The 56,084-nt window shown below is 62.8% G+C and carries 54 protein-coding genes, 1 tRNA gene, 1 other RNA gene and 1 riboswitch (2 of these 57 only partly in view); of the genes, 30 read left to right on the top strand and 26 right to left on the bottom strand.

From position 1 onward, the window contains the following. The 4 genes in view from tolA to ybgC are tightly spaced (at most 48 nt apart) and all read right to left on the bottom strand, a layout consistent with a single transcriptional unit that may run on beyond the window. On the bottom strand, positions 1-987 hold the 5' portion of the coding sequence (gene tolA / locus O3298_RS20030; protein WP_289899311.1) for a cell envelope integrity protein TolA. The gene continues 33 nt to the left of window position 1, outside the view; 987 of the gene's 1,020 nt are visible here — the first part of the coding sequence; the start codon lies at positions 985-987; the stop codon falls past the left edge of the window. A gap of 48 nt (positions 988-1,035) precedes the next feature. After that, entirely contained in the window at positions 1,036-1,476 is a 441-nt protein-coding gene (locus O3298_RS20025) for an ExbD/TolR family protein (RefSeq protein WP_223278896.1), read from the bottom strand. A 15-nt stretch (positions 1,477-1,491) separates the two neighbouring features. Beyond that, positions 1,492-2,181, bottom strand: coding sequence for a protein TolQ (gene tolQ, locus O3298_RS20020; protein ID WP_034759183.1), 690 nt, complete (start codon positions 2,179-2,181; stop codon positions 1,492-1,494). Between the two features lie 47 nt (positions 2,182-2,228). Next, complete coding sequence (ybgC, locus tag O3298_RS20015; RefSeq protein ID WP_099387060.1) at positions 2,229-2,630, bottom strand: tol-pal system-associated acyl-CoA thioesterase; 402 nt, start codon at positions 2,628-2,630, stop codon at positions 2,229-2,231. Positions 2,631-2,944: 314 nt separating this feature from the next. Beyond that, a riboswitch (ZMP/ZTP riboswitch) is annotated at positions 2,945-3,069 on the top strand. A gap of 111 nt (positions 3,070-3,180) precedes the next feature. Here ybgC and glyA point away from each other — a divergent pair. The 11 genes from glyA (at position 3,181) to O3298_RS19960 (ending at position 16,106) form a co-directional block, all read left to right on the top strand. Beyond that, on the top strand, positions 3,181-4,428 hold the full coding sequence (glyA, locus tag O3298_RS20010; RefSeq protein ID WP_034786580.1) for a serine hydroxymethyltransferase: 1,248 nt from the start codon (positions 3,181-3,183) through the stop codon (positions 4,426-4,428). Positions 4,429-4,734: 306 nt separating this feature from the next. Then, positions 4,735-5,196: a transcriptional regulator NrdR gene (nrdR, locus tag O3298_RS20005; protein ID WP_077401309.1), complete on the top strand. Its 462-nt coding sequence runs from the start codon at positions 4,735-4,737 to the stop codon at positions 5,194-5,196. A gap of 242 nt (positions 5,197-5,438) precedes the next feature. Next, entirely contained in the window at positions 5,439-6,008 is a 570-nt protein-coding gene (gene pilV / locus O3298_RS20000; RefSeq protein ID WP_305060344.1) for a type IV pilus modification protein PilV, read from the top strand. Further along, positions 6,005-6,964 (top strand): PilW family protein, encoded by a 960-nt coding sequence (locus O3298_RS19995; protein WP_305060343.1) that lies wholly within the window; start codon positions 6,005-6,007, stop codon positions 6,962-6,964. The genes pilV and O3298_RS19995 overlap by 4 nt, the downstream gene beginning before the upstream one ends. Positions 6,965-7,003: 39 nt before the next feature. Then, on the top strand, positions 7,004-7,633 hold the full coding sequence (locus tag O3298_RS19990; RefSeq protein ID WP_305060342.1) for a PilX N-terminal domain-containing pilus assembly protein: 630 nt from the start codon (positions 7,004-7,006) through the stop codon (positions 7,631-7,633). Between the two features lie 92 nt (positions 7,634-7,725). Next, a complete protein-coding gene (locus O3298_RS19985; RefSeq protein WP_305060341.1) occupies positions 7,726-11,580 on the top strand; it encodes a pilus assembly protein in 3,855 nt (1,284 codons plus the stop codon). A gap of 58 nt (positions 11,581-11,638) precedes the next feature. Beyond that, the gene (locus O3298_RS19980) at positions 11,639-12,142 is read left to right on the top strand and encodes a type IV pilin protein (RefSeq protein WP_305058092.1); all 504 of its coding nucleotides are present in this window, start codon (positions 11,639-11,641) and stop codon (positions 12,140-12,142) included. Between the two features lie 3 nt (positions 12,143-12,145). Further along, positions 12,146-12,796, top strand: coding sequence for a GspH/FimT family protein (locus O3298_RS19975; RefSeq protein ID WP_369811615.1), 651 nt, complete (start codon positions 12,146-12,148; stop codon positions 12,794-12,796). Between the two features lie 49 nt (positions 12,797-12,845). Beyond that, positions 12,846-13,946 (top strand): bifunctional diaminohydroxyphosphoribosylaminopyrimidine deaminase/5-amino-6-(5-phosphoribosylamino)uracil reductase RibD, encoded by a 1,101-nt coding sequence (gene ribD / locus O3298_RS19970; protein ID WP_305060339.1) that lies wholly within the window; start codon positions 12,846-12,848, stop codon positions 13,944-13,946. Positions 13,947-13,976: 30 nt separating this feature from the next. After that, positions 13,977-14,612: a riboflavin synthase gene (locus O3298_RS19965; RefSeq protein ID WP_305060338.1), complete on the top strand. Its 636-nt coding sequence runs from the start codon at positions 13,977-13,979 to the stop codon at positions 14,610-14,612. Positions 14,613-14,711: 99 nt separating this feature from the next. Next, positions 14,712-16,106 (top strand): hypothetical protein, encoded by a 1,395-nt coding sequence (locus O3298_RS19960; RefSeq protein ID WP_305060337.1) that lies wholly within the window; start codon positions 14,712-14,714, stop codon positions 16,104-16,106. Here the strand turns inward: O3298_RS19960 and O3298_RS19955 are convergent. Continuing rightward, complete coding sequence (locus O3298_RS19955; RefSeq protein WP_305060336.1) at positions 16,103-16,528, bottom strand: OsmC family protein; 426 nt, start codon at positions 16,526-16,528, stop codon at positions 16,103-16,105. The two genes, O3298_RS19960 and O3298_RS19955, sit on opposite strands and share 4 nt — an antisense overlap. 356 nt (positions 16,529-16,884) lie before the next feature. Between O3298_RS19955 and ribBA the strand changes: the two genes are divergently transcribed. From ribBA to nusB, 3 genes are all read left to right on the top strand, one after another. Next, positions 16,885-18,003, top strand: coding sequence for a bifunctional 3,4-dihydroxy-2-butanone-4-phosphate synthase/GTP cyclohydrolase II (gene ribBA / locus O3298_RS19950; RefSeq protein ID WP_289918956.1), 1,119 nt, complete (start codon positions 16,885-16,887; stop codon positions 18,001-18,003). A gap of 176 nt (positions 18,004-18,179) precedes the next feature. Further along, positions 18,180-18,662 (top strand): 6,7-dimethyl-8-ribityllumazine synthase, encoded by a 483-nt coding sequence (gene ribH, locus O3298_RS19945; protein ID WP_034759563.1) that lies wholly within the window; start codon positions 18,180-18,182, stop codon positions 18,660-18,662. Between the two features lie 188 nt (positions 18,663-18,850). Continuing rightward, positions 18,851-19,321 carry a transcription antitermination factor NusB gene (gene nusB / locus O3298_RS19940; protein ID WP_034759129.1) on the top strand — a complete coding sequence of 157 codons (471 nt, stop codon included), beginning with the start codon at positions 18,851-18,853 and terminating at the stop codon, positions 19,319-19,321. Between the two features lie 121 nt (positions 19,322-19,442). Here the strand turns inward: nusB and O3298_RS19935 are convergent, their stop codons facing one another. Continuing rightward, positions 19,443-20,360 (bottom strand): lytic transglycosylase domain-containing protein, encoded by a 918-nt coding sequence (locus O3298_RS19935; protein ID WP_180278601.1) that lies wholly within the window; start codon positions 20,358-20,360, stop codon positions 19,443-19,445. 479 nt (positions 20,361-20,839) lie between these two features. On the opposite strand from O3298_RS19935, the gene ubiD reads away from it, so the two are divergent. Together ubiD and ffs are read left to right on the top strand one after the other, a co-directional pair. Next, a complete protein-coding gene (gene ubiD / locus O3298_RS19930; protein ID WP_071650179.1) occupies positions 20,840-22,324 on the top strand; it encodes a 4-hydroxy-3-polyprenylbenzoate decarboxylase in 1,485 nt (494 codons plus the stop codon). A gap of 82 nt (positions 22,325-22,406) precedes the next feature. Beyond that, positions 22,407-22,505, top strand: an RNA gene (gene ffs, locus O3298_RS19925) — signal recognition particle sRNA small type. Positions 22,506-22,533: 28 nt separating this feature from the next. Here the strand turns inward: ffs and O3298_RS19920 are convergent. Then, positions 22,534-22,686 (bottom strand): hypothetical protein, encoded by a 153-nt coding sequence (locus O3298_RS19920; RefSeq protein WP_305060335.1) that lies wholly within the window; start codon positions 22,684-22,686, stop codon positions 22,534-22,536. 56 nt (positions 22,687-22,742) lie between these two features. Here O3298_RS19920 and dnaX point away from each other — a divergent pair, with 56 nt between their 5' ends. From dnaX to O3298_RS19895, 5 genes are read left to right on the top strand one after another with little or no spacing between them, the layout of a single operon-like run. After that, entirely contained in the window at positions 22,743-25,043 is a 2,301-nt protein-coding gene (gene dnaX / locus O3298_RS19915; protein WP_305060334.1) for a DNA polymerase III subunit gamma/tau, read from the top strand. 41 nt (positions 25,044-25,084) lie between these two features. Beyond that, positions 25,085-25,411: a YbaB/EbfC family nucleoid-associated protein gene (locus O3298_RS19910; protein WP_305060333.1), complete on the top strand. Its 327-nt coding sequence runs from the start codon at positions 25,085-25,087 to the stop codon at positions 25,409-25,411. Positions 25,412-25,458: 47 nt separating this feature from the next. Further along, complete coding sequence (gene recR / locus O3298_RS19905) at positions 25,459-26,049, top strand: recombination mediator RecR (protein WP_034786598.1); 591 nt, start codon at positions 25,459-25,461, stop codon at positions 26,047-26,049. A 7-nt stretch (positions 26,050-26,056) separates the two neighbouring features. Continuing rightward, entirely contained in the window at positions 26,057-27,277 is a 1,221-nt protein-coding gene (locus O3298_RS19900; RefSeq protein ID WP_305060332.1) for a CaiB/BaiF CoA-transferase family protein, read from the top strand. Positions 27,278-27,310: 33 nt separating this feature from the next. Next, positions 27,311-28,453, top strand: a complete 1,143-nt coding sequence (locus O3298_RS19895; protein WP_305060331.1) for an esterase-like activity of phytase family protein — start codon at positions 27,311-27,313, stop codon at positions 28,451-28,453. Here the strand turns inward: O3298_RS19895 and O3298_RS19890 are convergent. The 4 genes from O3298_RS19890 to O3298_RS19875 form a co-directional block, all read right to left on the bottom strand. Continuing rightward, entirely contained in the window at positions 28,422-30,581 is a 2,160-nt protein-coding gene (locus O3298_RS19890; protein WP_099664956.1) for a bifunctional diguanylate cyclase/phosphodiesterase, read from the bottom strand. The two genes, O3298_RS19895 and O3298_RS19890, sit on opposite strands and share 32 nt — an antisense overlap. A 1-nt stretch (position 30,582) precedes the next feature. Beyond that, a complete protein-coding gene (locus tag O3298_RS19885) occupies positions 30,583-33,441 on the bottom strand; it encodes a response regulator (RefSeq protein ID WP_305060330.1) in 2,859 nt (952 codons plus the stop codon). A gap of 315 nt (positions 33,442-33,756) precedes the next feature. Further along, complete coding sequence (locus tag O3298_RS19880; protein WP_010396213.1) at positions 33,757-33,957, bottom strand: YbdD/YjiX family protein; 201 nt, start codon at positions 33,955-33,957, stop codon at positions 33,757-33,759. After that, on the bottom strand, positions 33,957-36,017 hold the full coding sequence (locus O3298_RS19875) for a carbon starvation CstA family protein (RefSeq protein ID WP_077401358.1): 2,061 nt from the start codon (positions 36,015-36,017) through the stop codon (positions 33,957-33,959). Before O3298_RS19875 ends, O3298_RS19880 begins: the two co-directional genes overlap by 1 nt. A gap of 241 nt (positions 36,018-36,258) precedes the next feature. Here O3298_RS19875 and O3298_RS19870 point away from each other — a divergent pair, with 241 nt between their 5' ends. The 6 genes from O3298_RS19870 (at position 36,259) to O3298_RS19845 (ending at position 43,298) form a co-directional block, all read left to right on the top strand. Beyond that, positions 36,259-37,629: a cache domain-containing protein gene (locus O3298_RS19870; RefSeq protein ID WP_099664953.1), complete on the top strand. Its 1,371-nt coding sequence runs from the start codon at positions 36,259-36,261 to the stop codon at positions 37,627-37,629. Between the two features lie 14 nt (positions 37,630-37,643). Continuing rightward, a complete protein-coding gene (locus O3298_RS19865) occupies positions 37,644-38,273 on the top strand; it encodes a response regulator transcription factor (protein WP_099664952.1) in 630 nt (209 codons plus the stop codon). A 302-nt stretch (positions 38,274-38,575) separates the two neighbouring features. Beyond that, positions 38,576-39,664, top strand: coding sequence for an EAL and HDOD domain-containing protein (locus tag O3298_RS19860; protein WP_369811614.1), 1,089 nt, complete (start codon positions 38,576-38,578; stop codon positions 39,662-39,664). Between the two features lies 1 nt (position 39,665). Next, positions 39,666-41,711 carry a bifunctional diguanylate cyclase/phosphodiesterase gene (locus tag O3298_RS19855; protein ID WP_305058103.1) on the top strand — a complete coding sequence of 682 codons (2,046 nt, stop codon included), beginning with the start codon at positions 39,666-39,668 and terminating at the stop codon, positions 41,709-41,711. Positions 41,712-41,832: 121 nt separating this feature from the next. After that, positions 41,833-41,922, top strand: a tRNA-Ser gene (locus O3298_RS19850). A gap of 194 nt (positions 41,923-42,116) precedes the next feature. Continuing rightward, complete coding sequence (locus O3298_RS19845; RefSeq protein WP_305060329.1) at positions 42,117-43,298, top strand: integrase arm-type DNA-binding domain-containing protein; 1,182 nt, start codon at positions 42,117-42,119, stop codon at positions 43,296-43,298. Between the two features lie 143 nt (positions 43,299-43,441). On the opposite strand, the gene O3298_RS19840 is transcribed toward O3298_RS19845, so the two are convergent. The 11 genes from O3298_RS19840 to O3298_RS19790 all read right to left on the bottom strand — a co-directional run bounded on the left by O3298_RS19840 (position 43,442) and on the right by O3298_RS19790 (position 48,901). After that, positions 43,442-43,690, bottom strand: a complete 249-nt coding sequence (locus O3298_RS19840; RefSeq protein WP_305060328.1) for a hypothetical protein — start codon at positions 43,688-43,690, stop codon at positions 43,442-43,444. Next, on the bottom strand, positions 43,687-44,919 hold the full coding sequence (locus O3298_RS19835; protein ID WP_305060327.1) for a DNA cytosine methyltransferase: 1,233 nt from the start codon (positions 44,917-44,919) through the stop codon (positions 43,687-43,689). The genes O3298_RS19840 and O3298_RS19835 overlap by 4 nt, the downstream gene beginning before the upstream one ends. Then, positions 44,810-45,049 carry a hypothetical protein gene (locus O3298_RS19830; protein ID WP_305060326.1) on the bottom strand — a complete coding sequence of 80 codons (240 nt, stop codon included), beginning with the start codon at positions 45,047-45,049 and terminating at the stop codon, positions 44,810-44,812. The genes O3298_RS19835 and O3298_RS19830 overlap by 110 nt, the downstream gene beginning before the upstream one ends. Continuing rightward, positions 45,043-45,195: a hypothetical protein gene (locus O3298_RS19825; protein WP_305060325.1), complete on the bottom strand. Its 153-nt coding sequence runs from the start codon at positions 45,193-45,195 to the stop codon at positions 45,043-45,045. The genes O3298_RS19830 and O3298_RS19825 overlap by 7 nt, the downstream gene beginning before the upstream one ends. Then, entirely contained in the window at positions 45,192-47,030 is a 1,839-nt protein-coding gene (locus O3298_RS19820) for a replication endonuclease (protein WP_305060324.1), read from the bottom strand. The genes O3298_RS19825 and O3298_RS19820 overlap by 4 nt, the downstream gene beginning before the upstream one ends. Next, positions 47,020-47,373, bottom strand: a complete 354-nt coding sequence (locus O3298_RS19815) for a hypothetical protein (RefSeq protein WP_035820917.1) — start codon at positions 47,371-47,373, stop codon at positions 47,020-47,022. The genes O3298_RS19820 and O3298_RS19815 overlap by 11 nt, the downstream gene beginning before the upstream one ends. Positions 47,374-47,474: 101 nt before the next feature. Further along, on the bottom strand, positions 47,475-47,876 hold the full coding sequence (locus O3298_RS19810) for a hypothetical protein (protein WP_289918981.1): 402 nt from the start codon (positions 47,874-47,876) through the stop codon (positions 47,475-47,477). Positions 47,877-47,997: 121 nt separating this feature from the next. After that, positions 47,998-48,261, bottom strand: a complete 264-nt coding sequence (locus O3298_RS19805) for an ogr/Delta-like zinc finger family protein (protein ID WP_289918983.1) — start codon at positions 48,259-48,261, stop codon at positions 47,998-48,000. Then, positions 48,258-48,446, bottom strand: coding sequence for a hypothetical protein (locus O3298_RS19800; protein WP_046682347.1), 189 nt, complete (start codon positions 48,444-48,446; stop codon positions 48,258-48,260). The genes O3298_RS19805 and O3298_RS19800 overlap by 4 nt, the downstream gene beginning before the upstream one ends. Before the next feature lie 37 nt (positions 48,447-48,483). Beyond that, the gene (locus tag O3298_RS19795) at positions 48,484-48,687 is read right to left on the bottom strand and encodes a hypothetical protein (protein WP_035820909.1); all 204 of its coding nucleotides are present in this window, start codon (positions 48,685-48,687) and stop codon (positions 48,484-48,486) included. A gap of 10 nt (positions 48,688-48,697) precedes the next feature. Continuing rightward, positions 48,698-48,901, bottom strand: a complete 204-nt coding sequence (locus O3298_RS19790; protein ID WP_289918985.1) for a CopG family transcriptional regulator — start codon at positions 48,899-48,901, stop codon at positions 48,698-48,700. An 82-nt stretch (positions 48,902-48,983) separates the two neighbouring features. Between O3298_RS19790 and O3298_RS19785 the strand changes: the two genes are divergently transcribed. The 3 genes from O3298_RS19785 to O3298_RS19775 are packed head-to-tail and all read left to right on the top strand — an operon-like array spanning position 48,984 to position 50,985. After that, complete coding sequence (locus tag O3298_RS19785) at positions 48,984-49,445, top strand: helix-turn-helix domain-containing protein (RefSeq protein WP_289918987.1); 462 nt, start codon at positions 48,984-48,986, stop codon at positions 49,443-49,445. Positions 49,446-49,448: 3 nt separating this feature from the next. Next, positions 49,449-50,264 (top strand): hypothetical protein, encoded by an 816-nt coding sequence (locus O3298_RS19780; RefSeq protein WP_289918988.1) that lies wholly within the window; start codon positions 49,449-49,451, stop codon positions 50,262-50,264. A gap of 34 nt (positions 50,265-50,298) precedes the next feature. Beyond that, positions 50,299-50,985 carry a hypothetical protein gene (locus O3298_RS19775; RefSeq protein WP_289918990.1) on the top strand — a complete coding sequence of 229 codons (687 nt, stop codon included), beginning with the start codon at positions 50,299-50,301 and terminating at the stop codon, positions 50,983-50,985. Here O3298_RS19775 and O3298_RS19770 read toward each other — a convergent pair. From O3298_RS19770 to O3298_RS19755, 4 genes are all read right to left on the bottom strand, one after another. Further along, positions 50,982-51,230, bottom strand: a complete 249-nt coding sequence (locus O3298_RS19770; RefSeq protein WP_289918992.1) for a hypothetical protein — start codon at positions 51,228-51,230, stop codon at positions 50,982-50,984. The genes O3298_RS19775 and O3298_RS19770 overlap by 4 nt on opposite strands. 103 nt (positions 51,231-51,333) lie before the next feature. Continuing rightward, the gene (locus O3298_RS19765) at positions 51,334-52,611 is read right to left on the bottom strand and encodes a phage late control D family protein (protein WP_289918994.1); all 1,278 of its coding nucleotides are present in this window, start codon (positions 52,609-52,611) and stop codon (positions 51,334-51,336) included. Then, positions 52,608-53,216, bottom strand: a complete 609-nt coding sequence (locus O3298_RS19760; protein ID WP_046682352.1) for a phage tail protein — start codon at positions 53,214-53,216, stop codon at positions 52,608-52,610. The genes O3298_RS19765 and O3298_RS19760 overlap by 4 nt, the downstream gene beginning before the upstream one ends. 14 nt (positions 53,217-53,230) lie before the next feature. Further along, a protein-coding gene (locus O3298_RS19755) for a phage tail tape measure protein (protein WP_369811613.1) crosses the window boundary here: on the bottom strand, positions 53,231-56,084 show its 3' portion. It continues 17 nt past the right edge of the window; 2,854 of the gene's 2,871 nt are visible here — the last part of the coding sequence; the start codon falls outside the window, past its right edge; the stop codon is at positions 53,231-53,233.

Below are 56,084 nucleotides of genomic sequence, written 5' to 3'. Positions count from 1 at the left end.
TTCAATCTCGCGTTCCACGGTGCCGTCTTTTTTCTTCGGCAGTGGCGACGATTTATTAATGGCGTTTTCCACCGAGCTGTCATACGCCGGCAGGCCGCTACTTTTAATCTTTCGGACCGAAATAATTTCCCCAGTTGGCAGTTGCTCGATCTTGAACACGGCGCGCGGGTTGCCCGGCACGTCCGTGCTACCGCTGTACGCGATATTGCTCTTGATCTTGCTCGTCAGGGCAGCGACATAGCCGCTGTCCTTGCGTGGCGCGGTCGCTTTCGCGGCCGTACCTGTTGTGCCATTGCCTGCCTGCGCCATCATCCGCTTCATGTCATCGGCACGCAATTTGTCGGCTGCCGCTTTTTCAGCAGCCGCTTTTTTCGCCTTGGCCGCTTTTTCCGCTGCCGCTTTTTTATCGGACAGTTCTTTCTCGGCTTTTTCTTCCGCCGCTTTTTCTTTCTCTTTGGCTTGCTTGGCTTTCTCCAGCTTGTCGGCCTTTTCTTTTTCCAGCTTTTCAGCCTTGTCTTTTTCTTTTTGCTTCTGTTTTTCCAGTTCGCGCTTTTCTTCCTCGCGTTCCTTCAATTCCTGCTTGCGGCGTTCTTCCGCTGCCGCTTTCTCTTTTTCTTCTTTCAGCTTGGCCTTCTTGCGTTCGAGGGCGATCTCCGCCTCGCGCAGGTCGACCTTCGGCTCGGGCGCTGCCACGGGCGGCGGTGGCGGCGGGGCCGGCTGTTCCACTTGCGGTTCCGGCGGCGGCGCCGGTGTCGGCTCCGGTTCCGTCGCCACTTCGGGCGGCGGCGCGGCCGTCTGCACTTTCAGGTCCCACACTTCCGCTTCGACAGCGACAGGTTCCGTATTTTGCCAGTGTACGCCCACCCACAGGAAAAACAGCAGGCCAAGGTGCATCGCCAGCGCCAGGCCCAGCGAGGGCCAGCGGCTGCGTTCGCGCGGCACGCTGTAGGGCTTGCCGAGTACATGGTCGATTTGTTTGGTCTGCAAAGTCTAGTCTATCTAAAAACGGTCAAGTCTGGAAACAGGGTGCTGCGCTTACTTGGTGGCCAGGCCGACGCGGGTAATGCCCATTTTTTTTGCTTCCGAAATGAGCTGGATCACATCGTCGTACTTGCTTTCCTTGTCGCCCGCGATCATCACGGGATAGTCGGGATTGCTTTCGTGCAAACCGCGCAGCTTGCGCAGCAGGGCGTCGCGGTTCGGTTCCGTTTCCGGCGACAGCTGTTCCTTGCCGATGACGCCGATCGACAGCGAACCATTCGGCTTCAGCACGATCTGAATATAGTCATCGGGCGGTTTCGCCGACTTTTCCGCGTTGGGCAAGTTCACCACGCTGGGATTGTTCGACGACGGCATCACCATGAAAATGATCAGCAGCACCAGCATCACGTCGATATACGGCACGACGTTGATCTCGGACTTGAACTTGCGGCCACGACCACCGCGCATGCCGCCACTATTAAAGGAGGAACCCATGGACCTTGCTCCCTCTTAGCGCGACTGGCGCTGCAAGATGTTGGAGAATTCCTCGACGAAGCTCTCGAAGCGGATCGCCAGGCGGTCGATGTCATGCGAAAAACGGTTGTAGGCGACGACGGCGGGAATGGCCGCGAACAGGCCGATGGCGGTGGCGATCAGCGCTTCGGCAATGCCGGGCGCGACGGCGGCCAGGGTGGCTTGCTGCACGTTGGCCAGGCCGCGGAAGGCATTCATGATGCCCCAGACGGTACCGAGCAGGCCGATGTACGGCGAGACGGAGCCGACGGACGCGAGGAAGGCCAGGTGCGATTCGAGCACGTCCATTTCACGCTGGAAGGCGGCACGCATGGCGCGGCGTGCGCCGTCGAGCACGGCGCCGACGTCCAGCGCTTCGCGCGAGCCGTAGGAAGCCTTGCCCTTGATGAATTCGCCCATGCCGGCGTCGAAGATGCGGGCCAGCGCGCCGCTCTGGTCGCGGTTGCCGCTGGCGTTCTGGTGCAGCGCATGCAGGTTGCCGCCGGCCCAGAAGCTGCGTTCGAATTCGATGGTTTGCTTGCGCGCCTGGCGCACGGCAAACATCTTGCGGAAAATGTAGGTCCAGCTGGTCAGGGAAATCAGCAGCAGCAGGGCCATGATCAGTTGCACGATCAAATGGGCATTGGAGATGAGCGCGAGGAAAGAAAGATCTTGTGTAACGTTCATTGGCTGGCAGTCTGTTGGGTGAATTGTCCGGAGGTGGCGGGTAGGGCTCAGGCGGCGCGCATGCGGGCCGCGACTGCATCAGGCACGGCGCGCGGGCGCAGTGCCGAATCGACGCAGCCGATCTTGACGCGGGCCGTGTTGAGCAGGCGGTCGCCGCACCAGGCTTGTTGCAGGAAGACGATGGAGGCACGCCCCATTTTTTCTATGCTTAAGGTTAATCTTACCGTGTCATCGAGCCTGGCTGGCGCATGATAGTCGGCGTTGACGCTTTTGACAACGAACATCGCGTCATGCTGTTCCAGCAATGCCTGCTGGCCCACGTCGATGGCGCGCAGCCATTCGGTGCGCGCGCGCTCGAAGAATTTCAGGTAGTTAGCGTAATAGACGATGCCGCCGGCGTCGGTGTCTTCATAGTAGACACGTACGTTCCAGGTAAAGACTGAAGGCATGTTTATTGCGCCAGTAGTGAGATTGAGCAACATTTTACGCGATTTTTCTTCTTGTGACTGTGGGCGCTTGCTGGAAAGCCATGCAAAAGCTGCATATAAGTTGCACCGCAGCATTGTAAATCCGGCGTGTGCAATGGCAAGCTTCGTAACATACGCTTACATGCCATGGTCAGGTTTAAGCCCAGCTTAAAAGCGGCGGCCATCCCCGGGGCTGCCTGTGGCCGCGCCCGGGCTGCGATAGCGCGCGGCGATTATAGCCGCACGGTTGCATTCCTTGCTCAATTTGGGTACTTAACTTACAATTTGACTTCCATTACGTCTCACGTGACTGGCGAAAAGTCGGGCGATCTCCATGAATGGCGGTCGGCAAACCGGCGAAAGGTGGGCACCCACCGGGAAACGTGAGATTTTTCATCAGCCGTTCGCCTGGGTAGCCACTATGGAAAAGCACGAAGAGGCTGCCTGTCCAATGTTGTTATTCACTTAACGCCGGCTCCCCTCATTCGATCCAACCTGCCAGTACAAGCACCCTCATACTTGGAGTTTTTACATGTTTGCAAAAGATCACAACCTCGCCAACGTCGATCCTGAATTGTTCGCCGTCATTCAAAAAGAGAACACGCGCCAGCACGACCACATCGAACTGATCGCGTCGGAAAACTACACGTCGCCAGCCGTAATGGAAGCGCAAGGCTCGCAGCTGACGAACAAGTACGCCGAAGGCTATCCAGGCAAGCGCTACTACGGCGGCTGCGAATACGTCGACGTGGCCGAGCAACTGGCCATCGACCGCGTGAAACAGCTGTTTGGCGCCGAATGCGCAAACGTGCAGCCGAATTCCGGCTCGCAGGCGAACCAGGGCGTGTTCTTCGCCATGTTGAAACCAGGCGACCTGATCATGGGTATGTCGCTGGCCGAAGGCGGTCACCTGACCCACGGCATGCCGCTGAACATGTCCGGCAAATGGTTTGACGTCGTTTCCTACGGCTTGACGGCGGAAGAAGACATCGACTACGAGGCAATGGAACGCCTGGCCCGCGAACGCAAGCCCAAGCTGATCATCGCCGGCGCGTCGGCATTCTCGAAAAAGATCGACTTCGAACGCTTCAGCAAGATCGCCAAGGAAGTGGGCGCCTACTTCATGGTCGACATGGCCCACTACGCCGGCTTGATCGCCGCCGGCCTGTACCCGAACCCGGTGCCGTTCGCCGACTTCGTCACCTCGACCACGCACAAATCGTTGCGCGGCCCGCGCGGCGGCATCATCCTGATGAAGGCCGAACACGAAAAAGCCATCAACTCGGCCATCTTCCCTGGCATCCAGGGCGGCCCGCTGATGCACGTGATCGCCGGCAAGGCCGTCGCCTTCAAGGAAGCGCTGAGCCCTGAATTCGTCGAATACCAGAAGCAAGTGATCAAGAACGCCGACGTGCTGGCGAAAACCCTGATCAAGCGCGGCCTGCGCATCGTGTCCGGCGGCACCGAATCGCACGTCATGCTGGTCGACCTGCGCGCCAAGAACCTGACGGGCAAGGAAGCCGAAGCCATCCTCGGTTCCGCGCACATCACCTGCAACAAGAACGGCATCCCGAACGACCCGCAAAAACCGTTCGTCACCTCGGGCATCCGCCTGGGCAGCCCGGCGATGACGACGCGCGGTTTCAAGGAAGCGCAAGCGGAAGAAGTGGGCAACCTGATCGCCGACGTGCTGGACAATCCGCATGACGCCGCCACCATCGAGCGCGTGAAAGCGGCCGTGAAAGTACTGGCCGACGCGCACCCTGTGTACGCAGCTTAAGAGCCTGTTCCGGTGAAGGAATACATCTACAGCAGACAGCCCCTCGGAAGCGGGTACTGCGTTGCTCGTCGTAGCATGGCTAGCCATGCGTCCTCCTCGCGCCTTGTCCGCGCGACCGATGAGCAATCTGCTGCAGACGCTCCTTACCGGAATAGTCGCTAATTATTTGTCCAGAATGTGTCATACGGAGTAAGATTCTGTATGACACATTCCAGTCGTGCCCAAGGGCGCCCGGAGTGATTCGGGCGCCCTTTGTACAAGGGCGGCGATTTCCCGTAATTATTACTATAAAGTTGTAGCCAGCCCATGAAATGTCCATTTTGCCAGCACGGCGACACCCAGGTTCTCGATACGCGCGTATCGGAGGAAGGGGATGCCATTCGGCGCCGCCGCCGCTGCGGCAAATGCGACAAGCGTTTTACCACGTACGAACGCATTGAACTTATCATGCCGGCCGTCGTCAAAAAGAATGGCAGCCGGACGGAGTTCGCTGCGGATAAGTTGCGCGGCAGTTTGATGCTGGCCTTGCGTAAGCGTCCCGTCGCGGCCGCCTCTGTGGATACGGCCATCGCGTCCATCCAGGAAAAGCTGCTCACCAGCGGCTTGCGCGAAGTCGAATCCGGCTATATCGGCGAACTCGTCATGCAGGAACTCAAGCGCCTGGACAAGATCGCCTACATCCGCTTTGCCTCCGTCTACAAGAATTTCGAAGACCTGGCCGAGTTCCAGGACGCGATCGCCGAAGTGGGCCAGGCGCGCAAGCCCTGACGCTTACCCGGACATTCACTTTGCCGACAATGGGGCCGCTCCTGCGCCCCGTGTTCACCATGCCAGCGCTTGCCTGGCAAGCGGTCTGATCAATCCCACCGCCGTTCTTCTCGACTTATCATCGTCCTGTTTGCGCTAGCGCAGACGCGGGTTTTTGCGCGCGCCTATCTTGTAGCTGGGCCGCCTGTTCCTGCGGCTCTTTCTGCGGAAGGGAGTAGCGCATGCGCAAGGGCGGTCGCACTATGTTTTCTGCGGGTGGCAGCAGCCTCGTCGAAGTGCTGGTGTCGCTGCTGCTGTTGGCGCTGGGCCTGCTGGGCGCCAGCATCCTGCAATTGAACGCCCTGCGCGCGCGCCACGAGTCGGCGCTGCTGTCGGCGGGCGTGCAACTGGCCGCCGGCATGGCCGAGCGCATGCGCGCGAACAACGTGCTCATGAATGGCCCCGATGCGGGCAATCCCTACCTGAACGTGGCATATGCGGCGGCGGACGGCGCCGAAGCTGGCGGCGGCGCGCCGGACTGTCTTGGCGTTGCCGCCTGCAGCGCGGCCGAGCTGGCGCAATTCGACATCGCCGAATGGAAGCAGGGGCTGCATGCGGCCTTGCCCGGCGCGCGCCTGCGCATCTGCCGCGACCTTGCCGCGTGGGATGCCGCCGCCCAGGGCTTGCAGTGGGCGTGCAGCGGCGGCAAGGGGGCGCCCATCGTCATCAAGCTGGGCTGGCGCGGCCGCCTGCCCGATGGCTCGCCCGCCGTGAATGCGGCAGGCGAGTCGCTGCCCAGGCTGGCTTTCCAGCTGGGCGGGGGCGGCGCATGAACGGCGGGCATCGTGGCATGAGCCTGGTCGAATTGCTGGTGGCCCTGTCGCTCGGTGCGCTGTTGATGCTGGCCGCCAGTAGCGTGCTGCTGGCGGCCAGCGGCAGCTATGGCGACCAGTCCGCCAGCGCACGCCTGGATGACAACGCCCGCTATGCGCTCGATGCCATCGCCCGCGCCGTGCGCCAGACGGCGTATGTGAATTGGGACAGCGGCGCCGCGCCCGTTGCCCATGCGGATTACGACAGCGCGAATATCGCCGGGCTTGACGCGCGCAGCCTGGGCAAGAACAGCGACGGCATCAGCGGCGCGCTGCCCGGCGCCCTGCATGGCAGCGACGTGCTGGCCCTGCGCTATTACGGCGCCGGCAAGGAAGAGGGCGGCGACGGTTCCGTCCTCAATTGCGCCGGCTTTGGCGTGGGCGCCGCGCAAACGGAGGCGCAGCGGGGCTGGAGCATCTTCTACGTGGCGCAGGGCGCCGATGGCGAAGGCGAGCTGCGCTGCAAATACCGGGGTGCGAACGGCTGGGGCGCGGACGCCGTCATCCGTGGCGTCGATGCTTTCCAGGTGCTGTATGGCCTCGACACGGATACGCCGCCTGACGGCGTGGCGAACCGCTATGTCAACGCCAGCACGCTCGACGCCTACGATGCGGCGCTGCTGCTGGAGGGGGCGGACGCGGCTGCGCGCCAGCGCGATTTTCAACGGCGCACGCACTGGAAACGCGTGGCCAGCGTGCGCGTGGCGCTGTTGCTGCATGGCGAGGCGGGACAGGCCGACAAGATGGCGGAACTGGGGCCGGCGCAGTTCGACCTGTTCGGCAAGGCGTATGCCGAGGCGCATGGCGCCGGCGACACGGGCGTGCGCATCGCGCGCGCGTCCTTGCCTGCCGCGACGCGTTCGCGGCTGCGGCAACTGGTGCAGACGAGCATCATGCTGCGCAACGGGCCGGCCTAGGCGGGCGGCGCGATGGCTGGCGCGGGCGTCCGCTGTCGCGTGCCTTGGCGCCCACCTTGTGCGCGATGCGGCGGCGCCACCCTCGTGTATGTGCTGTGCCTGCTGGTGATCATCTTGTTGCTGGGCATATCGGCGGCGCAGATGGCCTTGCAGGGAGAAAAGGCGGCGCGCGGCGAGCGCGACCGGCAGATCGCGTTTCAGGCGGCGGAGGAGGCTCTGGTGGATGCGCAGAACGATATCGAAGGCTTTCCCGGCGCGCCGGGACGCAGCAGCCTATTCGCACCAGGCAGTGCGGCCGGGTTCGCGGACGGCTGCGGCGAGGGAGGCGCACTGGGTCTGTGCCTGCCCGCGGCCCCGGAGGCGCCGGCCCTCTGGTTGAGCATGGACCTCGATGGCGCCGAAGGAAGCAGCCGCGCCGTGCCGTATGGCCAGTTTACGGGCGCCGTCATGCAGACGGGGCAGGGTTTCCTGCCGTCGCGCCGGCCCCGCTACCTTATCGAATTGCTGCCGTTTCACCCGCCCGGCGCACAGGCCACGGCAGTAACTGGCGGCCTGGCCACGGAAAGCTATGTGTACCGCATCACGGCCATCGGTTTTGGCGCGCAGGAAAGCACGCAAGTCGTGTTGCAAACTTATTACCGCAAGCAGGCGGCTGGAGCGGGGCCATGAGGGCGTCGTGGTTCATCTTGCCGCCCACTTTGCCGTCCACTTTGTGGCTTGCTTTGCGGTTTGCCCGGCAGCATGCCGGCTGCGTCTGGCTGATGCTGTTGGCCTGTCTGGCCAGCCTCTGTTGCGGCGGCGCCCTTGCCGCCGCCGTCCCGCCGGTGACGCTGGCACGGGCCGACGCGGGCTTGCACGGCGCCAGGGTGCCGCCGAATCTGTTGCTCAACCTGTCCTTCACGCATGCGGCAGCCGCTGCCGCGTATGGCGGCGACTATGCGCCGCAGCGCGAGTACGCAGGGTACTTCCATACGCGCATGTGCTACAGCTATCCGTATCGCAGCAAGGATGGCCTCATGCTGCCGGACTTGCGCGTAGCGACCGCTTACTTCTCCGTGCTGAAACCGGCCGATGCGCTGCACGGTTGCGGCGGCGATAGTTTCAGCGGCAACTTTCTCAACTGGGCCAGCACCAGCATGCTCGACCTCGTCCGCTACGCCCTGACGGGCGGCGACCGCGTCATCGACGAAGTGCGCAAGACGGTGCTGCAGCGCGCCTACCTGCCTGACGCCGACAGCCCCATCGACTTTTTTGCCCACCCCGTCTTTTTCCCGCGCAAGGTCTTGCAGGCCGGCGTGGCGGCGGCGACGCCATTTGCGTTGGCGCAACTGGCCATCGTTTCCTGCCGCAACCGCCTGCTGTTCGGCGACGCCAGCCTTGGCCAGTCTGCGGGCGGCACTTGCGATGCGCCTGGCCTTGCTGCCACGCACGGGGTGTTCCTCGCGCGCGTGCGCGTGTGCGACGCTGACGAGGGGCCGCTGCGCGACGACTTGTGCCTGGCGTATGGCAAGAACTACAAGCCGGTGGGCGCCGTGCAGCGCCATGGCGGCAGGGTGCGCGTGGGCGTGTTTGGTCATTTGAACGGCATGCCCGCCAGCGCCGGCCCCGTGTATGGCGGTGTGCTGCGCGCGCCGCTGGCCCACGTGGGCAGGCAGCGCTGGACGGCGCCCGACTATTTGCCGCAAGACAATGCCGGCGCCGAGTGGAATCCCGCCACCGGCGTATATGTGGCCGAAGCTGCGGCCCAGGGCGCGGGCCTTGGCGGCGGGGTGACCGCTTACATCAATGGCCTGGGCCGCGGCAATGCGGGGCATCCTGGCGCGTACGCCAGGGCGGCGCCGCTGGCCGAATTGCTGTACGAATCGCTGCGCTACCTGCAGGGACGGCAAGCGAGCGCCCCGGTGCCGCCTGCCACGGCCCCGCCTGCCATCGACGACGGCTTGCTGGTCGTGACCCAATGGAGCGACCCGCAAACGGCCAGTTGCCAGCGGCATATCGTCGTCAGCCTCGGCGATGCGGGCATGGCGGGCGACCGTTACGTGCCCGGCAATGTCCCGGTCACTCCCGCCGCATCCGGCGACCGCGCCCGCGCGCCGGACGGTTTTGCGCCGCCGCCGTTCGATGCGATGGCCTGGACGCATGCGGTGGGCAGCCTGGAAAGCGGCGGCACGCCCGGCAATCCCGCACCACGGCCGGAGCTGGCGGCGCTGGAATTGCTGGCCGACGGGGCGGGCGGCGCCAGCTACCATGCGGCGGGCCTGGCCTACTGGTCGCACGTGCAGGCCCTGCGTCCCGGCGGCAAGAACGACGGCGGTGCAAAGGTCGAGCATTATGCGGGCGACTTGCGCCAGGGCGACCCGGCCGGCGAATCTGCCGCCACTCCTGCCTCTACCCCCTTGCTGCTGGCGTCCAAGTATGGCGGCTTTCTCGATGCGAATGGCGACGCCAACCCCTTCAAGAGCGCGACGGGCGGCGCGCTGGATGAATGGAGCCTCGATGGCCGCTGGCCCGGCCATTACTTGCCCGGCAGCGATCCTGCCGCCCTGATCGCGGGACTGCGCGCAGCCTTCGCGGCAGCCGATAAGGGCACCTTGCCGGCGGCGCTCGCAGGACCGGCCCTGATGGCGCTGGCCACCGGCACGGAAGAGGCATACTGGTTCCAGACGCAGCTGCGCCTGGCCGATGGCGGCATGACCTTGTCGCGCACCGCGTTTGCCGTGGGGGCCGATGGCGCATTGCTTCCCGGCAAGCCATGGTGGATTGCCGGTGGACAGGATAAGCCCGTGCCGGATGGCGCGCCTGCGTCCTTGCGTCCCGTCTACACGCTAGACGCCCAGGGCAGCCTGACGCCGCTGGCCTGGAACCGCCTTGATGCAGCGCAGCGCGGCGCATTCGACAGTGGCGATGGCCGGGGCGAGGCGCGCCTGGCGTACCTGTTGGGCCAGCGCACGCACGAGGTGGGCCAGCCAGGCGGCTTCCTGCGGCGCAGGCCAGGCAGCTTGGGCGCGGCGCCATACGGCAATCTGCTGTACGTGGGCGCGCCCGGGCTGGGCATGCCGGGCGCCGGCTATGGCTTGCACCGCCAGGCGCTGCTGCAGCGGCGCAAAATGCTGTACCTGGGCGCCAGCGATGGCTTGCTGCATGCCTTCGATGCGCGCACGGGCAGCGAATTGTTTGCCTATCTGCCGCAAGCGCTGCTGCACCTTGCGCCAGCCGCTGCGAGCACTCACTACAGCTCCGGTCCGCTGCTCGACGGCGCGGCGGCCACGGCGGAAGTGCTGGCGCTGGGACATTGGAAGACGGTGCTGGTGTCGGGCATGGGCGGCGGGGCGCAGGGCGTGTTTGCGCTCGATATCACCGACCCGGCCCGCTTCGCGCAAGACGGGGCGCTGTGGGAATTTACGGACCGCGACGACAGGCTGATGGGCAATGTGCGCGCGCCGCCCGCCTTCGCCCGCATCAATATGGGTGGCAAGGAGGGCGCGCCGGCCTACCGCGACTTTGCCATCGTCGCCAGCGGCTACAACAACCATGTGAACGATGGCAAGGACACGACGGCGCCCGCGTCGGCCGCCGCAATCTTCCTGCTGGCGCTGGACAAGGCCGCCGGCACGCCATGGGTGTTGGGAAGTAATTACTTCCGCCTCAAGGTGCCCGTGGCGAATGGCGGCGGCCACGACGCTGATGCGGGCGCGAACGCGGATGTGGACGCCATGCCCCAGGCGCTGGGTCCGCCCGCCGTGGTGCCGGGCAGCGACGGCGCGCTGGCGTATATGTATGCGGGTGATTTGCAGGGCAATATCTGGCGCCTCGACATGGCTGGCGGGCCGCCGTGGAAGGAGGGGCAGGGACGCAAGCTCGTCTTTGTCGCGCGCGATGCACAGGGCCGGCGCCAGCCCGTGACGCAGCAACTGAGCGTGGCTTACGCGCCCGGCGGCGGCTATGTGCTGCTGTTCGGCACGGGCAAGCTGGTCGAAGCGGCCGATACCTGGCCTTCCGCCTTCCTGTCGCAATCGTTTTATGCCGTGCACGACGATGTGCGCGAGTCATCTTCCACGCGCAGCCGGGCCGACCTGGAGCAGCGCAGCCTGGGCGAGGCGGCGGGCGGCGTGCGCGTCGACGGCGCCGAATTGCGCTACACGGGCAGTGACGCCATGCGCGGCTGGTACCTCGATTTCCTCAATACCGGGCAAACGGGCGAACGCAGCGTCAGCAGTCCCGTGCTGGCCGCCGGCAAGGTGCTGTTCAACACTGTCTTGCCGGGGCGCGATCCTTGCTCCAAGCCGGCCACGCGCCTGTACGTGCTCGATGTGCTGAGCGGTTTTGCCGCCGATGGCGCCGGTGTCGTGCAGGTGGGCGCGCAGACGGGGCGTTTGTTCGATGGCCTGGTGCGCGCGCCGCCGCTGGCGCTCGAACTGAACAGCACGGTGGGCGCCCCGACGGCGGCAGGGCGGGCCGAGGGGCGCAAGGAACTGGCCGTGCTGCAACCGGGCTTGCCCGGCGCGTCCAGCGGGGCGGCGCTCAAGGTCGTCAGCGCGCCGCTGCCGGCCCGGCGCCTCAGCTGGCGGGAAGTGGCGAACTGGCGCGAATTGCACGAGGCGGCCAAGAAAAAATAGCCATGGGCAAGGCCGGTGCAGCGTATCGGCTGGCGCTTTTTGGAAAGGGGGAAATCGCATGGGGACGTTGGCAAGGCGGAACTGGTGCACTGCAAACGGAGGCGCTCCTGCTGCCAACCCGCCGGGCTTCAGCCTGATCGAACTGCTGGCCGTGCTGGCGATCGTGAGCCTGCTGCTGGCGCTGGCCGCGCCCGCTTATCACGGCCATGTCGTGCGCGCCAAGCGGGTGCAGGGGCAGGCGGCCCTGCTGCGCCTGATGCAGCAACAGGAGCGCTATTATTCGCAAAACAATCACTATCTGGCCTTTTCCTCGGCGTCGCCCGCGCCGCAGGCGCAGCAGTTTCCCTGGTGGTCCGGCGAAGGACCGGCTGCCGGCAGCGCGTATGAAATCGAGGCGCTGGCCTGTCCCGGCGCGACTATCGGGCAATGCGTGCTGTTGCGGGCCATGCCGGGCACGGCCAAGGTCGATGCGCAATTCCAGGATACCGATTGCGGCATCCTGTCCCTGAACAGCACGGGCCAGCGCGGCAGCAGCGGCCCAGCCAGCCATTGCTGGCCCTAGGTCATGGTTGCGCTGGCGCGGGCACGAGGCAGCGGGGATTTTCTCTCATGCCGCCTTTCGCCTTCCTGCGGCCGGCCCTGGTTTGCCCGTTCGCGCAAGCAGCCACGCCGGGCGGGGCATACCTTGCTCGAATTGCTGGCGGTGCTGGCGATTGCCGCGCTGCTGGCGGCCGCCGCCATGCCCAGTCTGCAGCAGGTGCTGGCGCGCCAGCAGGTGCGGGCGGCGGCCATGGACTTGTTCTCGGCCATCGAATTGACGCGGGCGCAGGCGATGGCGCGGGGGCAGCGCGTGCTGCTGATGCCGGCCGGACCCGGTGGCATGGATTGGCGCATGGGCTGGCTGGCATTCATCGACCGCAATGCCAACCTGGCGTTCGATGGCGATGACGAATTGCTGTTCCGCCAGGGGCCGCTGCCGGAGGGCATCACGGCCCAGTTCGCGTTTTCGTCGGCCACGGCGCCGTTTTATATCGCCTACAATGGCGCAGGCCGCAGTTGCAGCGCGACCAATAGCCTGGCGGCGCGCTGGGGGACCTTGTCCCTGGCTTTGGGAAAGCAGCTGCGCCATATTAAAATCAATATGCTGGGCAGGGTGCGCGTGTGCGACCCGCAGCAGCAAGCGGCCAATTGCAGCGGCGTGGCCGACAGTTCGTAATCCGACTCATTTAATCCGACTCACCTATCACTCACTATCAAAGAAGCCCGTGGAAATACTCAACGATATCGATGGCATGCGCCTGGCGCTGGAATGGGCGGCGCGCGGTTTGTACACGACCTCGCCCAATCCCCGTATCGGCTGCGTGATCGTCAGGGATGGCCAGGTGATCGGTGCCGGCGTGACGCAGGCGGCCGGGCAGGATCATGCCGAGGTGCAAGCCTTGGCCAACGCGGCGGCGCGTGGCAACGACGTGCGCGGCGCCACGGCCTATGTCACCCTGGAACCGTGCAACCACCATGGCCGCACGCCGCCATGCTCCGATGCGCTCGTGCGCGCGGGGCTGGGCCGCGTCGTGGCCGCCATGACGGATCCGAATCCGCTGGTGGCGGGGCAGGGGCTGGCCAAGCTGGAAGCGGCCGGCATCGCCGTCACGACGGATGTGCTGGCCGACGAGGCGCATGAAATGAATATCGGTTTCTTTTCGCGCATGCAGCGCGGCAAGCCGTGGGTGCGCCTGAAAACGGCGGCCAGCCTGGACGGCATGACGGCCTTGCACAATGGGCAAAGCCAGTGGATCACGGGGCCGGCAGCGCGCGCCGACGGCCACGCCTGGCGCGCGCGCGCCTGCGCCATCCTGACGGGCATCGGCACGGTCAAGGCGGACGACCCGCAACTGAACGTGCGCGCCGTCGAGACGCCGCGCCAGCCGCGCCGCATCGTCGTCGACAGCCGGCTCGACATCAGCCTCGACGCGCGCATCCTGCAGGGCGGCGGCACGTGGATCGTGGCGGCCGTCGCCAATCCGGAGAAACAGGCGCAACTGCAGGCGCTGGGTGCTGAAGTCATCCTGTTGCCGAACGCGGCTGGCAAGGTCGACCTGGCCGCGCTGATGCTGGAACTGGGACGCCGGCAAATCAATGAAGTCCACGTCGAGGCAGGCGCCAAACTGAACGGTTCGCTGATCCGCGAAGGCTGCGTCGACGAGTTGCTGGTCTACCTGGCGCCCACCTTGCTGGGCGATGCGCAAGGCATGTTTGCCTTGCCCGCCTTGACGGATATCAAGCAGCAGCGCACTTTGCAATTTCACCAGGTTCAGCAAGTGGGCGAAGATGTGCGTATCCTTGCAAGATTCGCCCAGCGTACTTAATAGATTTACACTTTTTATAAGGTTAGCTCCATGTTTACAGGAATTGTTGCCGCCATCGGCAAGATTGAAACCGTGCAACCGCTCGACGGCGGCCTTGATGCAGGCGTGCGCCTGAATATCCATGCGGGCGGTTTGCCGCTGGCCGATGTGGCCCTGGGCGATTCGATCGCCATCAATGGCGCCTGCATGACGGTGGTGGAAAAGTCGGACACGGGTTTTGCCATCGATGTCTCGCGTGAAAGCCTCAATTGCACCGTGGGCCTCGATACCACCACGGAAGTGAACCTGGAAAAAGCCCTGACCCTGGCCGAGCGCCTGGGCGGCCACCTGGTGTCCGGCCACGTCGACGGCCTGGGCATCGTGCGCAAGTTCGAAGCCGTGGGCGAATCGTGGGAACTGGTGATCGAAGCGCCGCACGAACTGGCGAAGTACCTGGCCTTCAAGGGTTCCGTGGTCGTCAACGGCGTGTCGCTGACCGTCAACCGCGTGGAAGACCTGGGCGCGGGCGCCGTCAACGGCTGCCGCTTCTCGATCAACCTGATCCCGCACACGATCGCCATGACGACCTTGAAACATTTGACGGTCGATGGCAAGGTCAACCTGGAAATCGACCTGATCGCCCGCTATGTCGAGCGCATGCTGTCGCTGGACAAGGCCGCCGCCTGATATAAGAAATGAACAGGGCAACACAGCCGCCTTGCCAGGCGTGTGTTGCTTTTCTTGCAGACGCGCATACTATGAAGCTTTCCGCAGTGGAGGCTAGCCATGGACCCGATTTCGCGCGCAACCGTGCCCAACACCATCCCGGCCACGTCCCGCGTGGGCGCAACGGCAGCTCTGGCGCCGGCGCAGCTCGTGCCGGCATCTGGCGCGGCGGCTGCCCTTGCAATACTTTCCTCGACGCAGGTAGACATCTCCCCGCTGGGCCAGTTCCTGTCCGGCGTGGCCTTGTCGCGCCGGCAACTGCTGGCCTTGCAGGGCGCCACGGAAGAGGCCAGGGCGGCAAATACCCCCGTGAATGTCAATGACGACTTGCTGGCGCTGGCGCGGCAACTGACGGAATCGTTTGCCCAGCTGCAAACGAGCGGCATCGACGCCAGCCAGCTGGCGACGGCCGGCGACACGCCGGGCAGCCTGGCGCAGCGCTACGATTTATTGTCGGGCGACGGCACGACGGATGCGGCCACGGCGCTGGCGCAGGACGGCAGCTTGCTTACGCAAGCACAACTGGCCCGCATCGGCATCGACTTGCGCAATGAAGATGTCGATGCGGCAACGTTGCAAGCCGCGTATGCGGCCGACAGCAATGCCACCCTGGACGCCTTGCAACAGGGAACGGAGGTGCTGGCGCAAGTGGGCGCCGTGCTGGCCCGGCAGCAGGGCGCGCCGCTGGCGGCCGGTGTCGAAGCGGATTTGACGGGAGAAACACTGCCGTCCGGCGTCGTACAGGCGTGGCAGGCCGCGCTGCAGCCCATCGACGTGGCGCCGCCGCAGACGGCCGCCATTGTGCAGCGGCAACTGGAACTGCAGCAGCAACTGGAAGCGGAAGAACTGAACCTGGACTTGCAGGAACTGCGGCCCCAGCCGCCAGCGCAACAGGCCGACAATGCAGCGGACTTGCTGCAGACGCAGCGGGCCGATAGCCAGCGCGTCGATGCCCAGCGCCTGGATGCCGAACGCATGAATGCCGATCAACAGGCGCAGCAACAGGACGCTGCGCGCGTGGACGAGCTGCGCCAGGGGCAAGTACGGCAGCAGGGCTTGCAACAGCAGACGCAAGCGGCGGCGGACGATGCGGTACGGGCGCAGCTGGCTGCCAGCGACGCGCAGATGACGGCCCAGGCGGCATCCGACCGGGCGCAGTCGCTGGCGCGCGCAGCGCAGGGGCAAGCCGACGCGGGTCTGGCGACGGCGCAAGCCCAGCTGGCCCAGCAAAATGCGCAGGCGCAAGAGCTGGCCGCGCAAGCCGCGGGCATGGCCGTGCCGCCGCCGTCGTCGCAAGACCCGTCCGTGGCGGCGGCCATTGCCGCGTATAACCTGAACAATGCAGCCTTGAATCCCGGCTTGATGAACCGGCCATTGCCGGCCAGCGACTCGCGCCTGCCGCTGGTGGCGCCCGTCGCTGCCGTGGAGCCCGTCAAGCCCGTGACGAAAATCTAGGGCAGCAGGGTGGCGTCCAGCGTGATAGTGGCTTTGAGCAGCTTCGACACGGGGCAGCCGGCCTTTGCCTTGGCCGTCAATTCCTCGAATTGAGCCTGGCTGGCGCCGGGTATTTTCGCTTTCAGGATCAAATGGACGGCCGTGATGGCAAAGCCGTCGTCCACCTTGTCGAGGGTCACTTCGGCCGTCGTTTCCATCTTTTCCGCCGTCAGGCCCGCTTCGCCGAGGATCAGCGACAGGGCCATGGTGAAGCAACCCGCGTGGGCGGCGCCGATCAGTTCCTCGGGATTCGTGCCCGGCTTGCCTTCGAAGCGGCTGGCAAAGCCATAGGGGTATTCCTGCAAGGCGCCGCTGCGCGTGCTGATGGCGCCCTTGCCATCCTTGATGCCGCCTGACCAGATGGCCGATCCGTTGGTTTTCATAGTGCCGCTCCTGTGTGGGGTGTCGCTGCGAATGGGGTGTCAGCGCCGTGGCGGTGACGGGTTGATCTTATGCTCTTTGCAAGGCCGGCGGCGCGCGTCTTGCCGCCGCCGTGTGCGCTGGATCAGGGAATTGGCGCTTTGCGGGGCAGGCGGTGGCATCCGTGCCGCAAAGCTGTCTTATTTCAGGTCTGCAAGCGCTAAATCCTTTAAAATAGCAGGTTATAAGAAAATTCCCGGAAATTCGCGGAAGATTCGCACTCGATGTTTCAGTTCGGTTTCAGTTTTTAGTTTCACTAACAACGCCTGGCAAAATCGACGCGCAGCAGGTTTTGCCAGGCGTCATACGAGGATGAACAATGTCTATATCCAGCACCGAAGAGATCGTCGCTGAATTGCGCGCCGGCCGCATGGTGATACTGGTCGATGAAGAAGACCGGGAAAATGAAGGCGATCTGGTGCTTGCCGCCGATTTCGTGACGCCTGAAGCCATCAATTTCATGATCACGCATGCGCGTGGCCTGGTCTGCCTGACCCTGACGGAAGAGCGTTGCGACGAGCTGAACCTGTCGATGATGACATCGCGCAACGGCACCGCCTACGGCACCAATTTTACCGTGTCCATCGAAGCGGCCGAAGGCGTGACGACAGGCATTTCCGCCGCCGACCGCGCCAAGACCATCCAGGTCGCGGTTGCCAAGGGCACGCAGCCCAGCGATATCGTCCAGCCTGGCCATATCTTCCCGCTGAAAGCGCAAAAAGGCGGCGTGCTGATGCGCGCAGGCCATACGGAAGCCGGTTGCGACCTGACGGCCATGGCCGGCTTGACGCCAGCGTCCGTGATTTGCGAAATCATGAAGGACGACGGCACCATGGCGCGTTTGCCGGACTTGCTGTTGTTTGCCGAGCAACATGGCTTGAAAATCGGCACGATTGCCGACCTGATCCATTACCGCAGCCAGACGGAGTCCCTGGTCGAGCGCGTTGCCGAGCGCACCCTGCACACGGCGCACGGCGAATTCCGTTTGATCGCCTTCCGCGATAAACCGAGCGCGTCGGCCCATTTGGCCCTCGTGCATGGCGACCTGGCGCCCGGCCTGGAAGCGCTGGTGCGCGTGCACCAGCCCGTTTCCCTGTTGGACGTGCTGGAAAGCGAAGCGACTACCCACTCGTGGACGGTGGCCGCCTCGATGGCCGCCATCAAGCAGGCCGAGCGGGGCGTGATGGTCTTGCTGAATTGCGGCGAGACGTCGGGCGAGCTGTTTGCCCAGTTCGCCGCGCTCGATACGCCGCAAGCCAAGCCGAAAGGCCGCGCCGCCAGCATGGACTTGCGCAGCTATGGTATCGGCGCGCAAATCCTGCGCGACTTGGGCGTGAGCAAGATGCAATTGCTGGCCAGCCCCCGCAAGATGCCGTCGATGGTCGGTTTCGACCTGGAAGTAACAGGTTTTCAGTGCCACCCAGGCCAGGATGCCTGACTAAATCTACTGCGCGTCGCGATTTGCGGCCTGTGATGCTCACTGTACCTTCGTACAGTTGCGCTTCTCGACCACAACTCGCTGCCGCTCGCTACGATTTTGTCAGGCGTCGATGTAGAGTAAACGATGGCGACATGTGCATGTCGCCCTGAACCACCAGATTAAAGAGGCATATGATGACCGTAGGAGCATACGAAACTAATTTTGCCGGCGAAGGTTTGCGCGTCGGTATCGTCCAGGCACGATTCAATGAAATCGTCGGTGGTGGCTTGCTGTCGGCATGCCTGGAAGAGTTGAGCAAGCTGGGCGTGGCCGATGAAGATATCCTGCACGTGACCGTGCCGGGCGCCCTGGAAATCCCACTGATTCTGCAAAAAATGGCGGAAACCGAGCAATTCGACGCCCTGATCGCACTGGGCGCCGTGATTCGCGGTGAAACCTACCACTTCGAGCTGGTATCGAACGAATCGGGCGCGGGCATCACGCGCGTCGGTCTCGATTACGGCATCCCCATCGCCAACGCAGTGTTGACGACCGAAAACGACGAGCAAGCGGAAGTGCGCATGCTGGTCAAGGGAGCAGAAGCGGCACGCGTGGCAGTGGAAATGGCCAATCTGGCGCAAGCGCTGGAAGAGTTGCAGGACACCGACGAAGACTAAGCGCGTGTGACAAGAATGCCATGGCTGCGTTGCAAGGCCTCGCCGTACTTTCGTACTGTCTTCGGCCTCGCGCCTTGCCCTGACATCCTTCTCACGCACGCTTGAGCCGCGGCTGCGCTGCCTAAAAGCGCGCCGTAGTGTCTCGCCGGAATTTGTAGTGAACACGTACTTAAGAACAGGTAACAATCATGACTGAGAAAAATTTGCTCGCCAATCCCAGCAAAAACCGCACGCCGCGTCACCGCGCGCGCGAGTTTGCGCTGCAGGGCTTGTACCAGTGGCTGCTGAACAATGAAGACGCGACTACCGTCGTGAACAATATTCGCGCCGCGCATGGTTTCGACAAGGCCGATGGCGATCATTTCACGGTGTTGCTGTACGGCGCCATCAAGGATTCGCTGGCGCTGCGCGAAAGCATGGCACCCTTGATCGACCGCAATATCGCGGAACTGTCGCCCATCGAACACGGCATCCTGCTGATCGGCGCTTTCGAGCTGAAGAACAACATGGAAATCCCGTACCGCGTCGTCATCAACGAAGCGGTTGAGCTGGCCAAGTCGTTTGGCGGTATCGATGGCCACAAGTATGTGAACGGCGTGCTGGATAAATTGGCAGTGAAATTCCGCGAGGAAGAAGTCAACGCCAACAAGCGCAAGTAATATAGAGAGCAGTCCCTGCGGCCAGTGCCGCAGGGCAATAAAAAAGCCACCGGCACTTGCGTGCGGTGGCTTTTTTACTGGGTGCTGCTTTTTGGATGCCCCTGTGAGGGCTTTTAAAGGGTCACAGGCCGGCGATCTCGTTGTGGGGCAGTACTTTGATGGTGATGCCGCTTTCCGCTGCCGGCGCCTTGGCTGGCGCTGGCGTGTTCGATGCCATCACCGGCGTCGTCGTCGGCACGCGCTGGCCGGCCGACACTTGCTTCAGGCGGCGGTATTCGGCCAGCACGCGCGAGCCGTAGCCCGAGTCGGTGGCGAAGTTGGCGGCGCCCACGTAGGTTTTGAGGCCCGCTTCGACGGAACCGCCACGCGTGACGTAATCCTTCAGGATCAGCGAGCCGACGCGGATGTTGGCGACCGGGTTCAGCGCCGCTTGCACGCCGCCCATTTCCTGGAAGCGCTCGTGGTGCACTTTCGACATGACTTGCATCAAGCCTTGCGCGCCGACGGGGCTTTCCGCGAACGGGTTCAAGCCCGATTCGATGGCCATCACGGCCAGGATCAGCAGCGGGTCCAGCTTGATTTCACGGGCCGTCAGGTACGCCGTCGAGACGAGCATATTGGTCGCGTCGTTGGCCACGCGGTAGCGCTTGGAGAGCCAGTTGGTAACCCATTGCTGCTGCTTTTGCGTGCCCAGCAAGGCTTTTTCTTCCTTGGTCAGCGGGGTATCGCTGGCGGCGGCCGTCTGCACGGAAGCAGGTGCTTCCATCAGTGCGGACAGGGCCGGTGCTTCAACGGCTTGCGCCTCTGCCATCGGCAGCGGGAACAGGCTGTGCGTCAGTTGCTTGCCCAGGTCAGGGCGGAACATCAGCAGGGCGATCAGTGCCAGGGCGGAAATGCCGAAGACTGTCAGTGTGTGTTGTGCCGTGGTCAAAACGCCACGTGCCGAAATGGCCTGTGCGCGGGCGCGCAAACGCGCCAACGCTGGCTGGCCAGCCACGGTTGAAGCAGGCAATGCTGCTTCAGTGCTACGATGAGTCATAGAGTTCCCCGAAATGTCGCGTCAACAGGCAGTCCCTCCGCGGTCTCGCGGTGTTGTGGGTACTGCCAATGCCGTGCATCAGAAATATCATCGTTTCCGCCGCGTATGGATGCGTGCGAGAAACGCCGTCATTGCTTGCTTGAGCTGATCGGTCCCGTTTTTGGTATTGGATCAGTCGCAATACAACTTTTACCGGGGGTAAGGCAGACGCCTTTTGAAAACACTCCTTAAAATGTCATGTGGAGCCCCGACTCCGTGAATGAAAGAGAAACGCTAAAATCAAGCTCTGGGCCGGCGTGCTCTTTCAAGTTGGGCGAATTGTAGAAGCCGTTTTATATCAAGTCAATACTAACGAATCGTTTCTTTATTACTTTTATGTCTTACTTTTTGACTTGCATTGTGCCAAAAGCCAATAAAATCAATTACTTGGCATAGATCCTTCAGCAACGGCGTCCGACGTCAAAAAAAATTAAAAACACATGAAATATTCAGATTTGCGAGATTTTATTTCTCAACTGCAACAAATGGGTGAACTTAAGCCCATTTCGACCCCCATTTCACCGATTTTGGAGATGACGGAAGTTTGCGACCGCACCTTGCGCGCAGGCGGACCGGCCTTGCTGTTCAATAACCCGACGGGATACGACATGCCGGTGCTGGGCAATCTGTTCGGCACCACGCGCCGCGTGGCGCTGGGCATGGGCGCGGAAGACGTCAGCGAGTTGCGCAAGATCGGCCATGTGCTGGCGCGGCTGAAGGAGCCGGAACCGCCGAAGGATTTCAAGGACTTGCTGGGCCTCGGTTCCCTGGTGAAATCCGTGTGGGACATGTCGCCGAAGGAGTTGCGCGGCGCGAAGTGCCAGGAAATCGTCTGGGAAGGCAACGACGTCGACCTGGCGCGCCTGCCGATCCAGCATTGCTGGCCCGGCGACGTCGCTCCCCTGATCACGTGGGGCCTGGTGATCACCAAGGGCCCCAACAAGAAGCGGCAAAACCTGGGCATTTACCGCCAGCAAGTGCTGGGGCGTAATAAAGTCATCATGCGCTGGCTGGCGCACCGGGGCGGGGCGCTGGACTTCCGCGAGCACGCGATCCAGAGCAAGGGCAAGCCGTATCCGATCGCCGTCGCGCTGGGCGCCGATCCCGCTACTATATTAGGGGCCGTCACGCCGGTGCCGGACAGTCTGTCCGAATACCAGTTCGCCGGCTTGCTGCGCGGCAGCCGCACGGAACTCGTGAAAGCCATCGGCAGCGAGCTGCGCGTGCCAGCTTCCGCCGAAATCGTGCTCGAAGGCCATATCTACCCGGATGAAAACCATCCGAGCGGCTACGAGCACGCGCTTGAAGGGCCGTATGGCGACCACACGGGCTACTATAATGAGCAGGACAGTTTCCCCGTGTTTACCATCGACCGCATCACCATGCGCCGCGACCCGATCTACCACTCCACGTATACAGGCAAACCGCCGGACGAGCCGGCCGTGCTGGGTCTGGCCCTGAATGAAGTGTTCGTGCCCCTGCTGCAAAAGCAGTTCAGCGAAATCACCGACTTCTATCTGCCGCCCGAAGGCTGCAGCTACCGCATGGCCGTGGTGCAGATCAAGAAACAGTACGCGGGCCACGCCAAGCGCGTGATGTTCGGCGTGTGGAGCTTCCTGCGCCAGTTCATGTATACCAAGTTCATCGTCGTGGTCGATGAAGACGTGAATATCCGCGACTGGAAAGAGGTCATCTGGGCCATCACGACGCGGGTCGACCCCATCCGCGACACGACCCTGGTCGACAACACGCCCATCGATTACCTGGACTTCGCCTCGCCGGTCAGCGGCCTGGGCAGCAAGATGGGCATCGATGCGACGAATAAATGGCCGGGTGAAACGACGCGCGAGTGGGGCACGACGATCGCCATGACGCCGGAAGTGAAGGCGAAGGTGGATGGCATCTGGCAAGAGCTGGGCTTGTAATACGCTTAGCCGCTTGCTTGCGGGGAAGGGCGGTTTGTGCCTCAACTTCCCCATTCCCCGCAGACCGGTTATAATTGTCCCCGGCGGGCCCCTGCGCATCGTGGCATGGCTAACCTGGTCAGGTCGGGAACGAAGCAGCCACGGCTATTAACCATGAGTGCCGCAGATCAGGCTCGCCTCCTTCGGGAATGTTTTATCAGGATCGACAATCAAGCTGCCATGGGCAGCTTTTTTGCTTTTACGGCGCCATTTTCTTGCCGATCCGCAGCATTGCCGGGCTTGCCGTGTTTTCCATATTTCCAGCTGGCCATGTTATACAATTGCTGCTTTGCCGCGTTTGCCATTTTGAATGGCCCGGCCATGAGGCTTGCGCCCGCCGCGCAGGATCACCCGCAAAATCGCATGGTAAAATCTCAGCATGTCCTATCAAGTCCTCGCCCGTAAATACCGCCCCAAGAATTTCGAGACGCTCGTCGGCCAGGAGCACGTCGTGCGCGCGCTCACGCATGCCTTGCACAGCGGCCGATTGCATCACGCCTACCTGTTCACGGGCACGCGCGGCGTCGGCAAGACGACCCTGTCGCGCATCCTGGCCAAGTCGCTCAATTGCATCGGCCCCGATGGCACGGGCGGCATCACGGCCCAGCCGTGCGGCGTGTGCGAAGCGTGCACGGCGATCGACGCGGGACGCTTTGTCGACTATATAGAGATGGATGCGGCGTCGAACCGCGGCGTCGATGAAATGGCGCAGCTGCTCGAGCAAGCCGTGTATGCGCCAAGCAATGCCCGCTTCAAGGTCTATATGATCGATGAGGTGCACATGCTGACGAACCACGCGTTCAATTCCATGCTGAAGACGCTGGAAGAGCCGCCCGAGCACGTCAAGTTCATCCTGGCCACGACGGACCCGCAAAAGATACCCGTGACCGTGCTGTCGCGCTGCCTGCAGTTCAATCTCAAGCAGATGCCGCCCGGCCACATCATCAGCCACCTGGACAATATCCTGGGACAGGAAGGCATCGCCTTCGAACAGCCGGCCTTGCGCCTGCTGGCCCAGGGCGCCCACGGTTCCATGCGCGACGCGCTGTCGCTGACGGACCAGGCCATCGCCTATGCGGCCGGCGAAGTCACGTTAGATGCCGTGCAAGGCATGCTGGGCGCGCTCGACCAGTCGTACCTGGTGCGCCTGCTCGACGCGCTGGCGCAGCAGGATGGTGCCGATTTGCTGGCCGTGGCCGACGAAATGGCGTCGCGCAGCCTGTCGTATAACGGCGCCCTGCAAGATTTGGGCACTTTATTGCACCGCATTGCGCTGGCGCAAACCGTGCCCGCCGCCTTGCCGCAGGATTTGCCAGAATACGCGGATATCGTGCGTCTGGCTGGCGCATTTGACGCGGAAGAAGTGCAGCTGTTTTACCAGATCGCCGTGCATGGCCGCAATGAACTGGGCCTGGCGCCCGATGAATACGCGGGCTTTACCATGACCTTGCTGCGCATGCTGGCCTTTCGGCCCGGCATAGGCGGCGCCGATGGCGTGCCAGCCGCCGCACCAGCGGCCGCTCCGGGCAACCGTCCCGCCGCCGTGGCCGCCGCGCGCGCCGCCGCTGGCGCATCCGCCCCGGCAGCCCGCGCCGCCACGAACAGCGTGGCCAGCCATGCCGCCGTGACCCCGCCCGCCGTCGTGGCCGCCGCTGCCGCCAGCATGGCGCGCAGCGAAGCGCCGCCGCCGCGCGCGGCTGCTCCGGCACCGGCGCCTGTCGCCGCCCCGGCGCCGCCACCAGCGGCTGCTCCTGCCGCAGCCGCCCCGGCAGCATCGGGCGCCCCGATCAGTTCCGCCCGCGCCGCCATCAATGCGGCGCTGGAAGCGGCCCGCGCCGCCTCGAAAGGCCGTCCCGGCAGCGCGCCGTCGGCGCCATCGTCGGCGCCCAAGCCGGCTGCACCCGCGCCGGAGCCGGTCGCCGCGGCGCCAGCCCCGGCCGCACCCGTCCAGGCCGCGCCATCGCCACCGCCCGCCGTCGCGAAAGCGCCTGCGCCGTGGGACGATGCGCCGCCAGTTGCCGTGATGGAAGCACCGGCGGCCGCTGCGGCGCCCGTGCAGCAGGCGCGTCCTGCCGCGCCGCCGCCGGCGCAGCCGGATGACGACTTGCCGCCGTGGGTCACCGAATTTTCCGACGACAGCGCGTCCGCCGCCGTGTCGGCGCCCGCCGCGCCGAGCAGCGAGCAGCCGGCCGTCGTCATGCCGCAGCGTGCCGCCAAGCAAGCCGCGCCCAGCGGGCCGTATGTGATCACGCCCGTGCCGGGCCTGGACTGGGACGGCAACTGGCCGGCCGTCGCCGCCGTGCTGCCCTTGCGCGGCGTGGCCCAGCAGCTGGCCGTGCAGGCCGAGCTGATCGAATGCCTGCACGATGGCCACAGCACCACGTTCCGCCTGCGCGTGCCCATCGACACGTGGCGCAGTCCTGCCAACGTGGAAAAACTGGCGGCCGCGCTCACCGAACGCTTCGGCCGCAAGGTCGCGGTCGACACGGAACTGGGCGCCGTCTGGTACACGGCCAGCGCGGAAGCGCAGGCCCATCGCGAGGCGTGCCAGCTGCAAGCGGAAGCGACCATCGCCAGCGATCCCTTCGTGCTCGACATGAAGCGTGTATTCGACGCTTTTGTTGTGCCGGGAACGATTACCCCTGCACCGGCCGGCTCCGCCGCGCCGACCCTGCATTGATGATTAACACACTCACAAACTGAATTGAACGGAGCATTCTCATGATGAAAAATCAACTGGCTGGCCTGATGAAGCAGGCGCAAGCAATGCAAGACAACATGAAAAAGGCCCAGGAACAACTGGCGCTGGTGGAAGTGGAAGGCCTGTCCGGCGCCGGCCTCGTGAAAATCGTCATGACGTGCAAGAACGACGTCAAGCGCGTGTCCATCGACCCGTCGCTGCTGGCCGACGACAAGGACATGCTGGAAGACCTGGTGGCCGCCGCCTTCAACGACGCCGTGCGCAAGGCGGAAGCGACGTCTGCGGAAAAAATGGCAGGCTTGACTGGCGGCATGAACTTGCCAGCCGGCTTCAAAATGCCATTCTGATGCACTGCCGCATGCGCTCGATCCATGGCGCGGGGCAAGGTTGATCCATGTCCAAGTCGCTTGAATTCCTGACCGAGGCGCTGCGGCGCCTGCCCGGCGTCGGCCCCAAGTCGGCGCAGCGGATGGCATTTCATTTGTTGCAGCACGATAGGGAAGGCGCGGCCATGCTGTCGCGCGCCCTGTTCCAGGCCGTCGATGCCGTGCATCACTGCGGCCTGTGCAACACCTTTACCGAACACGAAGTGTGCGAGACCTGTCTCGACGAAGAGCGCGACAAGCGCTTGCTGTGCGTGGTGGAAACGCCCGCCGACCAGCTGATGATCGAGCAAACGCTCACCTACAAGGGCCTGTATTTCGTCCTCATGGGGAGATTGTCTCCGCTGGACGGCATCGGCCCGAAAGACATCCACCTGGAAAAATTGCTGAACCGCGCCAACGATGGCGTGGTCGGCGAAGTGGTGCTGGCCACCAATTTCACGAATGAAGGCGAAGCGACGGCCCACTACATCAGCGAAATGCTGAAGGCGCGGGGCTTGCGCGTGAGCCGTCTGGCCCGCGGCGTGCCCGTGGGCGGCGAACTGGAATACGTCGACGCGGGCACGATTGCCCGCGCGATGCTCGACCGCAGGGCAACCTGACTACAACATGACAGACGCTTCCGCATCTTCCGGCCCCCTCCAGGGCATCAAAGTCCTGGAACTGGGCACCCTGATCGCGGGGCCGTTCTGCGCCCGCATGCTGGCCGAATTCGGCGCCGACGTGATCAAGATCGAGTCCCCCGATGGCGGCGACCCCATCCGTACCTGGAGAGTGCTGAAAGACGGCACCTCGCTGTGGTGGTCGGTGCAGGCGCGCAACAAGAAAAGTTTAACGCTGAACCTGAAAACGCCCGAGGGCCGCGCCATCGCGCGCCAGCTGGCCCTGGAAGCGGACATCATCATCGAGAATTACCGCCCCGGCGTGCTGGAAAAGTGGGATCTCGGCTACGAGCAGCTCAAGAAAGAGAAACCGTCCCTCATCATGGTGCGCCTGTCCGGCTTTGGCCAGACGGGGCCGATGAAGGACTTGCCCGGTTTCGGCGCCATCGGCGAATCCATGGGCGGCTTGCGCTATGTATCCGGCTTTGCCGACCGTCCGCCCGTGCGCGTGGGCGTGTCCATCGGCGACTCCGTGGCGGCCCTGCACGGCGTGATCGGCGCCATGATGGCTTTGCGCCACCGCGACGTGACGGGTGGCCGGGATGGCGGCGAAGGGCAGATGGTCGACGTGGCCCTGTACGAATCCGTGTTCAACCTGATGGAGTCGCTGGTGCCCGAATACGACCAGGCGGGCGTGGTGCGCGAGCGCACGGGCGGTTCCTTGCCCGGCATCGTGCCCTCGAATACCTACACGACGGGCGACGGCGAAAACATCGTCATCGCAGGCAATGGCGACGCCATCTTCAAGCGTCTGATGCTGGCCATGGGCCGCATCGACATGGCGGGCGACCCGCAACTGGCGCGCAACGACGGCAGGGTGGCGCGCACGCAGGAAATCGACGACGCCATCGGCGCCTGGTGCGCCACGCACACGATAGACAGCGCGCTGGCCGTGTTGAAGGCGGCCGACGTGCCCGCCGGGAAGATTTACTCCGTGCGCGACATGCTGAGCGACCCGCAATTCCTCGCCCGCGACATGTTCGAACAACACCATTTCGCCGACGGCACGCCCGTCAAATTGCCCGCCATCAGCCCGAAACTGTCCGCCACGCCGGGCAAGACGCAGTGGCTGGGGCCCACCCTGGGCCAGCACAACGACGAGGTGCTGGCGTCGCTCGGCTATGATGCGGCCGCCATCGCGCGGCTCAAGACCGATGGCGTGGTGTAAGCCACGCTCCCGCTGACTCCTTTGATACCGATCATGCCTCAATTGTTCCGCAGCGCGCGCACCGCGCTTGCCCTGGCGTCCGCCGCCGTTCTTCTCTCCGCTTGCGCCAGCTTCTCCCACGACGCACCGATCGCGGGCTTGCGCCTGATTGGCGAACAGCGCATCGCCTTGAAATACCCGTTCGAGGGCACGACGGTGGGCGGCCTGTCCGGCATCGATTACGATGCGGCCAATAACAGCTGGGTGATGGAAAGCGATGACCGCTCGGAAATCAATCCGGCCCGCTTCTACCGCGCCGCGCTCGACTACGACAGCCGCGCATTTGCCGGCGTGACCTTCAACAGCGTGCATTTCTTCACGCAGCCCGACGGCAGCCGCTATCCTAACCTGGCCCATGCAAGGCTGGAGCAGGGCGACCAGGTGCCCGACATCGAAACCATCCGCGTCGACCCCCAGGACGGCAGCCTGTGGTACGGCAGCGAAGGCAACCGCAAGGTGGGTTTGCACCCGTTCGTGCGCCACGCCGATAGCGGCGGCCACTACCTGGCCACCTTGCCCACGCCCGCCATGTTCAAGGTGGCGAAGGATGAAACGGGATCGCGCAACAACATGAGCTTTGAAGCGCTGTCGTTTGCCAGCGATGGCAAGAGCCTGTGGCTGGGCATGGAAGCGGCGCTGTACCAGGATGGCCCGCTGGCCACGCCCGATAACGGCTCCGTGGTGCGCATCACGCGCCTGGACCGCGCGGGCACCGTGCTGGGCCAGTACGCGTATCCGATCGAGCCGGTGGCATCGCGGCCTGCGCCAGGGAAGGAAGCGGACAATGGCGTGTCGGAAATCCTCGCCGTCAACGATCACCAGGTGCTGGTGGTGGAGCGGGCCGGCGTGGAACACGCTGACGGCATCTACACGAATCACGTGCGCATCTACGAAATGGATACGCAGGGCGCCACCGATATCCAGGCCATCCCGGCGCTGGCCGGCGCAAGCTACGTGCCGGCGCGCAAACGCCTGCTGCTGGACCTGGAAAAGATCGGTTTGCCGCGGGTCGACAATATCGAAGGCATCAGCTGGGGTCCGCGCCTGGAAAACGGCCGCCGCAGCCTGGTGATGATTTCCGACGATAATTTCAACGCCCAGCAAGTCACGCAAATCCTTGCCTTCGAAGTGCTCTAGTTTCCACGCTGGCCAACTGGCCCCTCTGCCTGGCCAGCATGGCCGTGATCGTGTCGTGCGGCGACGGGTGGCCTAAAAAATATCCCTGCGCCATGTCGCAGCCGTATTCTTCCAGCATCAGCAGCTGCTCGTCCGTTTCCACGCCCTCGGCCACCACCACCATTTTCAAGCCATGCGCCATGGCGATGATGGCGCGTGTGATGGCCGCGTTTTCCGTATCCTGCGGCAAGCCGGCGATAAAACTCTTGTCGATTTTCAAGGCCCGCACGTCGAAGCGTTTCAGGTAATTCATGGACGAATAGCCCGTGCCGAAGTCGTCGATGGACAGGTACACGCCGATGCCGCGCAATTGCTCCAGTGTCACCATGGTGGCGCGCGCATCGTCCATCAACGTTCCCTCCGTCAATTCCAGCTCCAGCAGGCGCGCATCGAGGCCCGTGTCGGCCAGGACCGACAGCACGATCTGCATCAGGTTTTCATCCTTGAATTGCTTGGCCGACAGGTTGACGGCCATGCGGATGGCGCGCCCGCCGTCGCTTTGCCACGCCTTGGCCTGGTTGCACGCCGTGCGCAGTACCCATTCGCCGATGGGCACGATCAACCCCGTCTCTTCGGCCAGCGGGATGAATTCCGTGGGCGAGATGATGCCCCGTTCGGGATGGCGCCAGCGCACCAGCGCTTCCACGCCGACGATCTGCGTGCTGGGCACGTCGATCTGCGGCTGGTACAGCAGGTACAGCTCGTTGTTTTGCAAGGCTTTCCTCAAGCCTACTTCCATCTTGACGTGGCTCATGATTTCCATCGTCAGCGAAGAGCTGTACAGCTTGGCGTTGTTCTTGCCGCAGTTCTTCGCGTGGTACATGGCCGTGTCCGCATATTTGAGCAGCGAATTGCAATCCTCGCCATCTTCCGGATACAGCGAAATGCCGATGCTGGCCGTGACAAAAATCTCGTGTCCTTCGATCATGAAGGGCCGGCGCATGGCTTCCTTGACGCGATGCGCCACGTTGAGCGCGTCTTCTACCCGTTCCAGGTCGGGAATCAGGATCGTGAATTCATCGCCGCCCAGGCGCGCCAGGTTGCTGCCGCCGAAGGTGGTTTCAAACTCGTGTTCGGCGCGCAGCACCAGGTCGCTGGGGCGGATGGTTTCGCGCAGGCGCTCGGACACCACCTTGAGCAAATGGTCGCCCACGTCGTGGCCCAGGGTGTCGTTGATGCGCTTGAACGCGTCTAGGTCCATGAACAGCACGGCGAATTTCTTGTCGTGCTCTTTCGAGCGCAGCAGTTCGCGCTCCAGGGTTTCCAGGAACGCTTGCCGGTTGGGGATGCCCGTCAGGCTGTCGCAATACGCGAGGCGGCGGATCTGTTCTTCCGTGCGCTTGCGTTCGCTGATGTCGCGCACCAGGCCCAGCACCTCGTCGGCCCCCGTCGCCACCAGGCGCGCCTCGAAATGGCGCGTGCTGTCTTCGTGCGTGAGCGTGTAGTCGACCGAGCCGATATGCTGCGTGGCCAGCACGGCGTGCGCCTTGTCGAGCAGGCGCGCGGCGATCTCGGGCGGCAGCACGTCGCGGATATGGCTGCCCACGCAGTCGCTGAGGGAAAATCCCGCGCTGGCGTCGTGGCCCTGTTCGTAGTCGAGATAAAAGCCTTCGCGGTTCAGGCGAAAGAAGGTGTCGGGGATGGCGGCCAGCACGGCGCGGTTGTGCGCGTCGGCGATGCGCAGGCGGGCGATGGCGTCGCTGGCGCGCAGCACGTACAGCACGCGGTGGCCGAGGATGGGCCAGTTGATGGGCTTGGAAATGAAGTCGGTGGCGCCCACCTCGTACGCGCGCGTGACGGCTTCCAGCTCGTCGCCGCCCGTGACCATGATGATGGGCACCGTGCCGCCCACTTCCTGGTGGCGGATTTCGCGGCACACGGCAAAGCCGTCCATGGCCGGCATGTCGACGTCGAGCATGACCAGGTCCGGCCCGCTGTGCTTGTAGCTGGCCAGCGCCTGCACGCCGTCCTCGGCCTCGATCACGTCCAGGCCCACCTGCGTGAGCATTTGCCGCATCAGCAAGCGCATCACGGGATCGTCGTCGGCCACCAGCACCAGGCCGCGGGGAGGGGAGAGGGGCGCTGTCATGTCAGTGTTCCTTCACGAGGATGGCGTTCAGCGATTCGCGTACGGCCAGGAAGGCTTGCTGCATCTGCTGCAGAAGGGGAGCCGCGCCCTCGGTGCTGCCGGCGCGGCCCAGTTTTTCCATTTCCTTGCACAGCTGCGCCAGGCCGTCGGCGCCCACGTTGGCGCTGCCCGACTTGAGGCTGTGCGCCACCTTGCGCAACGCTTCCGCATCCGCTTTCGCGATGGCTTCGCGTATGGCGCCCAGCTGGTGCGGCGTCTCGCCGGTAAACGCGAGGATGACGCGTTCGAGCAGCGCATCGCCATCCGTGCCGGACAGCGCGCGGATGTTTTCCAGCGCCTGCCGGTTCAGCGGCGGGGCCGATGCCGGGGATGCAGGCGCCGGCGGCGTTGCCACGGGCGGCGGCTCGGCAGGCGCCTCCTGCGGCGCTTCGCTGTGGTGCACGGTGGCCGCGCGCGGCAGGGTGATCCAACGGGCGATCGTGTGGCCGAGGTCTTGCTGCGTAAAAGGTTTACTCAGGTAATCGTCCATGCCGGCCGCCAGGCACGCTTCGCGGTCGCCCTGCAGCGCATTGGCCGTGATGGCGACGATGGGCAGCACGCGCGCGTGGCCGCAGTGCTGTTCATGGCGGCGTATTTCCGCCGTGGCGGCAAAGCCATCCATCACGGGCATCTGGCAATCCATCAGGATCAGATCGAAATCCTCGGCTTGCGCCGCCTGCAAGGCTTCTTCGCCGTTGCGCGCGCAGACGACATCGAGGCCCAGGCTGTCGAGCATGGCCAGCGCCACTTCCACGTTGACGGGATTGTCCTCGGCCAGCAGCACGCGGCGGCGCTGGCGCCGGCCCACCTGGCGCGCCGTGTGCGGCGGATGGATGCGCAGGCTGTCGCTGGCGCGCGGCGGCGTGACGATGCAGTCGAACAGGTCGCATTCGCGGGCCGGCTTGATCAGCTGGTAGGCCACGCCCGCCTCGCGCCGCTGCACGGGGTCGGCCGCCGCCTGTTCCGTGCTCAGCAGCAAAAGCTTGAGGTCGGCCAGCAGCGGGTCGCTCTTGATGTTGGCGGCCAGGGCCAGGCCGCTGGTGCGCGGCAATTCCATGTCGAGCAGGGCCACGGCATACGGCGTGCCCGCCTGGGCGGCCGCGCGCAGCTTGCCCAGGCAGTCGCTGGCCGTGCCGGCGCTGTCGCTGACGATGTGCCAGCTGGCCAGTTGCCGCTCCAGCACGGCGCGCGTGGCGGATGTGTGGTCGACGATCAAGGCGCGTAACCCTCGCGTGGTTTTCAGGTTGAAGGACGGGTCGTCGCTGTCGACCCGCCGCTTATCGAAATTTACTTCGAACCAGAAGATCGAGCCTTGCGTTAAAGCATTATCAACGCCGATAGTGCCGCCCATCAGCTCCACCAGCTGTTTCGAGATCGTCAGGCCCAGGCCCGTGCCGCCGTGCTTGCGCGTGGTCGAGCCGTCCGCCTGCGAAAACGATTCGAAGATGCGCGTCTGCGCCTCGTTCGAGACGCCGATGCCCGTGTCGTGCACCTCGAAGCGCAAGCCCACGCTGGGCGCGTCTTCGCTGCACACGGTCACTTTCACCGTGACCTTGCCCGTTTCCGTGAACTTGATGGCGTTGCCCAGCAGGTTGACGATGATCTGGCGCAAACGGTTCGGGTCGCCGCAGATGGCGATCGGGATGTCGTAGGCGATGTCGAATTCCAGGCTGATGTTTTTCGCTTCCGCCTGCGGCGCGAACACGTGTTCTATATCGTCGAGCAATTCGCGGAAATTGAAGCGGATGTATTCGACGCTCAGCTTGCCCGCCTCGATCTTGGAAAAGTCGAGGATGTCGTTGATGATCACCAGCAAATTCTGTCCCGAGCGCTGCACCATGCTCGTGTAGTGGCGCTGTTGCGGACTCAAAGGGCTGGCCAGCAGCAGTTCCGTCATGCCCAGCACGCCATTCATCGGCGTGCGGATTTCATGGCTCATGGTGGCGAGGAAGGCGCTCTTCGCCTGGCTGGCCGCCTCGGCCGCATCCTTGGCCTTTTCCAGCTGCGCCGTGCGCACGCCCACCTGGCGTTCCAGCTGGTCGCGGTAATTGGCCAGGGTGCTGTCGCGGCTGTCGATCTGCGCCAGCATGTCGTTGAAACTGTCGATCAGCACGCCCAGCTCGTCGCTGCGCTGGTGCGCGATGCGGTGGCTGTAGGTCTGGCTGCTCGACACTTTCTGCGCCGTATCGATCAGCTTGGTGATCGGTTCGGCGATCACGCTCTTGAAGCGCCGCGCGAGGAATACGGCGACCAGGAAGGACAGCACGGTGGCGCCGCCGATGGCGCTCACGTGGCGGCCGATGTCGCGCCACATGTGGTTCAGGTCCGCCTCGATCAGCACGGCGCCGATGATCTGTTGCGGCTCGCCGGGCCGGTAGACGGGGCGGTACAGGCGCATGGCGGGCGCCAGGGTCGTGCCCGAGCCTTGCGTGACGGGCTGCACGGCCATGTCGGCCAGCAAGGCCGGGTCCATGTCTTCCGGCGCCGGCAGGCCGTCCGCATGCTGCGGCGCGCGGTACAGGGCGAACAGGCGCCCGCCCTTGTCGAACAGGGCCGCCTGGGCCACCTCGTTGCGCGCGGACAAGGCCGCCAGCACCTGTTCCGCCTGCCCCTGCGCCGATTTTCCCGCCAGCAAAGGCACGGCGCCGGCCGCGCCGATCACGCCCGCCAGCGACAGCAGTTGCTTGCCTTCATCATTTTTGTGGCTGAGCACGGACGTCAGCGCAAACGCCACGAACACCAGCAGCAGCGCGCAGCCCGACGACAGTACCGAGATCATGGTCAGCTTCTGGCTGATGCTGGAGCGTTGGAAATTGAACATGCGTCGCTGCTTCCCCGGTCGCCCGTTGACTGTTATTTAATTCCTATTGGAAAAATATAGACGCGAAGACACACCCTGATATTGATGTGGGTCTAATGGAAGAAAGGGGAGGGGAACTTATAAGAGAGGAAATGAAAAGGGCAGTCTCACAAGACCGCCCTCAAATTATTGCTGAGCAACAACACCTGACTCAGCCGTAGCGAGCGGAAGGGAGAGGTGGCCGAGAAGCGCAACCGTACTTTGTACGGGGCCGCCGAGGCGGTGAGCATCGCAAGCCGCCTATGCCGACGCGCAGTAGGCTGGGTCAGGTGTCCGCTAACAGCAACCGCCACGCTTGCCGGCGCCGCCGTAGCGGGCTTCCTGCCGTTCGCGGAAAAACTCTTCATACGTCATCATCGGCTCGCCGGGATGGGTCACTTCCCGGTGCGCCACGTAGGTGTCGTACTCGGGCAAGCCGCACATGAGCCGCATGCTTTGCCCCAGATACCGTCCAGCCTTGATGATTTCGTCGATCATCATTGCACCGTGGGCATGGCCTGGAACGGCGTTTCCTTGGTGCTCGGGCGGCTGTCGGCGCGCGCCTTCAGGATCGTGCGGATGCCGAAGAACAGCACGCTGACGACGACGATGACGAAGAAGGCGGCCAGGCCGGCGTCCAGGTAATCGTTGAAGATGATCTGTTGCATCTGCGCCACCGACTTGGCCGGTGCGAGCAGGGTGCCTTCATCCAGGGCCGCCGAGTATTTCTTGGCGTGCGCGAGGAAGCCGACGCGCGGGTTGGCGTCGAAGATCTTTTGCCAGCCCGCCGTCAGGGTGCACAGCAGCAGCCAGATGGTCGGCGTGATCGTCACCCATGCATACTGGCCACGTTTCATCTTGAACAGCACGCAAGTGCCGAGGATCAGCGCGATGGCGGCCAGCATCTGGTTGGCGATGCCGAACAGCGGCCACAGGGTGTTGATGCCGCCCAATGGGTCGACCACGCCCTGGTACAGGAAGTAGCCCCAGGCCGCCACGCACAGGCCCGTGGCCAGCAGGTTGGCGATGACGTTTTCCGTCTTTTTCAAGCTTGGGACGAAGCTGCCCAGCAAGTCTTGCAGCATGAAGCGGCCGGCACGCGTGCCCGCATCGACGGCCGTCAGGATGAACAGCGCTTCGAACAGGATGGCGAAGTGGTACCAGAAGGCCATCATGGCCTTGCCGCCGATGGCGCCGGAGAGGATCTGCGCCATGCCGACGGCCAGGGTCGGTGCGCCGCCGGCGCGCGAGATGATGCTGTGCTCGCCAACGTCCTTGGCCGTCTGCGTCAGCATGTCCGGCGTGACATAGAAGCCCCATTGCGAGATCGCCTGTGCGGCGGACTCTGCCGTGGTGCCGATCAGGGCGGCCGGGCTGTTCATGGCGAAATAGATGCCTGGCTCGATGGTCGAGGCGGCCACCAGGGCCATGATGGCAACGAACGATTCCATCAGCATGGCGCCATAGCCGATGAAGCGGGCGTGGCTTTCGTTTTCAATCATCTTCGGCGTGGTGCCCGAGGAAATCAGGGCGTGGAAGCCGGACACGGCGCCGCAAGCGATGGTGATGAACAGGAAGGGGAACAGATTGCCCGACCAGACGGGGCCGGAGCCGTCGATGAACTTGGTCATGGCCGGCATTTTCAGGTAAGGCGCGACGACGATGATGCCGATGGCCAGGCCCAGGATGGTGCCGATTTTCAGGAAAGTCGACAGGTAGTCGCGCGGCGCCAGCAGCAGCCACACGGGCAGCACGGAAGCGATGAAGCCGTAGCCGATCAGCATCCACGTCAATTCCGTGCCCGTGAACGTGAACATCGGACCCAGCACCGCGTGTTCCTGCACGTACTGGCCGCCGATGATGGCCAGCATCAGCAGCACGAAGCCGATGATGGAGATTTCTCCGATGCGGCCCACGCGGATGAAGCGCGAATACACGCCCATGAACAGGGCGATGGGAATCGTCGCCATCACGGTGAAGCTGCCCCATGGGGAGCCCGTCAGCGCCTTGACGACGATCAAGGCCAGCACGGCCAGGATGATGACCATGATCATGAAGCAGCCCAGGAGCGCAATCATGCCGGGAATTTCGCCCAGTTCAGCCTTGATCAGGTCGCCCAGGGAGCGGCCGTCGCGGCGCATGGAAATGAACAGCACGATGAAATCCTGCACGGCGCCCGCAAACACGACGCCCGCCAAGATCCACAGCATGCCGGGCAGATAGCCCATCTGTGCGGCCAGCACGGGGCCGACCAGAGGGCCGGCGCCGGCGATCGCCGCGAAATGGTGGCCGAACAGCACATATTTATTCGTCGGCACGTGGTCGAGGCCATCGTTGTGCTTGAAGGCGGGCGTCATGCGGCGGGCATCGAGGCCCAGCACCTTGTCGGCGATGAACAGGCTGTAGAAACGGTAGGCGATCAGGTAGACGCAGACGGCGGCGATGACGATCCAGATTGCGCTGATCGGTTCGCCGCGTTGCAGGGCGACGACGCCCAGGGACCCGGCGCCTGCCAGCGCAAGCGCTGCCCAGCCGAGCTGTTTGAAAATGCGGTTCATGCTTCCTCCAGAGATTGACGGGCGCTGTGCCGTGCGATGATGTGTGCTGCCGAGCCTGGTCGTTGCCAGTTTGGTATGAATTGGTGTATCTGCAGCTTATGGCGAGTATTCAGGAATCGTATAATTGCCGCAAGCGCACGACTACGCAGTAACGCTCAGTATTACTACGCAGACCGATCGCGTCGCCGCGACGTAAAATCACGCATTCCCACCAGCATCGACGCCGCCGGAGCGCCAGGCCATGAAACTCAGACAGAAAGTCATCTTCCTGGCCCTCACGCCGCTGATCCTCGCCCTGTGCGCCATCGCATTTGCCGTGCGGCACCAGGCCATCACCCTGGCCGAGCAGCAGCGCGCCACCATCCAGCAGGCGTACCTGGCCAGCAAGGAAGCCGAACTCAAGCATTACGTGACCCTGGCCAGCCATTCCATCGCTTCCCTGTACCAGTCGGGGCGCAAGGATGCCGCCACGCAAGAGGAAGCCAAGCGCATCCTGTCCGCCCTCAGCTATGGCGACGATGGCTATTTCTTCATCTATGATTTGCAGGGCAAGTCGCTGATGCATCCGCGCCAGCCCGAACTGGTGGGGCAGAATCTGTGGCAGTTGCGCGACGCCGAGGGTAATCTGACCATCCAGCGCCTGATGCAGCGGGCGAAGGGTGGCGGCGGTTTCGAGCGCTACAACTGGATCAAGCCGTCGAGCAACAAGTCCGCGCCCAAGCTCGGCTATGTGATCCTGATGCCGGAATGGGGCTGGATGATGGGCACGGGCATCTATATGGATGACGTGGACCAGGCGCTGGCCAAGGTCGACGCCCAGCAGTCGCGCAATATCCGCTCGACCATGGAATTGATCGCTGCCATCGCCATCCTCGGTTCCCTGCTGGTGGCCGCCTGCGGCCTGGTGCTGAACTTGCGCGAATTGCGCGTGGCCGACGCCAAGCTGAAAGTGCTGGCGCAGCGCGTGGTCGAGTCGCAGGAAGAGGAGCGGGCGCGGCTGTCGCGCGACTTGCATGACGGCATCAGCCAGTGGTTGGTGTCCATCAAACTGCAGATCGAGGCGGGCATCGCGCGCCTGGCCGGCAATGCCGAACAGAAAGACAAGGCGCCCGCCACGTTCGAGCGGGCCGCCGAGCAGCTGAACAAGGTGCTGGGCGAGGTGCGGCGCATTTCGCACAACCTGCGCCCGGCCATCCTCGACGACCTGGGCCTGGCCGCCGCGCTCGACCACCTGGTGCATGAATTTAACGACAGCAGCAGCGCGCAAGCCAGTTTCACGGCCAGCCCGGCGGCGGCGGGCGAGGGCTTGCCCGACATGGTCAATACCGTGTTGTTCCGCATCGCCCAGGAAGCGCTGACCAATTGCGAGCGCCATGCGCACGCCAGCGGCGTGGAAGTGAGCCTGCACGAGGCGGGCAAGGCGGTGGAATTGCGCATCCAGGATAATGGCGGCGGCTTCGACTTCGACGGCATCGCCCTGCATCCGCAGCGCGGCATCGGCTTGCGCAACATGACGGAGCGCATGGAAGCCATCGGCGGCAGCCTGCACATCACCTCGTCCCCGGCCGGCACCCTGGTGCTGGCGCGGCTCGGCCTTCCATCCACACACTAAATAGATACGCAACCATGACCGAGAAGATCAACATCCTGCTGGTGGACGACCACCCCCTCGTGCGCGACGGCTTGCGCGCGCGCCTGGAAGCGGTGGCGCATTTCGACGTGGTGGCCGAGGCGGGCGGCGCCGACGAGGCGTTGAGCCAGGCGCGCGCGCACCAGGTGGATCTCGTGTTGATGGATATCAATATGCGCGGCACGAATGGCATCGAGGCGACGGCGCTGTTCAAGCAGGCGTTCCCGCAGATTGCCGTGCTGATCCTGTCCATGCACGACAAGCTCGAATACGTGTCGCAAGCGATCGCCGCCGGCGCGCGCGGCTATGTGCTCAAAGATGCTCCTGGGAAAGATATCGTCTTCGCCATCGAGACGGTGATGTCCGGCGGCATCTATTACAGCGCGGCGCTGGCGCGGCAGCTGTCGCGCCCGCAAGTGCATGATTCCTTCCTCACCACGCGCGAGCAGCAGGTGCTGCAGCACATCGCGGCGGGCCAGTCGAACAAGCAGATCGCCCGCGACCTCGACCTGAGCGTGCGCACGGTGGAGACGCACCGGCTGAACATCAAGCGCAAGCTCGGTATCGAAGGGCAGGCCGAATTGATCAAATATGCGGTCGAGCACGCGCATGGCGGCAGCGCCTGAGCAGGCGCACGCGGTGCCGTGGTTTTGTCAAACCCGCATGACAGGCGGGTCTCCCGGTGGAATGTTTTTTTTGAATATTTATTGCCAAAATTAAACTGTTTCGTGGGTGAGATTCGGATAGAATGATTCTCGCTGTCGAAATGGCATCCCTGTCGGGCCAGGGTTGCCAATGCTGGTCAGTTTATTTACTATGGCGCCCTACCCACACTGAGATACCGATGTCAGCGTCTGAATCAAACCTGTTTCCGTTGGTGGGATTACAAGCAGTTGCCAATGCTCATAACGAGTGGGTCGCTGTCACCTTGCATGTACCGCAGGCCTCGACGGCGCCGCTGCTGGCAGCGCTGGCCGCCGCCGATGCGTATGCCTTCCTGGCGCCGCTCGATTGCATCATTCCCTTGGCCGACCCGCATGACGTGGACGAGGCCGTGCTGGCGCAACTGGCGCCGCAACGCACCATCTTCCGTTTGCCGGCCCATCTTGCCGGCGACAAGCACATCCAGAAAAAATGCCAGCAATGGCGCGACGCCGGCTATCGCCTGATTCTCGATGGCGCCGAAGCCGGTCCCGTGACGGCGGCGCAAGTCGAGGCGCGCGCGCTGAGCTTTGACGCGTCCGGCGCCCGTCCGGCCCTGCACCAGTTGCTGCCCTTGGCGGGACCGCACCTGGCCTACAACATCGCCGACGCGGGGCAGTTTGCCGCCTTGCAAGAACTCGGCGTCAGCTGGTTTGCCGGCGATTACGCCCTGCACCATGCGCGCCAGCAAAGCGAGCCGGAAGACGCCACGTCGCGGCGCCGCCTGCTGGCGCTGCTGGGCTTGCTGGCCCGCGATGCCGACGCGCACGAGCTGGAAGTGCCGCTCAAGCAAGATCCATCGCTCAGCTATCATTTGTTGAAACTGGTCAATTCAGCCGCTTTCGGTTTCACGGCGCCGATTACCAGCTTCAGCCAGGCCATCACGTTGCTGGGCCGGCGCCAGCTGCAGCGCTGGCTGCAACTGCTGCTGTATGCGCGGCAACAGGACGATGGCAAGATCCACGCGCTGTTGCCGCTGGCTGCTGTGCGCGCGGCGCAGATGGAAGCGCTGTGCCAGCTGCGCGGCGGCGACCGCGACGCGCAAGACCTGGCCTTCATGGCGGGCGTGTTCTCGCTGCTCGACGTGCTGCTGGGCATGCCGATGGAAGAGATCATCGCCACCCTGAACCTGGCGCCGGAAGTGAGCGTCGCTTTGCTCGAACGCAATGGCGAGCTGGGCACCTTGCTGGCGCTCGTCGAAAGCGCCGCGCCGCCGCCCGAGGGCTTGCGCCGCGCCGGCATCGATGGAGAAACCTATTGGCGCAGCCTGCTGCAGGCCTACCAATGGGCCATCCAGGTCAGCCGGAACCTCTAGCATGACCCTGTTTCCGGTGTCGGATTTCCTCGGTGACAGCGCCGCCCTGTGCGACGCCGTCGTGCGTTTGCGCGGCCCCGCGCTGGTCGCTGAGCTGGGCCGCATCGCCAGCGCCGTGATGGCCAGCCCGCACGGCCAGTTCCTGCCCGCGGCCAGCCTGGACGCCGCTGCGCCGCCCGCGCCGTTTCCCCGCGATACGCCGGCCTTGCTGCAGGAAATCAGTTTTGATGGCCACTGTTTCGGCCATTACAGCGTGGCCGGACGCAGCCTGTACAGCGACGCCGACCGCCGCCACCTGGCCAGCCTGGCATCCTTGACGGCGGGCGTCTTGCAAGTGCATTCGCTGGCGCAACGTTCCACGCACGCCTACGCGCAAGTCGAAGCCTTGCTGGCGCAGCAGACGCAAATCCTCGACCAGTTGCACGAATCCGTGCTGACGATGGACTTGACGGGCTACATCACCAGCTGGAACAAGGGCGCCGAGCGCCTGTTCGGCTACACCTCGGTGGAAGCCGTGGGCCGCAACATCCTGTTCCTGTACGACGATGAAGACACGGGTTTCCACGACGCCTTCCTGGAGCAGGGAGGACGCCTGATGGAGGTGCGCCGCCGAAAGAAGTCAGGCGAGATCTTCTGGGCCAGCCTGTCCTTGTCGCCGCTGCAAGACCTGGACGACAAGCCCATCGGACTCATCGCCTACTTGACGGATATCACGGAGCGCAAGCTGGCCGAAGAGCGCTTGCACCACCTGGCGTATTACGACCCGCTGACCAGCCTGCCTAACCGCACCTTGCTGGCCAAGCTGGTCGACCAGGCCCTCTCCGTGGCGCAGCGCAGCAAGATGCTCGGCTGCGTGCTGTTCATCGACCTGAACCGTTTTAAACTGATCAACGACACCCTGGGCCGGCGCATCGGCGACGAACTGCTGCGGCAAGTCTCGCTGCGTTTCCGCCATGCCTTGCGCGACCAGGACCTGGTGGCGCGCCTGGGCGGCGACGAGTTCGCCGTCGGCCTGTTCGACATCGGCCAGCATTTCGAGGCCAGCATGGTGGCGCAAAAGCTGCTCGCTTCCTTGGTGGAACCGTTCCTGATCGAAGGCCACGACCTGCGCGTGGGCGCCAGCATCGGCATCAGCGTCTACCCGCAGGACGGGCAGGACGCGGAAACCCTGCTGCGCCTGGCCGATATCGCCATGTACCGCGCCAAGCAGGACAGCGGCGGCGAAGGGGAAAGCGTGGCTTTCTACAGCCAGGACATGAACCTGGGCATGCAGGCGCGCATGCGCCTGGAAACAGGCTTGCGCCAGGCTTTGTCCGAGCAGCAATTGTTGCTGCACTACCAGCCGAAATACGCGCTGGGCAGCGGCCGCATCATCGGCGCCGAAGCCCTGGTGCGCTGGCACCACCCGCAGCACGGCATGATCCCGCCGGCCGAATTCATCCCCCTGGCCGAATCGACGGGCCTGGTCGTGCAAGTGGGCGAATGGGTGCTGGAAGCGGCCTGCGCCCAGGCGCAGGCGTGGAAACTGGCCGGCCTGCCGCCGATCCGCCTGGCCGTGAACGTCTCCGCCCGCGAATTCACGGCAGCCTTGCCCGCCAGGGTGGCGGCGACCCTGGCCCGCTACGGCCTGGAAGCGGCCTGGCTGGAGCTGGAAATCACGGAAAGCACCCTGATGCACAACATCGAGCGCGTGATCGGCATCATGGACCGCATCACGGCCCTGGGCGTGGCCCTGTCGCTGGACGACTTCGGCACCGGCTATTCAAGCTTGTCCTATTTGAAACGTTTCCCCATCGACACCCTGAAGATCGACCGGTCTTTTACCACCGGCATCCCCACCGACGCCAGCGACTGCGCCATCGCCAGCACCATCATCAGCATCGCCCAGCAGCTGCACCACAAGGTGATCGCGGAAGGCGTGGAAACGACGGAACAGCTGGCCTTCCTGAAGAGTTCTGGCTGCGACGAAGTGCAGGGCTACCTGTTCTCGCGGCCATTGCCGGCGGGGGAGTTCGAGAAGGCGCTACGGGAAAACTGGGGCGTGTAGGCTTTCCGTTGGCATACCGGCGCAGCTCACTGACCCCAGAGGTCGCTTTGGGGCTTAAATGCGCGCCACCGACTACTCGCCATTGGTAAGCCACTGACCTTTATGTATAATGCTGCCATCTGGAAGCGTGGCCGAGTGGTTGAAGGCACCAGTCTTGAAAACTGGCGACGGGTTACACTGTTCGTGAGTTCGAATCTCACCGCTTCCGCCAAGTACATAAAAAATTCGTGAGTATACTCAACCTATATTCCACCGAATTTCATTGAAAATCAACGACTTAGCTTGATTTTTAGCCTTCCGAATCGCAGATTCGGTGGTATCCAAAAACGCTCTCGCAGAATGATGCGTAGGTTAAATTGTAGGTATGATGCGGTTTTTCTCAAAACCGTACCTACAGGATATCGCATGGCCATCAATACCCTTACCGACGCAGACTGCCGCCGCGCAACGCCGAATGACGGCAAGCTGCGCAAGCTCTTCGATGGCCACGGCCTGATGCTGGCAGTCCTGCCAAGCGGAAACAAGGTTTGGCGCATGGCCTATCGCAACGACGAGGGCAAGCAGCAAACTGCCGTGATCGGCCCGTATCCCCTGATCGGCCTCAAGGAAGCCCGCGAGCGCCGGGACGTTTTGCGGTTGAAACTGATCGACGGGGAAGACCTCAAGCCCAAGCGCAAGACAAGCACCCCATCCATTGCCCTTGATGCCGCCATCGATACCTACTGGGCGGGGCGCACGGACATCAGCGCCGGCTACAAGGCCAATGCACTGCGCGCGCTGGCCATGTACGTCTCGCCGACGCTGGGCGCGAAAACGGTGCGTGAAATTACCAAGGAAGACTTAATGGCGGCGCTGCGCCCGATGGATGCCGCCGGCCTGTCCGTGTACGTCCGGCGCGTGCGCATGTGGGTGGGCCAGGTGCTCGACTGGTCCATTCAGCACGGCCACTGCGAAGAGAACCCCGCGTCGAACATCAATTCGAAGGTCGCGTTTTCCCGCAAGCCGCGCGAAGGGTTCGCCGCCCTGGCATTGGCCGAGGTGCATCCGTTCATGGAACGCCTGGACCTGGAAGATGAAATTCAGTCTGTACTGGCCTGCAAGCTGCTGGCGTTGACGTGGACGCGCACGGACGAGTTGCGGCGCATGACCTGGGCGGAAGTGGAGGGCGATGTCTGGCGGATACCGGGCAAGCGCATGAAGAAGGGCCGCGAGCACTTGGTGCCGCTGTCTTCCCAGGCGCTGGACCTGCTGGCGGAAATGAAGCTGCGTTCGCGGGGCAGCAACTACGTTTTCCCGAACGACCGGGGCGGTAGCCGCCCCATGAGTGAAAACGCGATTCTTTACCTCATTCACCGTATCGGCTTCAAGGGCAAGATGACGGGCCACGGTTGGCGCAAGGTCGGTTCCACCTGGGCCAACGAGCACGAATACAACTCGGACCACGTCGAGGTGCAGCTCGCGCACAAGGACGGCGGCGTGCGCGGGGTCTACAACTCCGCGGAGTACCTGAAACAGCGCCGGGTGATGCTTCAGGCCTTCGCTGACTGGCTGTTAAAGCAGCCTGATCCCAGCGGCTTGGAGCGTTGAAAGGCGCCATCCCAGCGTGCGCTGGGTGATGGCAACGTCCGCTGGCGGCAGTTTGTTCTCCTTCACCCATCTGCGTAGCGTCTCCGAAGTGACGCCCAGCATTTTGTATAAGTCCTGGCGGTAAATAATTCGGTCTGCGTTCATTACTTGATTCCTTTCGTGGAGGGGTTTTTCTTGCGCTGGGCTGGTTCTGTATGGCCGCCTTTGTTTTGCACCGCCAAGGCGAATGCTTCGGCCTCGGTGTGGTGCGGTACTTCGACGCCAGGCTTGCGGTAGTCGCGCAGCAGGCAGAATTCTTTGTATTGGTCCATTTTTATGTTTTTTGGTTTTCGTTGAGGGTTAGCCATTTGGCTAGTGCTATCGGCGCTTTTATTTGCCATAGTGATAGTCATGGTGTCTCCATTACAGATTCAATGAAGATGCGCGCTTGCTCCGCGTTGATCGCGTTGCCATAGGCGCGCAGGCGTCCCACTCGGGAGGTAGCCCCATGAGCCAGCGGGAATGTGCCGGGTTCAACTGGCCGCCACTTTCCATCTGAGCAGCCGAGCCAGTCTGCATCTCGCCAGTAGCCGTTAGTCGGCCCGGGCCGGTCATCTTCGCTAGTTCTGACATGGTGTAGCCCGCCTTGGACAAAGCTTCCGCAGTGCGATTCCCCGTCCTCCCGTTGCCGCCCTTGTAGTCGCTTGCCTTCGGCGTTGGCCAACACGCCAGCATCGCAAAATCGTTCAAGTTCGATCCGTGGCGTGTTTCGCCCATTGCTCGCTTCGCCTGGCCGCCTCCGCTGCTGTCGGCTGTTGTCGGGGTGTGCCAGCCCGCGAACGTCGCGGCATGGTTCAGCGTGATGTTCGACGTCGTGAAATGCTGGGACGGGCTTCGAATTGCATCCGTGCGGGTAGGCGTTGGCCATCCACACAATGGCGCCACCCTGGGCAAGTCTCGATTTGCATGGCGAGATACGTTTATGGGCCTTCCGCCGGAGGCTTTGTGGTCGAGAACGGTTGGTGTTGGCCACCCAGTAGGTGCGGTCCCTGATATGCGGAGCACCGACGCCCGCAGACGGGAACGCAACCGCCCCGAAGGCATAGCCCAGTCCTTCCAGGTCAGTTTGTACAAGGTCGAGCCAAGAATCTGCGTCTTTGCTTGCAACTTGCTCACCAAGGACGATTGCAGGGCTGCACTCTTTGATGAGGTGTTGGAAAGCTGGCCACAAGTGCCGCTGGTCATCAAACCCAGTTCCTTTGCCTGCCGAGCTGAAAGGCTGGCACGGGCAACTACCTGTCCAGACTGGTCGCGTGTCGTCCCATCCTGCGCGACGAAGAGCATAGGACCAAACTCCAACGCCAGCGAAAAAGTGGCATTGCGTGTAGCCGACGAGCTCGTCGGGACAAATATCTTCGATCGATCGTTCATCCACAATTCCCGGCGCTATGTGGCCGGCCTCTATCAGGTTGCGCAGCCAAGCGGCTGCGTATGGGTCAATTTCGTTGTAAAAAGCGCTCACCGGGATAGCCTCAGATTGCGAGTTCCGCACCCGGCGCGGCAGCGCTTGCAGACTGCAGCGCGCCCAGCGGTACGGCTCGAAACATGCCGGCCCACTGGTGGTCCAGTTCGACCCAGGCATGCAGCTCCCCATTGCCCACGTCGCGGCGCAGATCGTTGACGGTGCCGGCCTGGTAGCCTTCATCGGTATCGAAGGTCACGCGGTCGCCCAGGGCGATTTGCCGCGGTGAATCGGTCAGGGTGGTCAGCATTGCGGTGCTCCTTTCAGTTTGGCGGTAACGCCGCACACGCCGTAGCGGTCGATGGCGGCGTCGATCACGTCGCCGCTGGATGCGGCAACCTCAAAAAATTCAAAGCGTTCGGTTTGCGTGCGAACGGTCACGGAAAAGATGCTCATGTGCCATTTCCTTCCTGCGGTGGGATGTCGGGAACGATCAGCCGGGGATATGGACAGGCATCGACTGCCGCCCAGGCGTTGATAATTTCGGTTTTTGCCCAGTCGGGCAGGTTAGGGATCGCCAGCGCCTGTAGCGTTTCTGGCGTGACTTGAACGGTCTGCGTACAGTTATTTACACGAGTCCGAGGAACAGCAACCCCAACAGCCACCCCGCGCCCGCCTGTGGCCTGTACCGGCGTCCACGTATGGCGCACGGACTTGAAGACCACGCCGATTAGGTCGCTGCAGCGCACGCCGTAGGGTGTGGTGCGCAGCGTTTCGCCATAGCGGCCGATGACGGTTTTTTCGTCCTTGGCCAGGGTGACGACCAATTCCTTGCGCGGCACCAAAGCGCCGCCCTGGGCGCGCAGGTATTCGGCCCAGCAGGCGCGCTTTTCGCCGTCGATCTTTTGCACGGCGTCCCAGGCGCGGCGCATGGCGGCCGGGGCTTCGTTGAGCATGCTTTCCTCGATGCGGCGCAGTTCGCGCCAGACGGTGACGGGCGCACCGCCCCATTGCTGGAATTGACGGATGCCCCAGCACGCGGCCCAGGACTCGACGCGCGCCGATGGCGTCAGCTCGACATCGCCTTCGGTGTCGGCCGTGACGACATAACCTTCTTTCGTCCTGTGCTCGGCCACGCCGTCGATGTTCTTGGCCACGTACTTGGCGATGTAGCCGGCCGCGCTGCCCTTGGCCCAGTCGATGCGTTTCACGTCCAGGCGGCGCGCGAAGGCGCCTGGTTCGCCACGGTCCACGCGCCAGGCGTAGCGCTTCATGATGCGGATGGCACGGCCGGCCACGTCCTGCAGGTGGGCCGTCTTGTATTTCGCCGTGGGGCGCACGAACAGCAGCAGATGCCAGTGCGGACAGCCATCGTGATGCGGCTCGGCGATGCGGAAGCCGTACAGGCCGATGCCACGGCGCGCCAGCGCGGAGCGGCACAGCGAGGTCATCTTGCCCAGGTAGGCATTGGCCTCGCGCGGCGTGGAGCCGTCGAACTTGTCGTTGGGCTTGCCGCTGTGCTGCATGGCGTGGAAGCGCGATGGGCACGTCCAGGTGATGAAAATGCCCTGGTCGCCGCACTCGCGGGCGATCTGCTCAAAGCCGTTGATGCGCAACATTAGCTCGCCGCGCCGGATGGCTTTATTCGCAGTCGTTTTCTCGGCCAGCTCGGCGATGCTGAATTGCTGGCCGTGCTCGTTCTGCACCAGGGTGGCGGCCAGCGCCGCCGCATTGCGGCGGTTCTGCGCCAGGCGCGATAGCACGGCGTCGTTGCTGGCGTAGGGTTCGCCGCGATAGTTCACGTAGCCCAGGCGGATATTGCCGGCTTCAAAGGCGCGCTTGACGCGCTTGCGCAGTTGGCGGCGCCACCAGCGGGCATCCACCAGGCGGGCGATGGTGTCGGTCATCGTGTCGAACTCGGGCAGCTCGATGCCGTACGAGGCGCATTCGTCTTCCATGATCTGCAGGGCGTGCGTGTCCGACACGGCCATCCACAGCATTTTGGTGACGCCGGCCGCCGCGCGCTCTGCGGTGGCCACGATGTCGGCGTCGCTTTGCGACAGATCGACGCCGGCCGGCACGTACTGTTCGGCGAACTCGCGCACAAAACTGGTGGCGACGGACTCATAGACTTTGTACCAGGACGACCAGGCCATTTTTGCCATGGCGGCCGTGATGACGCGGTTGCGCCATTTGTAGGGAATGCGGGCCAGCTCGGGCGCGAACTGGGCGGATCGCAAAAAGGCTTCGTGACGCTGCGGGGCCGGCAGCAGGATTTGTTTAGATTGCATTCAACAGTCTTTCGTACACACGGATAGCGGCAGAGGTGGCGGCGCGCAGCTCGATGCGCTCTTCCTCGGTAAATGAATGGATGGGCGATTCCCAGCGGTCGGCGTCCAGGCCGGCGGCGATCAGCACGGAACGGCGCGCGCCACGCGGCGACAGTCCCCATGCCTGGGCCATGAAGGGAGCCAGGTTGCGCGGCTTGATGCTGCGCAGCTGGGCCTTGGCTTCGGCGATGGCGGCCAGCGCATGCCCGGCGCCCGGGGGCGTAGGCATGTCCTTGTCGCGCGCGGCCAGAATTTCGGCGGCAGGCTGGAAGGACAGGTGATTGTCGATAAGGGACGCCGGCATGGTTCAGTCCTTGATGGCGCCGATGGCCCGCAGCACGTCGGGGGCAATGACAATCAGGAGCGTCAGCAGCCAGATGCCGCAGGTTTTGGCCAGGCGCAGCATCAGCGTGCCCCTGGCTTGAGAAATTGCTCTGCCCAGTACGGGAGCGTGTGCGATGCGCCGCAGCAGTGCCGGGAACCCGCTTCATTGGCGAAAATGTAGTTCAACTCGATGGGCAGCTTGCCGACCAGGGCGCGTTGTTTGGCTGGCGCGAAAAAGCCGTCACGCTCCAGTGCCTGCACATCGCTGACGATGAAGGTCAGATTGGCCGCGCCGTAGGCGTGATAGGTCTTGGCAATCTCATGGATGTGGGCGGTCAGCGCCGCGATGCCGATGCCCGCGCTGGCTTGCAGCAGAAAACACGTCGGCGCCACGGGAACAATACAATTTTGCAAGGTCGGGCGGATCGTGCTTGATGCCATGGATTTGTCGGCATGACGGGTGGCGTGCAGCGTGTTTTCCATCGGTTTTCCTTATTTCAGGTTGAACGAATCCCGCACGCTCAAAAGGGAGCGCAGCAGGTCACAGCAAAAGAGGGGGAGTTACGGCGGCCGGGCTACGGCGGCGCGAGGATCGGGATAGCCATCAGCAGCCCGCAGTCAGGTCCAGGGCCAGCTGGCTGGTGGCCGCCGCGCGCGCATGCTGGGACATCGGGATGCGGATATCCGGCTTGGGTATGGCGGACAGCGAGAGGGTGCGCAGTACTTCCAGGCCTGCCACGAAGACGTGCCCACAGTCCGGGTTCTGACACATATAGGTGATTTCCTTGAACATGGCGGACATCATGCGGCTTTTGACGGCGCGAACGGTGTAGGTGCAATGCGGGCAGGGCAGGCCGATGACTCTCATTTCAGCTTTCTTTCCACTTGGTACAGGGCGCGACCGCGACCCGTCATGTTTTTCGACTGTATGCGTAAGCGCGACTTGACGAGCCATTCGGCCGCCTGATCGATACTTGCCAGCCCCTGGCGTTGGCGCACGAGTTCTAGTACCGCGCGCTCTTCGTCATTGAGGTTAATTTGATGGTCTGGCATTTTCTGTAACTTTAGAGTTGCTCAAAAGTGACTCGGTTTAAACGCTGCGACGCTGTACGCTGTCGATAGTGGCGTCATCCAAGGCGATCACGGCCAGGGCTTCACGCATCACGATCTGGCGCACCAGCACCGCAAGCTCTTCGCCTTGGTAGTTGGCGATCGAGGAAACGAGCTGGTGCTCATAGTCATCGAGGCGCAGCATGACGCGGTGGCTGCGGATACGTTTTGCATCGGGGTACATGACGTTGTCCTTAGTGGGTGGGTTTGGGGGCGAGTTCGCGCTTGTAGTCGGCGAGGCCGCGCAGGATCAGGAGGCGCAAGAACCATGCACGGGATCGTTGTTGGTCGGCGGCAAGAGTCTCAATTTCTTTTACCTCGTCAGGAGCCAGACGAACGCCAAGCGGCTGGGAGGTGACGCCTTTTGTAATGCGTCCGACTTTTGACAAGTTTTTCATAATGTTATGATGTGTAATCGCTACAGGATGGCGTAACTATAGCTCTCAAATGGGAGCATTGTAAAGATAAATTTGAGCACAAATGAGACCAATTGGTGAAATACTAAAAGAAGAACGCCAACGGCTAGGCATGAATCAGGATGATTTTGCTGCGGTGGGCGGACTAAAGCGGCGTGCCCAGACGCTCTATGAACAGAATGAGCGGGCGCCAGATGCTCTTTACTTGCGGGCACTGGCAGCAATAGGAGTTGATGTAAATTACATACTGACAGGCGAAAAGACGCTTTCTGCTCTGACCATGGAAGAGAAGGAATTGCTCACGGGCTTTCGTGGCCTGGATAGTCGCGGGAAAGCGGGAGTATTGGGGATGATTGGCGGAATGGCCTCAACCCAGAGCGGGGCGCCGCTGAGTCGGAGCATTTCGAGCGAGCCGTCGAAGTACGCAATTAATCCTGTGTTCCACGGTGATGTTGGTCAGACGATTTACGGAGATGTGACATCTCCGAATACAGTCAATATGCCAAAGAAAGACAAAAAGAAGTAGTTTATGAGAATGTGGTTTCAATGCTTTTTTGCCTTGGCGCTGCTCAGCCCTGCATCAATCGTTCTTGCTGATGTTGACACCTGCAACAGATCGAAATGCGAAGGTGGAACAGCACTTGTCTATTCGCCGACTGATGAGCCGGCAATAGCATGTGATGATCTCAGCGTGTGCTCATACGTCAGCTTTTACTTGCTTGTCGATTCTATGGTCAAGGCTGGCGAGGCAAACGAGAACGACCCGCAGAATATGCTGGTGCTTGAGCGAAAAATGCGAAGAGCCGGACTTGCGAACTTTCAAGATGCCGCCAATAGCTATCGTTGGGCAACGCATCGGCAGCGAGTGAAAATCAATATCATGAATTTCAAGGAGGAATTGGCATATGTAGAGCCAGTTCAAGGTGGTAAAGGGTATTGGATAAGCTTTGACAGCTTGACGCCAATTGCGCGAACTGCCAACGAATATCCCTTTGCTGGAAAAATCACTCGGGCATCCGCAATTATGGCGTCACTGGTCAATGCGGGCACTGGAGTTTACGGAGCCAAGTCCATCGCACGCGAAATTGATGCTGTACTACCGCAAAGTTTCGACGAGCGTATATCGTTTTCGCTTGAAGGGTATGCATCAGGAGGCGGACAAATTTTTATTTGTTCCTCCAAGAAATTTTGCGACTCGATACACGGCTATTTTACTTTACTGACTTCTTTAGCAGGCCCGTACTTGTTTCGATCAAAGGATGGAAAGATCGTTGCTCAACTTAATAGCAGTTTGCCACCTGATGCGGCACTTCTTTTTGAGGCCGCATTGTTGCGAATTAAGTAATAAATGTAGATGGTGGAATAAAGGTGTAGTTTGAATGTCAAGTAAGAATGAATTTTCTGGTGATGTAGGCCAGGCTATTTTTGGTAATTTGAATGAATCGCCAAGGTTGAGCAACGTAGTCACCCTTCATGTGGGCGAGAAGGAAAAGCCTGTCAATCTGATTACGCCGTATCAACGCTCAAGCATCAAGTTACTTGTTGATGAGCTTGCCATGTTAAGCGGTGATGAAGACATGAAGATTTATCGGGGACTTATCACCGACTATGGACTTAATCGATTCAAGGAATTGCCGCGAAGTAAATACCAAGAGGTCAAGGCGATTTTAGAACAGCGGATCGCTCAAGCAAGCAAACCGCCCGCCGAACCAATTTACCCGATTGCAGCACCCGGAGCTGCACCGATGGCCGCCTCACATCCTCACGCTGCATTACCTTGCATGGCGTGCGCCGAAAAAACGATCAGTTTTACACGGCTGCAACGCACCGCACACCTTCAACTTGGTGCGCTGATTGCTTGCCTGGTCACTTGTGGCTGGCTGCTTTACAAAATACAGGCCCCCGCCGATCATGATTCCAGCGTGGGAAAAGACGAAAAATGCTACATCGCCGGAAAGGCATACTCTATCGGCCACGTCGAACGCTCACGCGGTAGAGCCATGGAATGTGTCGGACCAATGGGCGATATGCCGGCAATGTGGCTGGATGCGAATCGTGGACGCTAGGTAAAAAATATGAGATTCTTAATCAAGAAATTATCTTTTTTTGCATACTTCTTGGTGTGCGTTTCGGCGGTCGCTGGCAATACGCCGTGCTCTGGCAGCAAGGGTGGTATTTCGAACTGCGATGGCGCGACATTCGTCTGCAATGATGGCTCAATCAGCGCATCGAAAAAAATCTGCTCTACCACTGGCAAGTCAGCAAAGGCGCCGTTGGCCGACGCTTCAGGCTGTACCTGCCGCAGCGGCAACTACTGCACCGGGCCGCGCGGCGGGGAATACTGCTTGAGCGACAGCGGTGCCAAGAGTTACCGGCGCCGCTGATACCCACTCACACACCTCTAGAACTTTCCCTTACTCCGGCTTATCGCCAGAATTGGCATCGTCTTGCTCTGGCTTCCATGGCTCGTCGCTGTTTTCCCTGATGATGTCGCGCACTTCCTTGATGTGGTTCCATGCAGTTTTTGCCGCTCGCTTGGCAGCGCTCTTGCTCTTGTAAAGGTGCTCCAGGGTTTTGAGCTTGCTTTTTGAGCCTGCTTGCTCTTGGCCCGCTTTTTTCTTCTTCGCCGCCACGTCCTTCCACTTGGCCACCACGCCTGTGATGCCTTCGTCCGGGTCTTTCTCGTCCTCTCTCTCGGCCTCGACCGCTTCCGTCTTCGTTTCAAATTCCACCCGCGTGGTAAAACCGTTGCCGCCCAGGTTGTGCGTGACCTTGACCGATAGCCACTCGGTGGCGTCGATCTCGGGCTTGAAGCCTTGCACGGTCACAGGCGATTGCGGGAACACGGCCGGGTTGCCCAGGGCCAGGCTCATTTCAAAGGTGGCCAGGCCGCGCAGGATGCGCTGCCATTCGGCGACGGCCGCCGCGCGCGCGTCCGTTTCATTGGCGAAAGTGGTGCGAAGGCGCTTGCTGTTGCCGGGCACGCCCGCCACCACGCTGCGGCGGCGCGCGTAGCGCTCGTCGTGCCAGAAGGCGCGCACGCCCGTGTAGGCGTCGCTTTCGGCGCTGTGATAGCGGTGGCCGTCGCCCAGGGCGCGCGTGATGGGGATGACGGGCAGCGCCTTGCCGCTGGCGGTGCGGCTCTGGTTGATGGGGATGAAGAGCAAGGTGTCGTTCTTGACGGTGGCCACCGCGTCGTATTTCCTGCCCAGCCGGCGCAGGAAGGCCGCATCGCTTTCGTGGGTCTGGTCGATGTGCTCGATGGCGGTGTCGCGCAGGCGCGCCGACACTCCCGACGAAAGCTCGTTGCGGAAAGCGATGACCTCAATGATGGCGCCCAGGGTGGTCTTGTGAAAGCTGTGCTCCTGCTGCTGTTTAAACGTGTCGATCAGGTTGGCCGACCTGGCGCGCAGGGTGATGGTGTCGGGCGCGCCGCTGTGCTCCACCTCGTCCACCGTGAACTTGCCCATATCCACCAGGCCGGTGGCTTGCCAGCCCAGCGCCAGGGCGATCTGCGCGCCGCGCGGCGGCAGGGCCAGCTTGCCGTCGCTGTCGTCCAGGGAAATGTCGAGCTGGTCGCTCTCGTCGCCACGGCACAGGGTCAACGTCAGATTAATCAGCCGCGGCGAGACGATGGCCGTCAAATCTTTGTCTTCGATGCTGATCTTGAAGGCGGGGATATGCTCGCTCATTTGAACTTGTCCGCCGCGCTGCCGATGGCGCCGCTGATGCTGCCGCCGATCTTGTCTTTCATTTCGCTGACGACGCCGCCGTATTTCGACGTGATGCCACCGACCACATTGCCCACCACGCTGCCCACGGCATTCTTGGCCGCGCCGGCAATGCTGCTGGTCATGCCGTCGATGCTGAGCATGTTTTTCAGGTCGCCGATGTCGCCCAGGCCGACCATGGCCAGCACGCCGTCATCGTCGCGCTTGAGCGCAATCGAGAACTCGACGCGCCGCGCGCCGCCGCTGCCGTCGAGGATGGTGCGCCCCTCCGTCATGCTGGTGATGCGGTAGGAGCCGAGAATGCGGCCCGTGCCCTGGATCAGTATCCACGACTTGCCCGTGTCGGCCATCATGCGCAGCGCATCGAGCGAATACAGGGAGCCGGTCAGTTCCGGCGCCACCCAGCCCGACAGGGTGATGGTGTCGTCACCTGGCCCCACGTACTGGTGCGCGTCGCGCAGGCCCACGCGCGCCGTGCTGGCGTGCTTCCATTCGGTTTGCCGCTGCAGCTCGTGATACGCCAGAGTCGGCAGGCTGAACACGAACATTCCTAAAATCATCATCATGGTGCTGTCTTTTCTTAATCGTGGTCGCGCAGGGACGAGCGGATGCGTGCGGCCTTTTCGCGGTCGCGCTGTTCCATGGCCGCATACACGGCGCGGGCGATGGCCTGGGGATCGGAACCGGCTTGCGCCTGGATGGTGATTTCGATCCTGTCGCCCTGAATGGTCATGCCGGCGCCGAACCCGCCTTGTGCCAGCGGCGCGCGCGTGTCGAAGGCGCTGGCGGGTAATGCCGTGGCCGTGCCGATGGCGATGCCGGCGCCCAATTTCGTCAGGCGCTGCGCCAGGCCGGAAACCTTGGCAATCGGCGCGCCCTCGCTGCGGTCCAGGCCCACGGCCAGGCCCTGCATGGTGTAGTCGCCGAGCTGGGCAAACACGCGGCTCGGGCTGTGGATACCCAGCTTTTCCTTGAACCAGGCAATGGTGCTGGAACCGGCATTGCTGATGGCGTCCTTGACGGCGCCCATGGAGCCGGTGATGCCGTTGACCAGGCCACGCAGGATGTTGGCGCCGAACTCGGTGAACTGGGCCGGCAGCTTGATGCCGAACCAGCTCATGACGCCCGCGAAGGCCTGGTAAAACACGCCGACCGGTGACCAGTTGATAATCAGGGCCGTGATGCTGCCCATGCCGCCGGCGCAGACCGTGCGCAGGCGTGCCCAGATATCGGCAATGAAGCCAGCGATAGGCGCCCAGGATGCGGTAATGCGCTGCAGGATGCTGGCGCCGAAGTCGGTGAACTTGGCCGGCAGCGCAATGCCGAACCAGCCCAGCACGCCCGCAAAGGCGCGATAGAACAGACCCAGCGGCGACCAGTTGACGATCAGGGCGCTGACGCCGCCAATGCCGCCAGCAAAGGCGGTCTTGATATGCGACCAGATGCCGCTAAAGAAACCCTTGATCGGCTCCCAATATTTATAGATCAGGTAGGCGGCGCCGGCGATGGCCGTCACGGCCAAGCCAATCGGGTTGAGCATGAAGGCACGCCCCAGCCATAGCACGGCACGGCCCGCCCACATGAAGGCACCGCCCAGGCCGCGCAGGATGGGCGTGAGCACGCCGCCCGTCACGCCCATCTTGGCGAACATGACGTGCAGCATGGCATACGGGCCGATCAGGGCGGCAATGCCCAGCATCAGCGGGCCGAGCACCAGCAGCAGGCCGGCCAGCACGGCAAAGGCGGTAATCATGATCTTGGCCAAGGTCGGGTTGCGTTCCATGAAGCCGTTCAGGCGCGTGATGGCGCTGATGGCCATTTCCAGACCTTGGGCATAAAGCGGCAGGATTTTTTCGCCCATGGTCAGTTTCAGGTTGGCCAGCTTGGCCGTCGCTTCCAGTTCGGCGCCGCCGGCCTGCTGCTTGCCCAGGTCATAAATCTGCTCGATGTCATACGCGCCTGCGTTCAGCTTGGCGTTCTTGTGCATCTGGATGCGTTGCTTGAACATATCCAGAAACTGATTGCCGGCCGTGCGCGTCGAAAACAGGCTGCCGATGGTGTCCTCAATTTTCTTGGGATCCGTGATGCCTTTCTTTTCCAGTTGTGGCAACAGCACTTGCTCCAGCCACTCAAATTGGCTGCGCCGGAAAATGTCACTGCCAAGCAGGGCGCCAGGGCCAAGCGTAGAGACTTGACCGACTTTATCGTGCTTCACTTTACTGTGGTCACCGATCAGTCCCAGGTTTTCCAGATTGGTCACGGCGCGCTTGGTGGTGCGCCCCTGATACAGGTTCGAATAGCCGGACATCAGGGCCGTGCCGGCACGGTGGCCGCCGACTTCCTGCACCAGCGGTTCCATCTGGTAATAGAACTGCTTGTCGTCCATGATCTTGGCGGCAATGCCGCCCGTCTTGATGAAGTTCAGCCATTCCGTCGGCCCCACGCGTCCACCCGTGGCCGTGATGACCTTTTGCATCATGTTGGCCTGGTCGTGGAATTTCTCCGAACTGGCCGTGCCGCCGCGTTGCTCGATGACTTTGAGCAAGTCCATGAAGATGCGCTCGTTCTCTTCGCCAGACTCGGCGCCGAAGAATGCCTTGTTGGCAAACTTCATCTTGGCCAGGGTGGGCGCGACCATTTCCGCATGGTGCAAGTCGCCAAAGATCGACATCGCGTCGCGCACCAGTTCCAGGTTCTCGTTCTGGCTGGTGCCGTAGGTCTTCATGTTCTTGGCGAAGGTGATCGCCTGCTGGCTGGTTTCCGGCCCCAGGCCCAGGGCATTCACGCGGGCCTTTTCCAGCTGGTAGTGCTTCGCCTCGTGCAGCCCCTTGGCGATGGGCATAGCCATGACCGCGCCGGCCGCTGTCGCGCCCGCGCCGGCCATGGCAATACTGCCCGCCTTGCTGCGCAGCTTGTCCGCATGCTGGGTGGCGTTGGTGACGCGCTGCTGCTTGGTGGCTGACGCGGCCAGGCGCTTTTGTTGCGACGCCAGCTCAACGTTGGTCAACTGAATACTGTTCTTAAGCCACTCCTGGGCCTTGCCCAGTTGGCGCGTGTCGATGCCGGCCTCCTTGAGGCTGGTGCGCAGGACGCGGAATTGCTGGCTCTGTTCGCGGCCTTTCAGCGTCAAGGCCTGCGTGACCTTCGTCGCCGCCTTCAAATCACGCGTCATGGCGCGTGTAGGAGACTCGGTCTGTTTTATGCTTGCGGCCAGCTCTTTTACTTTTTTTTGAGCTTCTTTCAGCTCAACCCCCGTTGTTCGAATACCGCTATGCAGTTCGCGGAATTTCCCCAGGTTTCTCTGCTGGGTGTTCAGTTCGCGCAAACGGTCGCTGGTCGCTTTCAGCGCCTTGGCCGTGTCGCTGGAACCGCCCATGATTTTTTTCAGCGGGCCGGTGATCTTGTCCAGCGCTGCAAACACTACCTGTAACCTC

This window comes from Janthinobacterium sp. SUN137, assembly GCF_030587265.1.
Classification (GTDB): Bacteria; Pseudomonadota; Gammaproteobacteria; order Burkholderiales; family Burkholderiaceae_D; genus Janthinobacterium; species Janthinobacterium kumbetense.
This window is presented reverse-complemented; position numbering and strand designations above follow the sequence as displayed.

Coding starts and splice junctions, on each gene's coding strand:
- O3298_RS19985 (WP_305060341.1), top strand. CDS start 7,726: ATGCTGTTGGCCTGTCTGGCCAGCCTCTGTTGCGGCGGCGCCCTTGCC.
- ribH (WP_034759563.1), top strand. CDS start 18,180: ATGACCGTAGGAGCATACGAAACTAATTTTGCCGGCGAAGGTTTGCGC.
- O3298_RS19815 (WP_035820917.1), bottom strand. CDS start 47,373: ATGCCGGCGTCCCTTATCGACAATCACCTGTCCTTCCAGCCTGCCGCC.
- O3298_RS19820 (WP_305060324.1), bottom strand. CDS start 47,030: ATGCAATCTAAACAAATCCTGCTGCCGGCCCCGCAGCGTCACGAAGCC.
- O3298_RS19760 (WP_046682352.1), bottom strand. CDS start 53,216: ATGATGATGATTTTAGGAATGTTCGTGTTCAGCCTGCCGACTCTGGCG.
- O3298_RS19810 (WP_289918981.1), bottom strand. CDS start 47,876: ATGGAAAACACGCTGCACGCCACCCGTCATGCCGACAAATCCATGGCA.
- O3298_RS19800 (WP_046682347.1), bottom strand. CDS start 48,446: ATGCCAGACCATCAAATTAACCTCAATGACGAAGAGCGCGCGGTACTA.
- O3298_RS19765 (WP_289918994.1), bottom strand. CDS start 52,611: ATGAGCGAGCATATCCCCGCCTTCAAGATCAGCATCGAAGACAAAGAT.
- O3298_RS19845 (WP_305060329.1), top strand. CDS start 42,117: ATGGCCATCAATACCCTTACCGACGCAGACTGCCGCCGCGCAACGCCG.
- O3298_RS19875 (WP_077401358.1), bottom strand. CDS start 36,017: ATGAACCGCATTTTCAAACAGCTCGGCTGGGCAGCGCTTGCGCTGGCA.
- O3298_RS19825 (WP_305060325.1), bottom strand. CDS start 45,195: ATGAGCATCTTTTCCGTGACCGTTCGCACGCAAACCGAACGCTTTGAA.
- O3298_RS19775 (WP_289918990.1), top strand. CDS start 50,299: ATGTCAAGTAAGAATGAATTTTCTGGTGATGTAGGCCAGGCTATTTTT.
- O3298_RS19785 (WP_289918987.1), top strand. CDS start 48,984: ATGAGACCAATTGGTGAAATACTAAAAGAAGAACGCCAACGGCTAGGC.
- nrdR (WP_077401309.1), top strand. CDS start 4,735: ATGAAATGTCCATTTTGCCAGCACGGCGACACCCAGGTTCTCGATACG.
- pilV (WP_305060344.1), top strand. CDS start 5,439: ATGTTTTCTGCGGGTGGCAGCAGCCTCGTCGAAGTGCTGGTGTCGCTG.
- dnaX (WP_305060334.1), top strand. CDS start 22,743: ATGTCCTATCAAGTCCTCGCCCGTAAATACCGCCCCAAGAATTTCGAG.
- O3298_RS19865 (WP_099664952.1), top strand. CDS start 37,644: ATGACCGAGAAGATCAACATCCTGCTGGTGGACGACCACCCCCTCGTG.
- O3298_RS19840 (WP_305060328.1), bottom strand. CDS start 43,690: ATGACTATCACTATGGCAAATAAAAGCGCCGATAGCACTAGCCAAATG.
- O3298_RS19870 (WP_099664953.1), top strand. CDS start 36,259: ATGAAACTCAGACAGAAAGTCATCTTCCTGGCCCTCACGCCGCTGATC.
- O3298_RS20025 (WP_223278896.1), bottom strand. CDS start 1,476: ATGGGTTCCTCCTTTAATAGTGGCGGCATGCGCGGTGGTCGTGGCCGC.
- glyA (WP_034786580.1), top strand. CDS start 3,181: ATGTTTGCAAAAGATCACAACCTCGCCAACGTCGATCCTGAATTGTTC.
- O3298_RS19830 (WP_305060326.1), bottom strand. CDS start 45,049: ATGCTGACCACCCTGACCGATTCACCGCGGCAAATCGCCCTGGGCGAC.
- O3298_RS19795 (WP_035820909.1), bottom strand. CDS start 48,687: ATGTACCCCGATGCAAAACGTATCCGCAGCCACCGCGTCATGCTGCGC.
- O3298_RS19965 (WP_305060338.1), top strand. CDS start 13,977: ATGTTTACAGGAATTGTTGCCGCCATCGGCAAGATTGAAACCGTGCAA.
- O3298_RS19910 (WP_305060333.1), top strand. CDS start 25,085: ATGATGAAAAATCAACTGGCTGGCCTGATGAAGCAGGCGCAAGCAATG.
- O3298_RS19835 (WP_305060327.1), bottom strand. CDS start 44,919: ATGCCTGGGTCGAACTGGACCACCAGTGGGCCGGCATGTTTCGAGCCG.
- ribBA (WP_289918956.1), top strand. CDS start 16,885: ATGTCTATATCCAGCACCGAAGAGATCGTCGCTGAATTGCGCGCCGGC.
- O3298_RS19995 (WP_305060343.1), top strand. CDS start 6,005: ATGAACGGCGGGCATCGTGGCATGAGCCTGGTCGAATTGCTGGTGGCC.
- tolQ (WP_034759183.1), bottom strand. CDS start 2,181: ATGAACGTTACACAAGATCTTTCTTTCCTCGCGCTCATCTCCAATGCC.
- nusB (WP_034759129.1), top strand. CDS start 18,851: ATGACTGAGAAAAATTTGCTCGCCAATCCCAGCAAAAACCGCACGCCG.
- recR (WP_034786598.1), top strand. CDS start 25,459: ATGTCCAAGTCGCTTGAATTCCTGACCGAGGCGCTGCGGCGCCTGCCC.
- O3298_RS19955 (WP_305060336.1), bottom strand. CDS start 16,528: ATGAAAACCAACGGATCGGCCATCTGGTCAGGCGGCATCAAGGATGGC.
- O3298_RS19980 (WP_305058092.1), top strand. CDS start 11,639: ATGGGGACGTTGGCAAGGCGGAACTGGTGCACTGCAAACGGAGGCGCT.
- O3298_RS19855 (WP_305058103.1), top strand. CDS start 39,666: ATGACCCTGTTTCCGGTGTCGGATTTCCTCGGTGACAGCGCCGCCCTG.
- O3298_RS19890 (WP_099664956.1), bottom strand. CDS start 30,581: ATGACAGCGCCCCTCTCCCCTCCCCGCGGCCTGGTGCTGGTGGCCGAC.
- O3298_RS19805 (WP_289918983.1), bottom strand. CDS start 48,261: ATGAGAGTCATCGGCCTGCCCTGCCCGCATTGCACCTACACCGTTCGC.
- ybgC (WP_099387060.1), bottom strand. CDS start 2,630: ATGCCTTCAGTCTTTACCTGGAACGTACGTGTCTACTATGAAGACACC.
- O3298_RS19935 (WP_180278601.1), bottom strand. CDS start 20,360: ATGACTCATCGTAGCACTGAAGCAGCATTGCCTGCTTCAACCGTGGCT.
- O3298_RS19780 (WP_289918988.1), top strand. CDS start 49,449: ATGAGAATGTGGTTTCAATGCTTTTTTGCCTTGGCGCTGCTCAGCCCT.
- ubiD (WP_071650179.1), top strand. CDS start 20,840: ATGAAATATTCAGATTTGCGAGATTTTATTTCTCAACTGCAACAAATG.
- O3298_RS19885 (WP_305060330.1), bottom strand. CDS start 33,441: ATGTTCAATTTCCAACGCTCCAGCATCAGCCAGAAGCTGACCATGATC.
- O3298_RS19895 (WP_305060331.1), top strand. CDS start 27,311: ATGCCTCAATTGTTCCGCAGCGCGCGCACCGCGCTTGCCCTGGCGTCC.
- O3298_RS19900 (WP_305060332.1), top strand. CDS start 26,057: ATGACAGACGCTTCCGCATCTTCCGGCCCCCTCCAGGGCATCAAAGTC.
- O3298_RS19880 (WP_010396213.1), bottom strand. CDS start 33,957: ATGATCGACGAAATCATCAAGGCTGGACGGTATCTGGGGCAAAGCATG.
- O3298_RS19975 (WP_369811615.1), top strand. CDS start 12,146: ATGGTTGCGCTGGCGCGGGCACGAGGCAGCGGGGATTTTCTCTCATGC.
- O3298_RS19790 (WP_289918985.1), bottom strand. CDS start 48,901: ATGAAAAACTTGTCAAAAGTCGGACGCATTACAAAAGGCGTCACCTCC.
- O3298_RS19920 (WP_305060335.1), bottom strand. CDS start 22,686: ATGGCCGGGCCATTCAAAATGGCAAACGCGGCAAAGCAGCAATTGTAT.
- O3298_RS19960 (WP_305060337.1), top strand. CDS start 14,712: ATGGACCCGATTTCGCGCGCAACCGTGCCCAACACCATCCCGGCCACG.